Below are 57671 nucleotides of genomic sequence, written 5' to 3'. Positions count from 1 at the left end.
CCGGCGCTTCCAGTAGGTCCACCATGCTGTCCTTCACGATCTGCGGCGGCAAGCCGACGACCAGATCCTCCCACCAGGGGTCGGAGGCGGTCGGATATTCGAACGCGATGTAGTTTGCCGGCAAGGTGGCGCAGACATTGATCAACGCGCCGAGCCCCAACAGGCCGTTGGCGGTGCCGTGCGGCGCCATCAGGATCGAGTGCATGTAGGCGTGTTCGGCGACCCATTTGAGTTCGGCAATACCGCCAATATCGGCTGGATCGGGGCCGATGACGCGCACCGCCTGCGTCTCGATCAGTTCCTTGAAATTGTGTCGCAGGTAGATCTGCTCGCCAGTGTGGATGGGCGTCGAGGTGGAGATGGTCAGTTCCCGATAGGCCTGCGGATTGACCCACGGTACATAGTCGCCAGTCAGCATGTCCTCGAGCCACATCAAATTGTACTTCTCGACCGCGCGAGCGAATTTGATCGCATCGGGCAGCATCCAGCCCGGGCCGCAGTCGAGCGCCAGGCTGACTTTGTCGCTCAGCACTTCCTTCATCGCGATCACGCAGTCGAGCATGTGATTGAAACCGCGCTCGCTGATCACGCCCTGATCCATAGCACCGTGATAGCCGGCCTTCTGCTGCGTCACGCCGTAGTGGAAGCCCTCAATGGTGTCCTTCATATTGGAGTGGAACGAGATTCCTTGCTTGATCATGAAGAAGTTCTGCGGCTGCTCCATCATCCATTTGACGTCAGCGGCGTAATCTTCCGGCCGGTCGCCCGTGCGTTTCCGGCGGATCGAGCCGTTGTAGACGCGCACCTTGTCGCGCACCTTGCCGCCGAGCAGTTTATAGGCGGGCACGCCCGCGGCCTTGCCGGCAATGTCCCACAGCGCATGCTCGATAGCGCTCACCGCCGCACCGTACGGCTTGAATGAGCCGCGTTGGCGGATCTTCAGCATCACTCTCTCGACGTCGGTCGGGTCCTCGCCGATCAGCGCCTCACGGAAATGCAGCACCCAGGGCTTGAGGTAGGACTTGGTGAACTCGACTTCGCCCAAGCCATAGAGACCCTCGTCCGTGACGATGCGAACGATCGGGTGTTTGCCGATAACGGCGCATCGCAGATCGGTGATCTTCATCTTGGTTCCTTTTCGCCTCAGCTCCAGGTGCGATCCCAGGAATATTCATCGTCCCAGTGATCCGTGGGCTGCCAGATGCCGGTGACACCCGGCTGTAGATGCTGCGAGATCACCTCGTCGACGACGTCGTCAATTCCCAGGCCCGGCTTGTCCGGAACAGTGATAAAGCCGTCCTTCACGAGCGGCTTGGGAAGGCCGGTGACGATATCGTCCCACCAGTCGACATCGACAGAGTGGTATTCGAGCGCCATGAAATTTTCGGTCGCGGTCGCCACATGTGCGGCAGCCATTGCGGCGATCGGACTTTCCGCCATGTGGATCGCCATGGCGACACCATGGTCCTGCGCCATATCGCCGATCTTCTTGGTCTCGAGGATGCCCCCGCTGGTGAGCAGGTCCGGATGGATAACGGAGAGGCCGCTGCTCTTGAGCAGAGGCTCGAAGCCCTCCTTGAGGTATATGTCCTCGCCGGTGCAGATCGGCACCGTGGTTGCGTCCTGCAGCTGTCGGTACTGCTCGGTGTACTGCCACGGGATCACATCCTCGAGCCAGGCTGGCACGTATTTTTCGATACGCCTGGCGAGGCGAATGCCGTTCTGCACTGAGATGTGGCCGATGTGGTCGATGGCGAGCGGAATATCCATGCCGATGACCTCACGAACCTCGGCAATGTATTGCTCAAGGAAGTCGAGGCCCTTGTCGGAAAAGTGGAGGCCGGTAAACGGGTGCGGGACGTTATGCACATCGTATGCCGCGTTGCGGATGCGCCGCTCTTCAATGGTCTTCAGCGGGCCGCGGCCGGGGTGGTCGCGGTATCCTTCAAGCGAGCCGGCAGGAGACACGACCGCACCCGGCACATCCGCAATCTGCATCAGCCCCAGATCCATCTTGAGGAAGGTGAACCCCAGCTCCATGCGTTGCTTGAGGCGCCTGCCGGTCTCTGTGCCGCTCGGCACGGTGGCGTCGGTGTCGCAATAGACGCGCACTTTCTCCCGAAACCGGCCGCCGAGCATCTGGTAGATGGGGACGCCATAGGCCTTGCCGGCAAGATCCCACAAGGCGATTTCAACCGCCGATACGCCGCCGCCTTGCCGCCCGTGCCCGCCGAACTGCTTGATCCGGCGAAACAGGCGGTCGATGTTGCAAGGATTCTCGCCAAGCAACCGGCTCTTCAGCATCAGCGCGTAGGTGGCGCTGGCACCGTCGCGCACCTCGCCAAGCCCGACGATACCCTGGTTGGTGTAGATCTTGAGCAGCACTGAGGTGAACGGCGCGCCGACAATTTCGGCTACCCGCATATCGGTAATGCGAAGGTCGGACGGCTTGGAATGCGTATTCACCCGATTGAGCGCTTCGTCGGCTTCATCTGCCTCTGGCATGATTTATCCTCGTTCTGTCGGCGGGTTCGCCGCGCACGGCTGCGCGGCATAGAGCGTTGTTAATCCAGCTCTATCTCGTGGCTTTGAAGGTAATCGCGGTTCATTTCGACGCCGAGACCAGGTCTCTGCGTAAGCTTGAGGCTGCCGTTCGAAACATCGAGTGGCCTGTCGATGAGGTGATCGTATTTGCCCAGGTTCCACTCCGAGGTTTCGAGTTTGTAGAAGTTGGGAACGGTCATCATCACCTGTGCTCCTGCAACCACGTTGATCGGTCCTGCGGCGTCGTGCGGCGAGACCGGGATGTAGTAGGCTTCGCACAGGGCAGAAATCTTCTTGAGTTCGGTAATGCCGCCGGTCCAGGTGACGTCAGGCATGATGTAGTCGGCGAGCTTGTTTTCGAGCACCGGCACGAAATCCCACTTCGTGTGGCCGCGCTCGCCCCACGAGATCGCGGCACTGACCTTCTCCCGGACCTGCTTGAGGGCGTTGAGGCTCTCGGGCGGGCAGGGCTCCTCGAACCAGTCGATCTTACCGGCTTCCTCGAGGCTCCGACAGAGGCGAATGGCGGTGGGAACGTCGAACCGGCCATGCGCATCGATGAGAATGTCGACATCAGAGCCCGCCGTTTCGCGGATGAGTGCCGTGAGTTCGGCGGCTTCGCGCTCGTCCTTGCGGGTCATGCTGCCATCAAGGTAGCCGTCCCGCTGTTCGCGGGACTGGCCATCGGCGGTGCGGCCCTGGTGGGGAAAAGGATCGAACTTGAGCGCCGTGTGGCCGGACTCGACGATGTCTCTAATTTCGCGGACCACAGCCTCCTTGCTGGTAAATTTAGCCTGGTTGGGATGGGTGTAGAGCGCGATTTCATCGCGTACCGGTCCGCCCAACAGCTCGTAAATCGGCTTACCAAGAACTTTGCCTCGGATGTCCCAAAGGGCGATGTCGATGGCGCTTACGCATTCGACTGCGGCGCCGCGACTGCCCATATAGGTGAAGCTGCGGAATATCTTGTGCCAAAGATATTCGATACGCGCCGGGTCCTCGCCTGTTACCGCGGCACCGATCTGCCGCAGCATCGTGCAGAGGGCGCGGTTGGCGAGCCTTGTCGTGGTGGTGATCTCTCCCCAGCCGCTCACCCCGTCGTCGGTTGTCACTTCGACGAACAGAAACTCTCCCCAATAAGAAGCATCGGATCTGATTAACCACGGCCGAACGCTGGTGATTTTCATCTCAATTGCCTTTGTCTGAATTGGCCGGGAGAACGATATTCCCGGGCCCTGTAGTCTATCCTGCCCGAGCCGCGTTCCGCGCCCGCATGTGTTCGAGGATGTGCCGGCCGGAGCCTTCGACATGGCGTGCAATGAGTTCGCCTGCCTCGTTGGCGTTTCCCGCTTTTACATGCGCAATGAGTTCGCGATGCTCGCTCAGGATCGCGGCACGCCGGGCGAGCGTGAAGTTGAAACGCCGGCTCACGGCTCGAAGCACTTCGCGATGCTTCCACCAAAGCTCGGCGGCGTGGCGGTTGTAGTGCCTTTGGTACATTATGGTGTGAAAGGCGGTGTCCAGCTCGCTGTGCCTCAACGTGTCGGCGAAGTCATTCTCTTCAATCAGGCCTTGGATGCGTTCGAGTTCGGCAATGTCCTCGACGGTGGCCATATTCACGAACCATCGCGTCAGGGCCGGCTCGATCAAGACTCCGATCTCGTAGATGTCCCGAACAAAATCCTGATCGATGGGCCGGACGCGCGCTCCGCGGTTGGGAACGAAGGTGACGAAGCCCTCTCCGCGCAACAGTTGCAGGGCCTCGCGCACGGGGTTGGTCGAAGTGCCGTGGCGCCGAGCGAGATCGGTGACCACAAGCCGTTCGTTGGCAGCGAGCCGCCCCTCGATGATGTCTTCCCTGATCAGTTGATAAAGCGAGGCACCCTCGCTGGAGGCCCCGATAGCGTCAATCCCTTCGGGCGGCTGCGCTTTAAAATCGCTTGTTTCGGCCAAGGCTGTCCCCAATAAATACACATATTGCTCGGATATCACGCGATCTTTCCATAAACAATGTACGATTTCGCTAGTTGACAGGCAATCTATGATCTGAAAACGTATGATAAGCTCGAAAGGATACATTTGGCCGTAAATGTCCCGCGGCCGCGAGCAAAGACCGCTCGCCTCGACGCAGAGCGGCATGGGAGAGAACCTGGAGGATACCTATGACGAGGATTTCACTCGGCGGTGCCGTCCTGCGCGGCACTGTCTCTACTGCTTTGATGGTATCGTTGATGTCCGCGTCTGCGCTGGGTGCGCCGGTCGACTTGAGCAAGTGGTCGCCGGAATATGTGCGCTCCATTGCCGGCACGCAGGATTTTGACACGGCGGGCGATTGCGCCAAGGTCACCCCGCTCGACTACAAGGGGCGACTGACTTTCTGGTATCAGGGCGTGTTCGAGGGCGACCCCGACCTCCTGCGCCAGTATTACAAGGAGTTCTTCGAGACCTTCCGCAAAACCTATCCAAATATCCAGCTTGAGGAACAAGCCCTCACCTATAACGACCTTCTGGACAAGTTCCGGACCGCGCTCCTTGGCAATGCAGCGCCCATGGCGGTCCGCCTGCAAATCCTGGGCGGCACCGAGTTCGCCTCAAAAGGCTATCTGCAGCCGCTCAAACCCGAGGATGTCGGGTATTCGACCGAGGACTTCTGGCCGGGCGCAATGAAGGCCGTGACCTGGGAGGACGTGACCTACGGCATTCCCACCAACAACGAGACGATGGCGTTCATCTGGAACGCCGATATCTTCAAGCGGGCAGGCCTCGATCCGGACAAGGCTCCGGCAACGTGGGACGATGTCGTCAAGTATTCCAAACAGATCCACGACGAGCTCGGCATTGCCGGTTACGGCCTCGTGGCTCGCAAGAATGCCGGCAATACGCCGTATCGCTTCATGCCGCAGCTGTGGGCCTATGGCGGCGGCGTCTTCGACGAAGCCACCGCGAGCCCGACCTATAAGCAGGTCGAGCTCAATAGCCCGCAGAGCAAGGCGGCGCTGCAAGCCTCCTACGATATGTATGTTCGCGACAAGTCGGTTCCGGTTTCGGCACTCACCAACCAGCAGGCAGATAACCAGCCCCTCTTCCTCGCTGGCCAGCTCGGCATGATGATCTCGCACCCGTCCGACTACAACGTCATGCTCGACCTGCAGAAAAAAGCGACGGCTACCGACAAGGACAAGGCGCAGACCGTCATCGACAACATGCGCTACGGCCTGATCCCGACCGGCCCCGATGGCAAGCGTGCCGTCGTGTTTGGCGGCTCGAACATTCACATCCTGAAGCCCGAATATGTCGAGGGCGGCAAGGTGGACGAGCCGGCTGCAAAGGCGATCATCTGCATGTGGACGAGCCCCGAATGGTCGCTGAAGATGGCCTATGCCGGCTCGAACCCGGGAAACCTCAACGGCTTCAAGACCAAATGGATGAAGGAACGTCTTGATAACATCAAGTTCCTCGATGTCACGACCTCGATGCTGCCATACGGCATTCCGTTCCCGGCGCTGCCACAGTCCCCCGAGATCATGAATATCATTGTCCCGGACATGCTGCAGAATGCCCTGACCGGAGCCATGACCGTCGACCAGGCAGCGGACGACGCGGCCAAGAAGGTAAAAGAGCTGATGGACGGCGGACTCTAGTCCAGGCCTGACCACGACCTGACCGGCTGCGCCGAGAGTGCAGCCGGTTGTTCCCAAGAATAAGGGCACGCCACAGTGACGATCTTGATCGGCAAGGCAGAGGCTCGCCGAAGACTTCAACCCGATAGGTCCGGCATCCTGCGAAAGATTTGGGAGCATCGCGCTGACTACGCGTACGTGCTTCCTGCAATCGCCGTGATGCTCATCGTCATAGCCTATCCGATCTACTACACGATCGAGCTGTCGTTCTTCAATACACCGCCCGGCCTGCAGCTCCGCGACAAGATTTTTATCGGCTTCGACAATTACACTGCCATCCTCACAAGTCCGGTGTTCTGGAAGGTCACCTCCAACACTCTAATCTGGACACTGGGATCCACCTTCATCGCATTTGTCCTGGGGTTTGCCTGCGCCCTGGCGCTCCATCGGGATTTTGTCGGCCGCGGCATCCTGCGCGCCATCCTGATCATTCCCTGGGTCATCAGCGCGGTCGCCGCGTCCTATATCTGGAAGTGGATCTACCATTCGGACTTCGGGATCATCGGCGCGGTGCTGGTCGGCCTCGGATGGGCCGATCGGCCGCCGAATTTCATCGACAGCGTCAGCACGGTGCTGCCCTCGCTGATCGTCGTCAATATCTGGCGGGAGTTTCCGTTTGCCATGATCATGATGATGGCTGGTCTGCAGACGGTTCCCGACCAGTTGCTGCGCGCCGCAAAGGTCGACGGAGCCAATGCATGGCAGCGATTCTGGCACGTCACCTTTCCGCACTTGAGAAACGTCTCGACGGTGACGATCCTTCTGCTGGCCGTGGCCAACTTCAATTCTTTCATCATCCCCTGGATCATGACCGGCGGCGGGCCGTCGAACGCATCGCATATCTGGATCACCCACATCTATGAGCTCGCCTTCGGACGTCAGCGCTGGGGGGTGGCATCAGCCTATTCGGTGCTGCTGTTCCTGATCCTGATGTCGCTTGGCTACTTCTATGTCCGGGCGCTGAGCGGCAATGAGCAGAAGGACGCGAGCCAATGAGCACAATTGCGCAGACTGCTCGTCAAGGCCAGGCGCGTCGCCATAGGCGCTTCGATGGGTGGCGGTGGGGCGGACGCATCTTCCTGGTGTTCATGCTGCTTTACACCGCATTGCCAATGATCTGGATGCTGATCACCTCGATCAAGTCCGGCTTCGCGGCCATGCAATTCCCGCCACAGTGGTGGCCGGACCAGCCCACGCTGGCAAGCTACCAGAAGCTGCTCGATCCGCAAAACAGCGTCGGCCAGGACTTCCTGCGTTTCTTCTGGAACAGCCTTTTCGTCTCCATGGCTACGACCATCCTTTCGGTGATCGTGGCGGTTCCTGCGGCCTATGCGTTTTCGCGCTTCACCTTCCCGGGCCGGAACTTTCTGTTCTTCGCCGTCCTGCTTCGCAACATGTTCCCCGCGGTGATCTTTCTCGTACCGCTCTTCATCCTGATGCGGGCGATCGGGCTGGTGAACACGCATGGGTCGCTCGTTCTCACCTACCTCACATTCGGCCTGCCGCTGGCAATCTGGCTCCTCAAGGGCTTCTACGACAACATCCCGGTGCAGCTCGAGCAGGCGGCGCGCATCGATGGAGCGACGCGGTTCCAGGCCTTTCTCCTGATCGTGATGCCGCTCTCGGCGCCAGGAATCATCGCCACGGCGATCTACTCCTTCATCGGCGCTTGGAACGAGTACATCTACGCCTACACCTTCCTCTCCAAGAACGAGCAGTTGACCCTGCCGGTCGGCATCCAGCGCTTCTTCTCTGAAAATACGACGGACTTTCCGGGCCTGATGGCCGCCAGCTTCATGATGAGCGTGCCCGTCGTGGTCCTGTTCCTCGTCCTGCAACGATACTTCGTACGCGCCCTCACGGAAGGCGCAGTCAAGCACTAGGGAGTTGCCGGTGGCCCACGTGGTCCTCAAAGATCTTGTCAAGACCTATGGCAGCTTCAAAGCTGTCAACGACGTTTCGCTGACGGTCAACGACGGCGAATTCGTTGCGCTCGTCGGCCCTTCAGGCTGCGGCAAAACAACCACGCTCAATCTTGTAGCGGGGCTGATCCCCATCACATCGGGCGACATCGTCATCGGCGACCGGGTGGTCAATGACCTGGACCCCAAGGACCGGGACATCGCAATGGTGTTCCAGAACTACGCGCTCTATCCGCAAAAATCGGTCTATAAAAATCTGGCGTTCCCGCTGCAGATGCGCAAACTGCCAAGGGACGAGATCGACAGGAAGGTCAAGGAAGCAGCGCGAGTGCTCGACATGACGCAGCTGCTCGAGCGAAAGCCGCGCGAACTTTCGGGCGGACAACAGCAGCGCGTGGCCCTGGGCCGCGCTCTCGTTCGCGATCCGGCGGTCTTCCTGATGGATGAACCACTTTCCAACCTCGATGCAAAGCTGCGCGTGCAGATGCGGTCGGAGATCAAGCGCTTCCACCAGGACCTCAAGGCAACGATCATTTATGTGACGCACGACCAACTCGAAGCCGTGACCATGGCGGACAGGATGGCGGTGATGAACGGCGGCTACCTGCAGCAATACGATTCACCGGCGCAGGTCTTTGCCCATCCGGTGAACATGTTCGTCGCCAGCTTCGTCGGCAGCCCGGCGATGAGCCTTGTTCCGCTGGAGGCATCCACGGTGGGCGGCAATACTGTGTTGACCAGCGCGGAGGGCTGGAGCCTCGAGCTCTCGCCACACAATGCCCAGAAGGTCGCGAGGGCGACCACCAAGAAAGTCGTGCTCGGCGCACGTCACTCGACGATCAAACTGCACAAGAGTGCAGTGCCTGGAAGCATACCCGCCAAGGCCTACACGGTGGAGCCAACGGGAGACGTCACCTTCGTACAAGCGTTCCTGTCCGGCGCAATCGTCAACGTCAGCGTGCCGCCGACCATTGCCGTCGCGCCGGACGAAATGATTTGGCTCGAGTTCGACCAGGAGCGAATGCATTTGTTCGACGGCGAAACAGAAATGGCCCTCAAGGCCCACTGAGACAGAGTCGATACGTCCGGAATGAGGGTGTGGATGACCACGAAGCTTAAAATCACCGCTATCAAGCCCTATCCAGTATGGGTGGGAACACGCAACCAGATGCTCGTCAAGGTCGAGACCGACGAGGGCGTCTTCGGATGGGGCGAGAGCGGCTTGAGCGGTCGCGAGAAGGCCGTGGTTGGCGCGATCGAGCACTATCGGGAGTTTCTCATCGGCCGCGATCCGATGCAGATTGGTCGGATCTGGCAAGAAGCCTATCGCAGCCAATATTTCGAAGGCGGGCGCGTTCTGCAGGCGGCGATTTCCGCCATCGACATCGCCCTTCACGACATCAAGGGCAAGGCGCTGGGGGTGCCGGCCTACGAACTGCTGGGCGGCAAGCAGCGCGACCGAATTCCTACCTTCGCCTCGACCGGTGACGAGGCTGAGGGCGACGTTGCGATCGAACGAGCCCGCGAACTACGCGCACAGGGGTGGCAGGCGATCCGCTTCTTTCCCATCGGGCAAAACAGCAAGGACATCTTCGAGCCGCGCGAATCGATCGGCGTTACCGCAACGATGCTGAACAAGGCGCGCGAGGCGCTGGGCGACGACGTCGTCCTCGGCATCGACTATCACCACCGGTTGTCGGTGGCAGAGGCGGCCAGCTTCTGCAACAAACTCGGCCGTGGCGTGCTTGATTTTCTCGAGGAGCCGATACGGGACGAGACACCGGAGGCCTACGAATCCCTGCGCACGATGACCGACATCCCGTTCGCCATCGGCGAGGAATTTGCCAGCAAGTGGCAGTTCCTGCCCTACATCGAGCGCGGCATCCATCAGTTCAACCGGCTCGATGTTTGCAATGTTGGCGGGCTCACCGAAGCGATGAAGGTGGCTGGCTGGAGCGAGGCGCACTATGTGGACCTGATGCCGCACAATCCTCTTGGCCCAGTCTGCACGGCCGCGACCATCCATCTCGCCGCCGCGGTGCCGAATTTCGCTTGGCTTGAGACCAGGGTGCCCGAAACAAAGCTGGGCTTCGACAATTCCGACTTCTTCCCCGTGCAGCCACGGCTCGACGGACCTGACTATCCGGTCAGCGATCTGCCGGGGCTCGGCGTCGAGGTCAACGAAGAGGCGGTCAAGGCGGAGAGCTTTCGTTTCTGGGAAGCGCCTCACCTGAAGCGCCGCGACGGTTCGGTTACGAACTGGTAGTTTCATCCAGCGGAGATTGAAATGACGCATACTCCCGACATTACCCGTCCGCCCAAAGAGCTGATCGACGCACTGAAGGAAATCGGCGCCGCGACGGTTGCCGGCACGCTTGGCCACATGGGTTTCCGCAATCCGCACATGGTGGGTCCCGTGGCGCAGAACCACGGGAAGTCGATCGTCGGGCCGGCGCTGACGCTCCAGTTCATGCCGCAGCGGCCGGACCTCTTCACCGAGGGAGAATATGCCGATCCGGAGACGCAGTTGCACCGGCACGTGCTCTATCACGCGCAGGAGGGCGATGTTGTCGTGGTCGACGCGCGCGGCGACATGAGTTCGGGGGTCTTTGGCGATATGATGTCGACGTATTTCAAAGGCAGGGGCGGCGCTGGCATCGTAATCGACGGGTGCATGCGCGATCGGCCCAATGTCGAGAAGCTAGACCTCCCCCTATGGCTGCGTGGCTGGACTCCCAACTACCATGTGCAGACCAGCATCTATCCCAATGCCGTCAACGTTCCGATTGCCTGCGGCGGTGTCACGGTAATCCCCGGCGACATCATCGTCGCCGACGATGACGGGGTGGTGGTGCTTCCCGTCGCAATGGCCTCGAAGGTCATCGAAGAGTCGCAAAAGCATCACGATTGGGAGGAGTTCTCACGCGTGAAGCTTATGGAGGGAGGGTCGTTGCAGCGCTACTATCCTCTGCATGACGATGCCCGCGGAGAATACGAAGAGTGGCGCAAAACAAATCGCTTGGAGAACCGGAGTTAGCCTAACCTCTTCAAGGGTGGCGTGAGCGACGACGGCTTCCGGCGGCAATGAAAGCCCGATGGCCATCGGCTGAGCGGCAAGACGGGAGCGCGGAAAATGCGCCCTCGTCCGCATATCGCAGGCTTCGATTGAACTCGACACCATTGACCATTTTTTTAACAGTTGTGACTACTGTGATGGCCTGGCGCGATCAACGACTGCTGCAGGCCAAGGGGAGGGGTCGCGCCGGAGAATGAGCCAATTTACTGGGGCGGGGGCTAGTTTATGGCGCTGATTGATCGACTGTTGCAGCGTATGCGGATCGTGACCAAGGTCCTCTTCTTCGTGGTGCCTCTGGTCATCCTCATCGCCGGCATCGGTCTTTTCGGTTATTTCACCGCCGGTACGCTCAATGGCCAGATGACCCTGACCCGGCAGACGATCGAAACCCTTTCCAGTTTTCAACAGCTGCGATCCTCTCTGACGGCCTTTACCGATCTCCCGATATCGGCCACGCGCGAACGATTGATCGCCAGCATCTCCGAGCAGCAGAAGGGAGCGGCGACGCTTGATGCCATGTTGATCGATCCGGCGCAGAAGCAGCAGATTGCTGCCGTGCGCGAACTCGGGGCTAAGATGCAGGGCGGCGCCGATGCGCTTTGGGCCGTGTCACAGGAGCGTGTGAATACCGAACAGGCGATCGACGACGCGGTGGCCGGGCTGTTCAAGGAAAGCCAGACGGCGCGCAAACAGCTCGACGTTCTCCAAGATCAGGCGAATGGCAAGGAGACCTTCGTCCGGGCGCTTCTTCTCGATGCTTCAGTCTACAAGAATCTCGCGCAACGCATTGCAAAGTTGCGTAAGGCCACCGCGCAGGCCAATGCCCCCGCGGATATCACCGGCGCTCTCGGCAGCCTCCTGCCGCCGCTCGTCAAGGAGGCCGGCGGCAGCGCCGCGCTCGCCTCCGACAAGGCCAGAAGCCAGCTTGCCGCGCTTAAGCCGGTATTGGACAAGCTCGCCGCGATAGCCAAGGACAGCGCCAGCCTTACGCTCGACAGCTACGCTCCTGTCGACCAGGAACTGCAGGGCTTCGAGGAGAAGTTTGGAAAGCTTGCCTCTGGGAATGCGGATACTGCGATCGAGCGTTTTGTCGGCATGGATGCGAGCATCGCCACCCTTCGCTCGATGGTGGCGATCGTCAATACCGCATTCAAATCGATTGACGATCTGCGGCTGCACTTAAGCGAACTGAACAGGCGAGTCGATGCCGAGGCGCGGGATGCCGTTCTCGCCGATCTCAAGGCGCTGCGTGAAAGCGCTGCTCAACTCGTACCCTTGAGCGGGAAAAACGCCGCCTTGCAGGATCTTGCCAAGAAGATCGAGCCGTCCCTTGCCTCGATCGAAAAGGATAGTTCGCTTCTGATATCGATCGCCGACCGGTGGCGCGCGGACAAGGAGGCGGCGACCGCACTGGTGGCCGATGCGAGCCACACGCTCGAGCAGTTCGTCAGCACGGCACAGGAGAGCGGCAAGCAAATCAGCCAGCGTTCGGCGACAATGTCACTTGCGGCAATGATTGCGGGCACGGTGCTTGCGATCATCGGCGGCCTCATGCTGATCGAAACGCTGCGCGGGCCGCTGAAGCGGATCACCCAGACGATGATGAGACTTGCCGACGGCGATCTGAACATCTCCATCGGTGACGGCAAGCGCGGCGACGAGATCGGCGACATGATCCGGTCCGTGACTGTCTTCCGCGACCAGGCGCTTGAGAAGACCAGGCTGGAAGAGCTTGCCGAAGCAAACAGGGCGCGGGACGAATTGGAGCAGGCCCGCCGCGCCGCCGAACAGGCGCGCATCGAGGCGGAACAGAGCGAGGCTTTGAACGCTCTGTCCGATATGCTCGGCAAGCTCGCCAATGGCAATCTCGCCGCAGAGATGAGCGAGGATCTGGCCGCCGATTATGTCGCCATGGCCCGCACCTACAATCACGCCATCGACGCGTTGCGCCTGACGGTCGCCGAGGTTCGCAACTCGACCTACGAGATCGCCGAGGGCAGCACCAATCTTTCCGGCGCCGCCGACGATCTGGCCCGCCGCACGGAACAGCAGGCGGCCTCCCTCGAGGAGAGTTCGCGGGTGCTCGGCGAACTCACAGCCAGCGTGCGGACGACAGCCGAAAACGCGCGTCAGACGTCGCTTTCGGTCGCCGAGGCGCACCGCCAGGCGGAGCATTCCGCGGCCGTCGTCGCCAAGGCCGTCGATGCCATGGGCGCTATCAACCGGTCCTCCGAAAAAGTCAGCAGCATCATCGGCGTGATTGACGAGATCGCCTTCCAGACCAATCTCCTCGCCCTCAATGCCGGCGTCGAGGCGGCACGCGCAGGAGAGGCCGGCAGAGGCTTTGCCGTGGTTGCTCAGGAAGTGCGCGAGCTTGCTCAGCGTTGCGCCAAGGCTGCCCGCGAGATCAAGGATCTCATCTCCACCAGCGCATCGCAGGTCGGCGCGGGCGTCACGCTCGTCGAGGAGACCGGCCAGGCGCTGTCGGCCATCATGGAACACTTCACCTCGATCAACGGGCTGGTGCAGGTCATCTCAGCTTCCACGACCACGCAATACAAGGGCATCGACGAGGTCAACAACGCCGTTCGTGATGTCGAGCACATTACCCAGCACAATGCTGCGATGGTGGAGGAAAACACCGCGGAGATTCACCGGCTTCGGCAACAGGTCGAAGTCTTGAACGAAAGAATTTCGCACTTTCAGACTGCCGATGGCGGGAGGGCGTCGCCCGCCGCCCGCCGGCCGATGTCGCTGGTCTCGTGAGGGATGACTTCGGGAATCTCGCCGGAGGTGATTGCCCAAGCGTAACGCGTGCCTGCCATCGCCGCTTTCAGGCCAATGGTTATGGTTCCTGTATATGCTGCGATCCGGACAGGGATCATTTCTGCCACCGCCGAGGTCCGAGCCGGGGTGGCCGAGCCGTTTAGAAATCGGCCACTTTGCCCCAGGCGGATCCCCCGAAGCGGTCGGGATGGTAGGGCCTGGGATCGACGATCGGCTCGTCGCCTGTGACGATATCGGCAATCAGATGGCCGGCGCCCGGCCCGATGCCGAAGCCGTGGCCGCTGAAGCCCGCAGCAAGGATGAAGCCGGGCAAGCTGGCGATCTCGCCGATCCCCGGCACGCCGTCCGGCGTGCTGTCGATATAGCCCGCCCAGGCCGCTGCGATCTTGGTCTCCTTCAAAGCAGGCAGAAGCTCAAGCGCCCGTGCATGCGTCAGCGCAACGGTCGCCTCGTCGACCAGCGGATCGAGGATGCGCATGCGCTCCATCGGCGTCGGTCTGTCGAGCCGCCAGCGTGCCAGAGATTCGTGACCCGAGCGAAAGCCCTCCAACCCGCCTGGTTTGAGACTGCGCCAGCGTCGGGCGAACATCGGCAGGAACTGCCGCGCGAAGCGGAACTGCTGTGGCGTCGGATCGACGCGGGCGCGGCCGCTGATCGCCAGCGTATGGCCGCCATCGCGGCGTCGCGTCACCGACACCGCTGATGTATGCAGGGCATCCGGCAGGCCGCTAGCGCCCGGGGATACGGAGAGGATCGAGGAGCGTATCGAGGCTTGCGGAAATCGAATGCCGAGTTGGCGGCAGAAGGAGGAGGCCCAAGCGCCGCCGGCCAGGATCGCGATTTTAGTCCGGATCGTGCCATGCTCGGTGACGACGCCGGAAAGCCTGCCGCCTTCGACGTCGAGGCCGCGGGCCGCACAGGACTGATGCACCGTGCCGCCGAGATTCAGGATCGCACGCGCGACGGCCGGCGCAGCGCTCGCCGGATCGGCCGTGCCGTCGGTCGGCGAAAACACTCCGCCTTTCCATGAGACGCCGGTGGCACGCCCGCGTTCGCTCGCCTCGGCGCTGCTCAGCATGTGCGTTGTGACGCCGACCGAGCGGGCGAAATCGCGCCAGCGTGCCCAGCCGGACAGTTCCTCGTCGTTATTGCTCAGATAAAAGAGACCGCAGCGACGGAAGCCCGTCTCCTCCCCGGTCTCAGTGGCGAAGCGCTCCCACAGGTCGAGGCTCTTGGTCGACATCGGCAATTCTCGGGCGTCGCGGTTCTGCTGGCGGCACCAGCCCCAGTTGCGGCTCGATTGCTCGGCGCCGATAAGGCCCTTCTCGACGAGGGCGACCTTCAATCCCCGCCGGGCGAGATAATAGGCCGCGAAAACGCCGACGATGCCGCCGCCGATCACCACCGCATCGGCAGCAGCGGGCAGTTCCGGCGTGGTGTCGACGCGATTGAGCGGTGCGGGCATGGGATGGTCTCCGTTTCAGGCATTAAAGCGCCGCGCTTCTTTTCAGACGCGCAAAGGACGCTCTATCACCTGGATCTGCGCATAATCCTTTCCGAAATTCGGAATCGATTTTCGGGGTTATGCGCTAGTCTAGCGGATCCGCCGCCACGCCTTTGCCGGAGATCAGCCGGCGGCAGCAGAAGATTCCGTCTTGTGGGGAGACCTGCAGCCGTTTGTGCTTCGGCCTGTCCCGCAACATGGTCGACAGCTCTTCCCTATGTGTTAAGGTCGGTATTGAAAGTCGCGGCATAATCTGCTGCGTCGTTGGCGATCTCAAGCAGCGAAGGCGTGCGATGAAACTCGACCGGATCGACGTAAAAATTCTCTACGAGCTGCAGAAAAATGGCCGCGTCACCAATGTAGAACTCGCCGAACTGGTCAATCTGTCGCCGAGCCCCTGCCTGATGCGGGTGAAGAAGCTGCAGTCGGAAGGCTATATCGAAGGCTATTCGGCCCAGATCAACGTCAGCAAACTGGGGCAGACGCTGACCGTGTTCACCGAGATCACCCTGAAGAACCACCGGCAGATCGACTTTGCCCGCTTCCTGGCGGCGATCGAGAAGGTCGATCAGGTGATCGAATGCCATCTGGTTTCAGGCGGCTACGATTATCTCTTGAAATTCGTCACCGCCGGGATCGACGAATACCAGACGATCATGGAGCGCCTCACCGACTTGGACGTCGGCATCGACAAATATTTCAGCTTCGTCGTGCTGAAGTCACCGATTATCAAGGCCCACATGCCGCTCACCACCTTGTTTCCGCTTTAGCCGGCGAGAAGGACCGCGGCGGAGCTATGCTCCTGAATGACGACTGCATGTTCTGTGGTTCGCAAACTCCCCTTGGCCGAGTGTCCCAACGCAATCTTTCAGGGTTCCGGACCGACCTCACACAACTGCATCATCTATCCGATCCATCGGTCCTGCGCAGCTGCCGAGTCTCTCTGTCGCAGGTTGTTCTCCCCATAATGAAAAGCTTCATACTGGTTGGAAGGACTTGCGACAGAATTTCGGGCTTGGTTTCCAAAGCCATATTCGCTGCCACTTGCAGATCTCGTGCCTTGGATCCCAGGCGTTTCAACACGACCTGACCGGGTGGGCGCTGGATGTGGCCGGCACGTCCTCTCGAAGCAGAATCGGCGCTCAGTGCCGGCAATAGGCACGCACCAGTTCCGGATCCTGCTGAAGCCCGTCGAGCCAGGCCGGATCGAGCGTCGGCACCGATGAGAAGAGCAGTTGCGAATAGGGATGTTGCGGCGCGTTCACTGTTGAGGACGTGATTTGCTCGACCTTCCGGCCTCCATACATCACGACGATCTCGTCGCAGATCGCCTCCACCACCGAGAGATCGTGGCTGATGAAGATGTAGGAAAGGCCGAGTTCGCGCTGCAACTCCTTGAGCAGGTCGATGACCGCGGCGGCGACCACCGTGTCGAGCGCCGAGGTGATCTCGTCGCAGAGGATCAGCTTCGGATCGGCGGCAAGCGCCCGGGCGAAGTTGACGCGCTGCTTCTGCCCGCCCGAAAGTTCTCCCGGCCGGCGATGGCGCAGATTGCGGGGCAGGCGCACCATGTCGAGCAATTGATCGATCCGGGCGTGTCGCGCTTGTCGATCCATGCGGTGGTAAAAGACCAGCGGCCGGGCAAGGATGTCCTCCACCGATTTTGCCGGGTTGAGGGCGGTATCGGCATATTGGAAGACGATCTGCATCTCGCGCAACTGATCGCGTGAGCGCTCGCGGGCGTTGCGGCGCAGCTCCGTGCCGTCGAAGACGATCTTGCCGACCGCGGCCGGCAGGATGCCGGCGATGGTGCGGGCGAGCGTCGACTTGCCGCAACCGGATTCTCCGATGATGCCGAGATTGCGGCCTTTCTCCACCTTCAAGCTCACATGCTCGACCGCACGAACGAGCGGGAGGCCATCGGCCTGGCGCTGCCCGTAGCCCGCGACGAGATCTTCGATCTTCAGAAGCGGCGCCGTCTCGCGCTCGATGGGGGCTGCTGCGGCGCGCAGTTTCGGTTCGAAGGCTGCGAGCAGCTCTCTGGTATAGGGGTGCTTCGCATGGTTGAGGATCTCTTCGGTGGTGCCGGTTTCCTGGGTCTCCCCGCCTTTCAAGACCACGATGCGGTCGGCGATCTGGGCGACGACGGCAAGGTCGTGCGAGACATAGACGCCCGATATGCCGCCCTTTTTCATCACCGATTTGAACGCGCGCAGCACTTCGATCTGGGTGGTCACGTCGAGCGCCGTCGTCGGCTCGTCGAAGATGACGAGGGTCGGGTCGCCGATCAGCGCCATGGCGGCGGCCAGACGCTGCAGCTGGCCGCCGGAAACCTGGTGCGGGTAACGGCTGCCGATCGTTTCGGGTTCCGGCAGCGACAGCGCCCGGAAGAGCTCGACGGCCCGGGCACGCGCCTCGTCCGGCGACATCAGCTGATGAATACGCGTGACTTCGATCACCTGATCCATGATCGTCGTGGCTGGGTTGAAGGCGGCGGCGGCCGATTGCGGGACATAGGCGACTTCGGTGCCGCGCACCTTGGCGCGCTGCTTTTCGCTGAGCCTGACCATATCCTTGCCGCCGACCGAAACGCTGCCGCCGGAGATGCGACAGCCCGCGCGGGTATGGCCCATCAGGGTGAGCGCGATGGTTGTCTTGCCCGAGCCGCTCTCGCCGATCAGCGCGACGATCTCACCCTCGGCAACGTCGAGGCTGACACCCTTGATGATCTCGACGCGCCGGCCGGAATCGGTGGTGGCCTCGACTTTCAGGTCACGGATTTCGATGAAATTGCTCATGACGCACTCCGGTCGCGGATCTTCTGCGGCAGGTTGTCGATCAGCAGGTTGATGCTGATCGTCAGGCTGGCGATGGCAAGCGAGGGAAACATCACCGCCGGCGCACCGAAGGGCAGGCCGCCGATGTTTTCGCGCACGAGAGCGCCCCAATCGGCATAGGGCGGCTGGACGCCGAGGCCGAGGAAGGAAAGCCCGGAGAGCAGCAGAACGATGAAGACGAAGCGGATGCCGAGATCGGCAAGCACCGGCCCGACAATGTTGGGCAGGATTTCGGAGCGAATGAGATAGAGGGTGCTTTCGCCGCGGATGCGCGCGACGGTGATGAAATCCATCGCATTGATGTTGACGGCGAGCGCCCGGGCGAAGCGGTAGGCGCCGGGGATGTAGATCACCGACAGCGTCAGGATCAGAACCGGGACCGAAGAGCCGACGGCAGCAACGACCACCAGGCCGAACAGCTTGCTCGGAATGGAATTGAGGGCGTCGAGGAAGCGGCTGAGGATCGTGTCGAGCCAGCCGCCGGCGACCGCTGCGATCATGCCGAGCACCACGCCGCTGAAACAGGCGATCGTGACCGCCGCCAGCGAGATGCCGACCGTATAACGCGCGCCCATCAGGATCCGCGAGAGCATGTCGCGGCCGAGATAATCGGAGCCGAGCCAGAGTTCCCGGCTCATCGGGCCGAAATAGTCGAGATCGACGATCTCGCCGACGGGGTAGGGGATGATCCAAGGCGCGAAGATCGCGACGAGCGCCCAGGAAAGGATCACGGTCAGGCCGATCGCGCCGACGATGTTGAAGCGATAGCCAAGCCGGGTTCCGGACAGCCGGTCGGACGTGGTCTCGGAGTTGGTCATTGTCATCGGAGCCTCGGGTTGGAAAGGATGGCGATGATATCGGCGATGGTGATCAAGAGCAGATAGCCAAGGCAGAAGATCATCGCGCAGCTTTGGATCAGCGGCAGGTCGCGGGTGGCTACGCCATCCAGCATCAGCTTGGCGATGCCGGGATAATTGAAAATGGTCTCGACGATGATGACGCCTCCAAGCAGATAGGACAGCGAAAGTGCGACGGCATTGACGATCGGGCCGAGCGCATTCGGCAATGCATGGCGAAAGACGATGCGCGGCCGCGAAGCGCCCTTGAGCAGTGCCATCTCGACATAGGGCGTGGCGAGCGTCTCGATCACAGCCGCGCGGGTCATGCGGATCATCTGGGCTGAGACGACGAAGGTCAGTGTGATCACCGGCATGGCATAGACGCGCAAGATGTCGCTCAGGCTATGGACCTCATTGGCCAGGGAGAGCGCCGGCAGCCATTTCAGATAGACGGCGAAGATCAGCGCGGCAGAGGTCGCGACCATGAACTCCGGCACGGAGATGACGCCGATGGTGATCACCGTGACGATCCGGTCGTAAACCGTACCGCGCAGCATGGCTGAGGTAATCCCGAGCGTGAGCGCGATCGGCACGGAGAAGAGCGCGGTGACGCCGGCAAGTTTCAGCGTGTTGACGAAGCGGCCGGCAATGAGCGCAGTAACCGGCATTTCGTTGGCGTAGGACGTGCCGAGATCGCCTTGCAGCAACCCGACGACCCAGCGCAGGAAGCGGAAGAGGGCCGGCTCGTCGAGATGCATGGCCTTGCGCAGGCCTTCGACGGCTTCCGGCGTGGCGGCCTGACCGAGCAGTATGGTCGCTGTATCTCCGGGCAGCAGCGTTGTCGCGAAGAAGACGGCGAAGGAGACGATCACCAGGGTGATCAGGGCGATGAGCAATCGGCTCAGCACCAGGGACAAGACCTGGTTGTTCACGGACGCCTCCTTGTTGCGTTTCGAGTTCAATTCCGGAAGAACCGGGGCTTGGGCTGCAGCCCCGGTCCCTTCATTTTATCAGGCTTCGAGCCAGACGTATTCCGCGAAGGCGTATCCCATCTGGCCGCCGAGCGGGTTGGGCTCCAGACCCTTGAGCTTGGCGGCGGTGGCATCGACGTTCGAGAGATAGGCCGGGATGATCGTGCCGGCTTCGTTGGCAATCATCACCTGCATCTCGTCGTAGATCGCCCTGCGCTTCTCCTGGTCGAGCGAGCCTCGTGCTTCGATCAGCATCTTGTCGAACTTCTCCGACTTGTACTGGCTCTCGTTCCAGGGGGCTTGAGAGGAGTAGAGCAGCGAGAACAGGATATCCGGCGTCGGACGGGGATTGATATTGCCGAAGTGGATCGGCGCCTTGAGCCAGTAATTGTCCCAGTAGCCGTCGGAGGGAACGCGCTGGACATCGAGCTTCAGTCCGATCTCGGCGCCTGAAGCCTGAATGATCATCGCCATGTCGATCGAGGAGTTGGCCGCCTCGGAAGCGATCACCGGAATGGACTGACCAAGGACGCCGGCCTTGTCGAAATGGAACTTCGCCTTGTCGGGATCGAAGGCCCGCGGCTTCAGGTCGGCATTGCGGTAGAAGTTGGCGGGGGAGACCGGCTGGTCGTTGCCGACTTCACCGAGGCCGCGCAGCACCGACTTGACGATCTGCTCGCGGTTGACGAGGTACTTCATGCCCTCGACGAAGTCGCGCTTGCTGCCGGGATCCATGTCCAGCCGCATATTGAGGTTGGTATAGTTGCCCGAGGTGGTTTTCGACAGGAAGAAGCCCTCTCCCTGGGCCTCGACGAGCCGCATAGAGCGCGGATTGATCGACGCTGCAAGGTGGATGTCGCCCGACAACAGCGCGTTGACGCGGGCATTGTCGTCGCTGATCGCGAAATATTCGAAGGAATCGACGTTCGGGCCGGATTTCCAGTAGTTCTTGTTCTTGATCCCGACCGAGCGAACGCCCGGCTCGAACACTTCCTTGACAAAAGCGCCGGTGCCGTTGGCCTTGGTGAAATCGGTCGTGCCGTCGGAAACGATCATGAAGTGATGCATCGACAGAATGGTCGGCAGGTCGGCATTCGGATCTGCAAGGGTGATCTCGACGGTCTGTTTGTCCACGACCTTGAAGCCGGTCATCTGGGCGGCGATCTTGGCGACCTTCGAGCCGACGGATGGGTCGAGATGACGCTTCAGCGAGAAGACCACGTCGTCGGCAGTCAGCGGCTTGCCGTCGTGGAAGGTGACGCCCTTCTTCAGCTTGACCGTCCAGGTCTTCGCATCCTTGGATTCGATCGCTTCAGCAAGCTCCATCTGCGGCGTGCCTGATTTGTCGAGGAAAGTCAGGCGGTTATAGAAGGAGCAGCACCGGACATAATCGGTGGAGAGCGACGCCTTGGCGGGGTCGAGTGTATCGGCCGTGGAGGACGACCAGCCGGCCGCCTTGAGCGAGCCGCCGGAAACGGGCGTGGCGGCGAGCGCCTTGCCGGCGCGGCCAAGCACGAGCCCGCCGGCTGACATGGCCACGCCGCCCGCGAGCATCATATGCAGCAGCTCGCGGCGGGTCGCGCCACGACGGATGGCGGTCTCGATCATGACGTCGTCGGATCTGGTCCAATTGGTGATCTTGTCGTTCATCTCATTCCCCTTTTCTTGTGTGGCGGGCTGCCCGTTGCGGGCAGGCCCGATCTGCTTTCAAAGTTAGGCGCGCGCGGCGGCCACGGCATCGGCAAGGCCTGCCATGGACGTGAAATGGTAATCGGGTTTGGTGAACTCGGCCGGCTCGATCGTGCCGCCATAACCCTTCTCGGCATGGCGCCGCTCGATCCAGCAATTGGTCAGCCCGAGTTTCCGGGAAATCCCGATATCGTGGTACTGGCTCTGGGCGACATGCAGGATGTCGTCCTTCGAATGTCCTTCCGAGGCGACGTAGGCGAATACCTTCTCGAAGAATTCGGGATCGGGTTTCTCGGTCCCCGTATCATCCGCGGTGAAGGCGGCATAAAAAGGATTGCCGAGTTCCTTCTCGAAGAAATCGAATGCCCAGCGCCGGGCGTTGGTCATCGCCACGAGGCGATAATCCTTCGAAAGTTTTGCCAGCGCAGCGGCGCTGTCTGCGAAACCTTTCCAGCCCTTGGCCGAGTCCCGCAGCCGTTCGCCGTATTTCTTGTCGGCGGGCAGGCCGAGCTTCGGCGCGATCGCGAGGTAGACGCGCACGAGGTCGTCGGGAAAGAGGTCGGCATTCTCGGAGTAGCGGGCCGCGCGGTAGAGGCTGAGCGCCTGCTCGCCGTCGACTGCGCCTCCCACCTCAGCCGCAATCTCGGCGAAGCAGGTCTTGAGACCGCCTTCGAAGTCGATGAGCGTGCCGACGACGTCGAAGGTCATATATTTGAATTCCGGAAGGCTCTTGCTCACGTGAATTCCCCAGTGTTCGGCTCCGGTGGGAGCGCGGCTTGTCGAAGAAGAATATTCTGTTCCCGTCGGCGGGATCGTTGTCCCGCTCTTGTGTCGAAGGCCCGTATTGCCGGGATCCGGGCCTTTCGTTGATTTCAGTGTGTCACCTGCACCGCGCCGGATTCTCCGAAAAGGCGTCATGAGGCGGCAGAAAATACCGAATCTGACCGTTTCGCGATATTCTCAGGCCTGCAGCACCCGGCGCACATCCGGGTCCTCCAGCGTCTCGTCCAGCGTGACGCGAGTGCGCTCGACGATCGCGTCTATCTCCGTTTCGGTGCAGCAGAGCGGCGGCGCATAGCCCAGCACGCCATTGCCGAAGGCGCGGATGACGAGGCCGTTCTCCCAGGCGCGGTCGAAGATGCGGCGGGCCGGTTCGGCGGATGCCGGCAACGGCGTCTTGTTCACCTTGTCGACCACCAGTTCGACGGCGGCCAGCATGCCGCGGCCGCGGACGTCGCCGACGAGCGGATGATCCCTCAGCGACTCCAGGCCCTGCATCAGCCGTGCGCCGGCCCTGACGCCGTTTTCGAGAAGGCCGTTTTCGTAAAGCTTCAGGACTTCGAGCCCGACCGCGGCGCTGACGGGATGGGCCGAATAGGTGTAGCCGTGGCCGACGGCGGCAGCGCCCGCGCCCTCGGCAATCGTTTCATAGACGTGATCGGACATGAAGACGGCGCCCATGGGGACGTAGCCGGAGGTGAGGCCCTTGGCGGTCGTCATGAAATCGGGAACAATCCCATCCTCGCTGCAGGCAAAAAGCGGGCCGGTGCGGCCAAAGCCGGTGATCACCTCGTCCGCCACGAACAGGATGTCGTGCTGGCGGCAGAATTCGCGCATGGCCTTCATCCAGCCTTTCGGCGGCACCAGCACGCCGCCCGAGCCCTGGATCGGCTCGACATAGAAGGCGGCGACGCGGTCCGGCCCGATCGCCTCGACCTTGCTTCTCAGCGCGGTAAGCGAGGCGTCGATGATTGCCTGCGGACTGTCGCCCGCCGGGTTGCGATAGGCGTAGTGAGACGGAATTTTATGCTGCCAGTCGAAGGGAAGGCCGAAGCCGGCATGGAAGGCGGGCAGCGCGGTCAAACCCGCGCCGACCGTCGAGGAGCCGTGATAGCCCTGTTCGACCGAGATGAACTGATCGCGCTGAGGCTGTCCTCGGGCATTCCAATAGTAGCGGATGAAGCGGACCGTGCTGTCCACCGCATCGGAGCCGCCGAGCGTGAAATAGACATGGTTGAGATCGCCCGGCGCGCGGTCGGCGAGTTCACCGGCAAGCCGGATCGCGGGCTCGGAGCCGAGGCCGAAATAGGCCGTCGCATAGGGAAGCTCGCGCATCTGCCGGGCCGCCGCCTCGACGATGCTTTCGTGGCCGTAACCGGCATTGACGCACCAGAGGCCGGCGAAGCCGTCGATCAGCTGCTTGCCCGATGCGTCGGTGACCGTGGCGCCCTTGGCCGAAGCCAACACGCGCACGCCAAGCTTTTCATGGCCGCGATAGGAAGCGACCGGATGAATGAGGTGGGCGCGATCGAGTTCGATGAGGGAATTGCTGTACATGAAGATCTCCGGATCAGCCGAGTGCCTGGCTGGCGAGGGCAAAGGTGGTGGCGGTTGGATCGGCGGCGTCTTTGGCCAACGGCTGTCTCATCGTGATGCCGCCGCCGACATGGACCAGCCCCTGTTCGGCGAGCCATGGGGAGAGCCCGGTCTCGTCAGTGGTGTCGACCCTGAGGAACCGTCCGGGCCGCCTGGCGATGAAATGTTCGATGAGTGTCTTGGCTTTGCTAAGGTCGGCGGCCACCACGGGTCCGATCACTTCGCCGCGGCCGAAAGGACGCAGGCAGGCGAAGCCGGAAATGCGGCTGTCGCTGCGAATGACGGCGAATTCGCCGATCCCGGCGAAATAAGAGAGCAGTCCTTCTCGATCGGCGCCGAAGGCCAGGCGATCGAGTGTCGCGATGGCAGGGAGATCGGCGGCGGTGGCTGCTTCCGTTTCCGCCGGGGCAGCGATTTCTCCGGCAAGGCCTTGGTGCTGCAGCACGGTTCCCGTCTCGCGGAAGCCAAGCTTCTGGTAAAGCGGCAGGCCTGCCGTCGTCGCCACCAGCCTCAGCGGTCGGTCACCGGCGGTCAACAGTGCGGCGTCCATCAGTCTGCGGCCAAGGCCGCGGCCGCGCATCGTCTCGTCGACGATGACCATGTTAATAGTTGCACAATCGCCCTTGTATGGCGTGACGAGCACGGTGCCGACGACCTTGCCGTTCTCGATCGCGACCATCCCCTCGCTTAGAGCGAGCGCCAGCTGCCAGTCTTCCGTCCGGTGCGGCCAGCCCGCCTGTCTTGAGAGCGCGACGGCGGCTTCCAGATGGTCGGGGCCGAATGGGACGATTTCGATCTGACTTGCTTGCATGGGGGCGTCCTTCATGTCGTGCCCGCCAGTCTGCCGGAGCGCCGGCGGGCAGATCGTCTGAAGGCCATGGTTCAAGCAGTATCTTATGGCTTTGCTGCCATGGACCACCGCATCTTATGCTAGAGCCGATCGATATTCGTCGACCCCAGATCCCGTCAGTGCATCATCGCCAGCGCTGCCGTAAAGAAATCTTCGCCTCCGAAGTTTCCTGATTTCAACGCCAGAAGCATATCGCCCTGGGCATTGCCGACCGTGCGCAACACCGGCACGCCGGGCGCAATCTCCGGGCCGATCAGAAATGCCGGAATGGCGAGCCTATCGACCGCCGCCCCTGAGGTTTCACCGCCTGCGATCACAAGGCGCCGCACGCCTCTCTGCACCAGTTCGGCTGTGATGATCGAGGTCGCGGTCTCGATCGCGTGGCCGGAGGCTTCTCGTCCATAGAGCGATTGCAGCCGGGACACGGTCTCCGGCGCGGCACTTGCGGCGATCACCACAGGACCGGCGGAGATTCTGTCTCCGGCCCAGGAAATCGCCGTGGCGACCTCATCCGGGCCGGCAAGCAGCCGCTCCGGATCGAGCCGCAGCACGGGCATCGACCGTTCGGCGACGTCGAGTTGGCGCAGCGTCGCCTTGGAACAACTGCCGGCAACGATCGCGGACAGCCCGCCGACGGGGCGAATGGCGTCCGCCGTCGTTGCACCGCCGGAGGATATCCGGCCGGAGCGGACGAGGGCGCGGGCAAGGCCGAGGCCGAGGCCGGACGCACCTGTCGATACCGGTGTTTCCAATGCGATCTCGCCGAGCGTTTCAAGATCCCGTTCGAAAATCGCATCGGCGATGGCGATGGTGACGCCTGCCGTGCGTAGGGCATCGAGCTTCGCCTTGACGGCATCAGGCCCGGCCGCGATGGCGGTGAGATCGACCAGTCCGACGGCGTTGCGCGATTGCCGGGCGAGCACCCGCACGAGATTGGCGTCATGCATCGGATTGAGGGGATGGTCCTTGAGCGGGCTTTCGTTTAGCGGCTGGCTGCCGACGAAGAGATGGCCAAGATAGACGGTGCGTCCCGTTTCCGGAAAGGCAGGCGTCACCAGCACGGAGCCGCCGCCGGCCGCCTCGCTCAACGCCTCGGTGACCGGACCGATATTGCCGGCATCGGTGGAATCGAAGGTCGAACAGATCTTGTAAAGCACATGGCCGGCGCCCCGCTGGCGTAGCCATCGCTCGGCGCGGGTCGCGGCCGTCACGGCGTCCGGGGCGGGGACGGAGCGGATTTTCAGGGAAACGACCACGGCGTCGACATCCGGCAACGCGAGTGTCGGATCGGGGATGCCGACCGTCTGCACCGTGCGCAGGCCGTTCTTCGTCAGCGTGTTGGCGAGGTCGGAGGCGCCGGTATAGTCGTCGGCGATTGATCCGAGCAAAATAGCCATCGTCTAGCTCCGTGCAAAAGGTTTGAACCAGCCAAGACCGTCCAGCGTGTGGCCGCGTGGGATGTATTCGCAACCGATGAAACCGCCATATCCCAGGCGGTCGATTTCGCCGAACAGATAGGGATAATTCAGTTCCTCCCCGTCCGGTTCGTTGCGGGACGGCACGCTGGCGATCTGGATATGACCGGTGATCGACAGCAGGCGTCGCAACGCCATGACGACGTCGCCATGGATGATCTGTCGGTGATAGATGTCGAACTGGAGTTTCAGGTTTGGCAGGCCGGATTCGGCAATCAGCCGCTCGGCCGCGCCGAAGTCGCTGAGGAAGTATCCCGGCATGTTTCGCCCGTTGATCGGCTCGAGCAGCAGATCGATGCCCTTTTCCGCAAGCCGCTCGGCAGCATAGGTGACGGAGCGCCGGTAAGAGGAAGAGGCGTCTTGGTCATCAGGGTCGGCGATGCCGGCCATCAAGTGCAATCGCTTGACACTCGTCGCCGCCGCATAGTCCAGCGCCCGTTCGACATCGGCTTTCAGCGCATCGAAGCGTCCGGGAAGAGCGGCGATGCCACGCTCGCCGGCTGCCCAGTCGCCCGGCGGCAGGTTGAACAAGGCTTGCTGCAGATTGTTGCGGGCAAGCCGCTCGGCGATTGCCTCCGGCGGGGCTTCATAGGGGAAGAGATATTCGACGGCGGTAAAGCCAGCATCGGCTGCGGCGTCGAAGCGGTCGAGGAACGCCCATTCGTTGAACATCATCGTCAGGTTGGCGGCGAAAACCGGCATGTCTCGTGTTCCCTCTACAGGCTCTGCGGCTCTTTGGCGGAGCTGGGCAATTCTGCGCCGGAAAGCTGGGCATAGAGCCGCGCCAGCGAGGAATCGTCGTCGCGGCCCATGCCCGCTCCAGCGGCGGCCAGATACATCTGCAAGGCCGCTGCCGCGAGCGGCACCGGGTAGCGCTCGGAGCGGGCCATGTCCTGGACGATACCGAGATCCTTGACGAAAATCTCGATGCTGCTCAGCGGAGTATAGTCTCCGGCCAGCACATGCGGCACGCGGTTTTCGAACATCCATGAATTGCCGGCCGAAGCCGTGATCACCTCATAGACTTTGTCGAGGTCGAGGCCCTGCTTGGCGGCGAAGGTAATGGCCTCGCAGGCGGCGGCGATGTGCACGCCGGCGAGAAGCTGGTTGATCATCTTGAAGGCAGCACCTTTCCCGGCCGCATCGCCTAGCTCGTAGACCTTGCCGGCCATGGCCTCGAGTCCGGGGCGCGCCGTGTCGAAGGCCTGTCTGGAGCCGGAAGCCATGATCGTCAGTGCGCCTTGCGCCGCCTTGGCGGCGCCGCCCGAAATCGGCGCGTCGAGATAATGCAGGCCGAGAGCCTCCACCCTTTGCGCCAGGTTGCGTGCAATGGCGGGATCCATGGTGGCCGACGAGATGAAGACCGCACCGGCCTTCATCGCATGCGCGACACCTTCTGGTCCGAACAGTACGGCCTCGGTCTGCGCGCCGTTGACGACCACGGAGACGACAATGTCGGCGCCCTTTGCCGCATCGGCGGGGGTCGCCGCGCCGCGCCCGCCCTCGGCGATGAAGCGGTCCACCGCCGCCGGCGTGATGTCATATCCAATGACGTCGAGACCTGCGCGCTTCATCGACCGGGCCATTCCGAGCCCCATGGAACCAAGACCGATGACGGCTGCGACAACGGCGGAGCCCGGATTTTCAGCAAGCGGTGACATGAGGAGGTTCTCCATCTCCTGAGGAAGGTCTGTGCCCTCCGGGTAGCGTCCCGGAGGGGCTCTAGAGCGCCGTGCGTCTACAAGACGCGCTAATGACGCTCTAACATTTTGAATTTGCGCATAATCCTTTCCGAAAATCGATTCCGATTTTCGGGGTTGTGCGCGAGTTCAGCGATTGACGGTTTTCGCCGGAACCGTCAACACGGCCAGCGAACCAATGACCAGCGCGGCCGCCAGCAGATACATGCCGGCGCTGTTGGTGCCGGTGAAGTCTTTGAGATAGCCGACCAGAAACGGCCCGAGAAACCCGGCGAGGTTGCCGACCGAATTGATCCAGGCGATGCCGGCCGCAGCGCCGGTGCCGGCAAGAAAAGCTGTCGGAAGCGACCAGAAGAGCGGTGCGCAGCTGATCGCGCCCGCTGCCGCCAGCGAGAGGCAGACAATCGACACCGTCGTGCTCGTCGCCATGGTCGCCGCGACAAAACCACCGGCGGCAATCAGAGCCGGGACGACGAGGTGCCAGCGGCGTTCACGCAGCCTGTCGGCGGAACGTCCGAGTGCCAGCATCGCGACGAATGTGCAGATATAGGGGATCGCCGAAATCAGGCCAATATTCAGGTTTCCGCTGACGCCCGAGGCCTTGACGATGGTCGGCATCCAGAAATTCAGCCCATATTGCCCGAGCACGAAGCAGAAATAGATCAGGCACATCAGCCAGACGCGACGGTCGGTCAGCGTTGCACCGATACTGTGCGGGCTTGCCGTCTTGCCCCGGTTCTCCGCCTCGATATTGGCCGTCAGCACGCGCTTTTCCTCATCGTTCAGCCATTTCGCGCCCTGGATCGTATCATCAAGATAGAAGAACGTCGCGACACCGAAAAGAATGGCCGGAATGGCTTCGATCAGGAACATCCACTGCCAGCCGGAAAGACCATGCGTGCCGTGAAAGCTGTCCATCAGGAGACCCGAAAGCGGATTGCCGAAAATGGCGGATATCGGGATCGCCGACATGAAGGTGGTGATAATCCTGGCGCGGCGGTGGGCCGGATACCACGCGGTCAGATAAAGAATGATGCCGGGGAAAAATCCGGCTTCGGCCACGCCCAGCAGGAAACGAAGGACATAGAAGACGGTTTCCGACGAGGTGAACATGAAGGCGGCGGAAATGATACCCCAGGTGACCATGATGCGGGCGATCCACACCCGCGCGCCGACCTTGTTCATGATGATATTGCTCGGCACTTCAAACAGAAAATAGCCGATGAAGAAAATGCCTGCACCGATGCCGTAGGCGGCTTCCGAAAGGCCGAGTTCACTCGACATTTGCAGCTTGGCGAAGCCGACATTGACGCGGTCGAGATAGGCGACCACGTAGCACAGCATCAAAAAGGGTACGATGCGCCAGAAGACCTTGCCATAGGCACGGTCTTCCGCGGCTTCAGCGGTATATGCGCCAGCGATTGGCGCCTGCGTCTGCAGCGTCATGATTTTCTCCTCCGATTGTTGCCGCGGTCCCTGTCGATCCTCCCGCGGCACGCCGAGCCATTTTTGGCAGCGCTGCCATTTTCATTAATCCATTTTGGCAGCGCTGCCAACAGCAAATTGGTAGCGCTGCCAAAAAAACCTTGCTTCTTGGCGGGAGCAGTGAAAAATGGGGATAACGCGGGTCATCGGCCGACAGGCTGAACGACCACCTCGAAAGCCGGGTTCAAACGTAACGATGGAATTCAAACATCAGGCGACGGTCACGCTTGCCGAGGTCGCGGAGGCGGCCGGTGTCGGCGAGAGCACGGTGTCGCGCGTGCTGCGCAACCATGGTTCGTTTTCCGGCAAGACGCGGGAGCGGGTGATGGCCGCCGTCGAGCGGCTGGGTTATGTGCCGAACCGGATCGCCGGAACGCTCGCCTCCACCGGGTCGCGTCTTGTCGCGTTCGTCATTCCGTCGCTCTCCAACATCGTCTTTCCCGATGTGCTGCGCGGCGCCAGCGCCGTTCTGGAGGAGAACCGGTACCAGGCGGTTTTCTCCGTGACCGATTACGATCCGGGCAAGGAGGAGGCGCTCGCCGCCGCGATGCTTGCCTGGCGGCCGGCGGCGGTCATGCTGGCGGGATACGAGCATACCGAGGGCACGGTGAAGATGCTGCGCGCCAGCGGCTGCCGGATCGTGGAGCTGCTCGATCTGGATGGCGATGCTCTCGATATCGCCGTCGGTTTCTCGAACCGCGCGGCCGGGCGGGAGAGCGCGGCCTTCCTGCTGAGGCGGGGTTACCGCCGGATCGGCTATGTCGGTCACGACCTCAACCGCGATACCCGTGCCGGCAAGAGGTTTTCCAGCTTTTGCGAGACGCTCGATGCGCATGACGCACCGCTCGTCGCCCGTGAAATTCTCGCCGGCGCCTCGTCCGTGGAAAACGGCAGGCTGGGATTGGAGCGGCTGCTTGCCCGGACGACCGATCTCGATGCGGTTTATTTCTCCAACGACGACATGGCGCTGGGTGGTTATTTTCACTGTCTGGCTCAAGGGATCGCGATCCCCTCGAAGCTCGCCATTTTCGGCTATAACGGCCTCGATATCGGCCGGGTAACACCGCAACCACTGTCGACCATCCGAACGCCGCGCGTGGCGACGGGACAGATAGCCGCCCAGATGGTCGTCGCCAACGCGCCGCCGCAGGCCGTCGATCTCGGCTTTGAACTGATCGAAGGGGCAACTGCGTAATATTGGAGGAACTGTCATGTCCGACGCGCGCCTGCGTGAGGAAATCTGCCGATACGGCCGCTCGCTGTTCGAGCGCGGGCTGACGCCCGGTTCGTCGGGCAACATATCGTTGCGGCTTGAGGACGGCGGCTGGCTGGTCACGCCGACCAATGCCTCGCTCGGCTTTCTCGACCCGGCACGGATCTCCAGGCTCGATGCCGAAGGCCGGCTCCTGTCCGGCGACAAGCCGACCAAGGAAATCCCGCTGCACACGGCCCTCTACGACACGCGCGGCAGCGCCCGCGCCATCGTCCATCTTCACTCCACCCATGCGGTGGCGCTGACCATGCTGCCGGAGGTCGATCCGCGCGCCGCCCTGCCGCCGATGACGCCATATTATCTGATGCGCGCCGGCGAAACCGCGCTGGTGCCCTATTATCGTCCGGGCGATCCTGATGTGGCCGATGCCATCCGCGGGCTGGCGGGCAAGTATTCGTCGGTGCTTCTGGCCAATCACGGACCTGTTGTCGCCGGCGACAGCTTGGAAGCAGCGGTCTTCGCCACTGAGGAACTGGAGGAAACCGCAAAGCTCTATCTGCTGTTGCGCAACCTCAATCCCCGTTTCCTCAGCCCGGCTCAGGTGGCCGATCTCGTCAAAACCTTCGGCCTCGATCTTCCGTCGCATCACGATCATGATCACGACGGTGATTGAAGGCGTCACTCCGCCGGCCGTTGACTGCGGGCGAATGCGCGCAACCTTCTGCCAAACCCCGCTTTCGATACGATAGATTCTGCTTCCGATGCTGCCAATTCAGGCGAGCTGCGGGGGAAGCGGTGCTTATGATTGTGACACGTCCCCAGTTCCGGTCATTCAAGGATACGCAGATGACGACGTTCCGTCCGAAATACATCACCTTCGACTGCTACGGCACGCTGACCAACTTTCAGATGGCGGAAGCGGCCCGTGATCTCTACGGCGAAGAGCTCGACGAGCGGCGCATGGCGGAGTTCATCAAGAATTTCGCCGCCTATCGGCTCGACGAGATCCTGGGCGACTGGAAACCCTATGCCGAGGTGGTGCACAATTCACTCGAGCGGACATGCAAGCGCAATGGCGTGACCTTTCGCGATGAAGCGGCAAAGATGATCTATGAGCGGGTTCCGACCTGGGGGCCGCATCCGGACGTGCCGGCCGGGCTCGCCAAGGTCGCCAAGGAAATCCCTTTGGTAATCCTCTCCAACGCGATGAATTCGCAGATCATGTCGAACGTTGAAAAACTCGGCGCGCCCTTCCATGCGGTCTATACCGCCGAGCAGGCGCAGTCCTATAAGCCACGCTTCAAGGGCTTTGAATATATGCTTGATATGCTCGGCTGCGGGCCGGAGGACGTGCTGCACTGCTCGTCCTCCTTCCGCTATGACCTGATGTCGGCCCACGATCTCGGCATCAAGAACAAGGTCTGGGTCAATCGCGGCCACGAGCCGGCCAATCCCTATTACGGCTATGTCGAAATTCCTGACATCTCGGGCCTGCCTGGCTTCGTCGGGCTCTGACGGAGGCACGCGGATGCAGTTCGAATCCTACTGGCACGACACGGCACCAGCCTTTGCCGGCGGCGCACAAGGCCCCGTCGAAGGACATTACGATGTCGCCGTCATCGGCGCCGGCTTTACCGGGCTTGCCGCGGCGCGCCAGCTTGCAAGGGCCGGCGTCAAGGTCGTGGTGCTGGAGGCCGAACGGGTCGGCTGGGGGGCATCGGGACGCAATGGTGGACACCTCAACAATGGGCTCGCCCACAGTTTCCTCTCCGCCAAGTCAGCACTCGGCGCGGAGCGAGCTGTCGCGCTTTACAGGGCACTCGACGATTCCATCGACACGATCGAGGCTGTTATCGCCGAGGAGGGGATCGACTGCAATTTCCGCCGCGCCGGCAAGCTGAAGCTTGCTTCCAAGCCGCAGCATTTCGATGCCATTGCCCGCAATTTCGAGGCTGTCCACAAAGAGGTCGATCCGGATACCGCACTTCTGACCGCCAATGAGCTGAAAGGCGAGGTCGGCTCGCCCTTCCATGGCGCCATGCTCTCGAAGAAGAGCGCGATGATGCATATGGGCCGCTATGTCGCCGGGCTCGCCACCGCCGCTGCTCGCCGCGGCGCCACCATTTTCGAAAAGGCGGCGGTGACGGCACATCGGCAGGGCAACGGCCGCCACAGCCTTACGACTGGACGCGGCACCGTCACCGCCGACCACGTGCTGGTCGCGACAGGCGCCTATACGCCGTCGCTCTTCAGTTATTTCCGTCGCCGGATCGTTTCCGTCGGCAGCTTCCTGATCGCCACCCGTCCGCTGACCGACGCCGAAATTGCCGCGACGATGCCGGGCAACCGCACCTGCGTGACGTCGATGAACATCGGCAATTATTTCCGGTTGTCGCCGGACAATCGGCTGATCTTCGGCGGTCGCGCCCGCTTTTCCGCCACGTCGGATCAGCGATCGGACGCAAGGAGCGGCGATATTCTGCGCGCCAGCCTGGCTGAGATCTTTCCGCAGCTTGCCGGCGTCGAGATCGACTATTGCTGGGGCGGGCTCGTCGACATGACCAAGGACCGCTATCCGCGCGCCGGCTATGTTGATGGTGTCTGGTATGCCATGGGCTATTCCGGCCACGGCGCCCAACTCTCCACCCATCTCGGCATGATCATGGCCGACGCCATCCTCGGCAAGGCCGACCGTAACCCAATCAAGGGTCTCGATTGGCCGGCCGTCCCCGGCCACTTCGGCAAACCGTGGTTCCTGCCGCTGGTCGGGCTTTACTACAAGACGCTCGACCGCTTCCAGTAAGGCAGAAATGGATCAGCAAAAAGGGCGCCGGGATCATGTCCCGGCGCCCTTTGCGTTCTGTCGGTCAGGCGAGGCCGCCGATGTGGAAGCTCTTCATTTCCAGATATTCATCGATGCCGCATTGAGCGCCTTCACGGCCGAGGCCGGACTGCTTGACGCCGCCGAAGGGCGCGACCTCGGTGGAGATGGCCCCGGTGTTCAGGCCGAGCATCCCGAATTCGAGCGCTTCGGCGACACGCCAGGAGCGTTTCAGGCTCTCGGTGTAGAAATAGGCGGCTAGGCCGAAGGGCGTGGCGTTGGCGATGCCGATCGCCTCTTGCTCAGTGTCGAAACGGAAAAGCGGGGCAACGGGCCCGAAGGTCTCTTCGCTGGCAAGCTGCATGTCGGTGGTCGCACCGCCGAGCACCATCGGCACGGCATATTGATCGCCTTCAGGCACGAAACCTGCGGTGGCGAGGATCCTCGCTCCCTTTTCCACCGCATCGTCGACATGACGCTTGATCTTCTCGATCGCCGCCTTGTTGATCATCGGGCCAATATCCGTGCCGGCCGCCGTGCCGGCCCCGACCTTCATGGCCGATACGCGTGCGGAAAGTTTGGCGGCAAAGGCCTCGTAGACACCGGACTGGACGAGAAGGCGGTTGGCGCAGACGCAGGTCTGCCCGCCATTGCGGAATTTCGATGCGATCGCGCCTTCCACGGCAAGATCGAGATCGGCGTCGTCGAAGACGATGAAGGGCGCATTGCCACCGAGTTCGAGGCTAAGTCGCTTGACGCTGTCGGCTGCGCCGCGCATCAGCAGCGAGCCGACGCGGGTCGAGCCGGTGAAAGAAATCTTGCGGACGGTCTGGTTCGCCATCAGTTCGTCGCCGATCCGGGTGGGCAGGCCGGTGACGATATTGATGACGCCCTTCGGGATGCCGGCGCGCTCAGCCAGGACGCCGAGCGCGAGGGCCGAATAAGGGGTGAGGTCCGATGGCTTGATGACGACGGTGCAGCCTGCGGCGAGTGCAGGCCCGACCTTACGGGTGATCATCGCATTTGGAAAATTCCACGGCGTGATGATCGCCGACACGCCGACCGGCTCCTTCAGAACGACGATCCGCCGGTCCGCCGTCGGCGAGGGAATGGTCGTTCCGCCGATGCGGCGCGCCTCCTCGGAAAACCATTTGATGAACGAGGCGCCGTAGCGGATTTCGCCGCGCGCTTCCGTCAGCGGCTTGCCCTGCTCACGAGTGAGGATCAGCGCCAGATCCTCGATATTGTCGAGCATCAGATCGTGCCAGGCTTCCAGCAATGCTGCGCGCTCGGCATTGGTCTTTGCCCGCCATGGACCGAAGGCCCTTTCCGCCGCGGCGATTGCCGCCCTCGTATCGGCTCCGTCCATGTCGGGCACCGTGCCCAGCACATGCTGCGTCGCCGGGTCGATCACTTGGATCGTATTCCCGGCGGCGGCCCCACGCCATTCTCCGTCGATAAGCCCTTGCTGGCGAAGCAGGCTGCTATCCCTCAATCCGTTCATTCTGTTCTCCATTGATCAGTCAAGTGCCGAAAGCACCGATGCGGTGATCGCGTCGGTCTTGTCCTTGCCGGGAATGGCGCCGATGCCGCGTGCGGTCGTCGCCTCGATTGATGCCATCACCTTTGCGGCAGCGGCCGTTTCTCCCAAATGCTCCAGCATCATCGCGCCCGACCAGATGGCGGCGATCGGATTGGCGATGCCGAGATGGGCGATATCGGGGGCGGATCCGTGGACCGGTTCGAACATCGATGGCGCGGAGCGATCGGGATTGATATTGGCGGAGGCTGCAAAGCCGAGCCCGCCCTGGATGGCGGCGCCGAGATCGGTCAGGATATCGCCGAACAGGTTGGAGGCGACCACGACGTCGAGACTATCGGGCGCCATGACCATGCGGGCGGCCATGGCGTCGATATGGTAGCTGGTCACGTCGACATCGGGATATTCGGCAGAAAGCCTCTGGGTGATCTCGTCCCAGAAGACCATCGAATATTTCTGGGCGTTGGACTTGGTCACCGAGGCAAGCTTGCCGCTGCGCGCACGCGCTTGCTCAAAGCCGAAACGCAGGATGCGCTCGACCCCCTTGCGGGTGAAGATCGAGGTCTCCACAGCCACCTCGCTGTCGGTGCCCTGGTGGACGCGGCCGCCGGCCCCGGAATATTCGCCCTCGGTGTTTTCACGAATGCAGAGGATGTCGAAACCGTCGGACCGCAACGGTCCCTGCACGCCGGGCAGCAGCCGGTGCGGGCGGATATTGGCATATTGCACGAAAGCCTTGCGGATCGGCAGCAGAAGCCCGTGCAGCGAGGCGGAATCCGGCACCTTGTGGGGCCAGCCGACGGCGCCGAGCAGGATAGCATCGAAGGACCGGAGCGTTTCGATGCCGTCGGCGGGCATCATGCTGCCGTTCTCCAGATAGTAGTCGCAGGACCAGGGATAGCTGGTTGCATCCAGAGAAAATCCGTTCAGGCGAGCTGCCTTTTCGAGTACGGCCCAGGCTGCTGCCGTCACGTCACGGCCGATGCCGTCTCCGGGCAGAAGGGCGATCTTGTAGGTCTTCATCGCAGGTCCTCACAGGCTGATGAGCACACTCTTGCTCTTGCGGTTGGCGAGATAGGCTTCGCGACCGAGATCCTTGCCGATACCGGACTGCTTGTAGCCGCCGGTCGGCAGGATATGGTCGCGCGAGCGGCCGTAGCGATTGACCCAGACGGTGCCGGCCTGCAGGCGGCGCGTCACGCGGATGGCACGCGACAGATCCCGGGTGAAGAGGCCGGCGGCGAGCCCGTAAGCCGGATGGTCGGCGAGGCTCAGCGCCTCCTCCTCGTCCTCGAAAGTCTGAATGGTCAGCACCGGTCCGAAGATTTCCTCGAGAACCGCCGGCGATGTTGCCGTCACGCCCGACATCAGCGTTGGGGCGTAGAAATAGCCTTCGCGGTCGAGGCGGCGGCCACCGGTGAGGCACTCGGCCCCGCCGTCGATCGCGGCGCGGATGATACCGTCCATGCGGGCGATCTGGCGTTCGGAGATGACGGGCGAATAATCGGTTGCTTCATCCCAGGTGGGGCCGGGGCGGATGACCGCCAACCTCTCGACAAGTGCGGCCGCGAGCGCGTCCGCCACCTTCGCCTCGACAATCAGGCGGGAACCGCAGACGCAGGCCTGACCGGCGTTGGAGAGAATGCTGCCGGCGATTGCGCCCGCAGCAAGCTCGAGATCGGCATCGGCAAAGACCAACTGCGGACTTTTGCCGCCAAGTTCGAGCGTCATCGGCTTGACGCCGGTGCGAGCGATATTGGTCATGATCGCCGAGCCGGCCGCAGTCGAGCCGGTAAAGCTGACCTTGGCGATGCCGGGATGTCCGGTGATCGCATTTCCGGTGGTCGGGCCGTCACCGAGCACGATGTTGACGAGACCGGCCGGCAGACCGGCCCGCACCGAAAGTTCGGCGAGATAGAGTGTCGAGAACGGCGTCATCTCCGATGGTTTCAACACCACCGCATTGCCCGCCGCCAGCGCCGGGCCGAGCTTCCAGCCCGCCATGGACAGGGGAAAATTCCAGGGCGTGATGGCGCCGACGACACCGTAGGGTTCGGTCATGATCATGCCGAAATTGGTATCGTCGGTCGGAACGAGGTCGCCGCCTTCCTTGTCGGCGAATTCGGCAAAGAAACGGATCTGCTCGGCAGTGACGGCGATGTCGCCGGCGACGAGATGACCGATGGGCCGTGTCGACGAGAGCGCTTCAAGCCTGGCGAGGGTCTCTGCCTCCGCCTCGATCAGATCCGCCCAGCGCTGCAACGCCACGGTGCGCTCGCGCGGCCGCACGCCGCCCCAGTTGCTCGTCCTCAACGCCTTCTTGGCGGTTTCGACAGCGTGGTCGACAACTGCTGCGTCAGCCAGCGGGCAGCCCGCATAGGCCTTGCCGTCGGAGGGACGATGCATGTCGATCACGGCTTCGGCCGGAATCAGCCGGCCGCCGATGAAATGCCCGACGGGCAGGGAAATCGTGTTCGGATCGAAGCTGAGTGTCATCGCATGTCCTCGGGGTGGGCTGAGGCAAGCCTAACCGGGGAAAGCGAGCAGCATTCATCGACCGGCGATGCCGCAGCGGCGAAAAATTGCGTTTTCGCCGCTGCGGCCAGTCAAATCTACGGCGTTGGCATTACGACACGGTCACGTAGATTTTGCGCACCGTCTCGATCGTCTTCCAGACGCCGACGAAGCCGGGCTTCATGACGAAGCTGTCGCCGGCTCTGTAGACCACCGGTTCGCCACCTTCCGGGGTGATCTCGATCAGGCCGGAAAGGATATGGCAGAACTCGAACGTCTCCCCCTTGATCGAGCGCGTCTCGCCGGGGGTGGCTTCCCACACGCCGCTATGAACCGTCTCGCCGCGGGCGACGTCCTGCGCCCAGGTCTTGAAGGCCGGGTTACCGGAGATCAGCCGTTCGGGCAGCGGGCCGGACTCGCGCGGCGTGGAGGTCGGGTTGGTGTCGATCGTCTTGAGAAGGGACATGATTTTGCTTTCCTGGGTTAAGAATTCAGTAGCCGCGGCTGCGATCGATCAGTCCGATCGGGTCGAGGCCCGCCTGATAGCGTTTGATGTTGCCGATCACGGCTGCTGCGGCGGTTTCAGCTTGGGTGACGCTCGCAATGTGCGGCGTCAGCAGGATCTTCGGGTGGCTCCAGAAGGCGTGGTCCGCGGGAAGCGGCTCCGGCTCGGTGACGTCGATAACGGCGCCGGAAAGATGCCCGGCGTCGAGTGCGGCGACGAGTGCCCGATGGTCGAGCTGAGCGCCGCGACCGGCATGGACGAGCGCCGCACCAGCCGGCATCCTGGCGAAGAGGCCGGCATTCAGGAAGCCGCGCGTCTCGTCCGTCAGCGGTAGCAGGCAGACAAGAATATCGGTGGTATCAAGCAGAGTATCGAGGCCGTCCCGACCGCTCAGGCATCGGATGCCGTCGATCTCGCGCGGGCTGCGGCTCCAGCCCGAAAGTGGAAAGCCGAAGGGTAGCAAGCGTTCGAGCACGGCGGTTCCGAGCATGCCGAGCCCGAGCACGCCGATGCGGCGGTTCGAGGCCTGCACCGGCGCGACCGCCTGCCAGGTCCGGCGCCGCTGCTGGTCGAGATAGGTCGGCAGGTCGCGATGGAGCGCAAGTACGGAAAGCGTCACATATTCCTGCATCATCCTGATGATGCCGTCCTCGACCATGCGCACCACCTTCACCGACGTAGGCACGGCATCGATGCGGAACTGGTCGATCCCGGCACCAATCGAAAAGAGGATTTCGAGATTGCGGTAGCGCGCGAGATCATCCGGCAGGGTCCAGGTGATGAGATAGCGCACGGCCTCGGCTTCGACCGACTTGGGATCCATGGAGAAGGCGATGTCCGGTAGTTCGCGCGCGAAGGCTTCGGCGAAGATGGCGCCGCGCTTCGCGTCCGAATTGAAGAGAAAGGTCATTGCGTCGGCTCCTTGATCTCGTGCTTCAGGCGCAGCGGCGACCGAGCGCCTCGACCATCGCCTGGCAGGCGAGCAGTTCACCAGCACGGATGAATTCATCCGGCTTGTGGGCGCGGCCGATGTCGCCCGGTCCGCAGATGATCGCATCGATGCCGGCGCGCTGGAAAAGCCCGGCCTCCGTGCCGTAGCTGACGGCGGCGAGCGGCTCGATGCCGGTCAGTTCGCCAAGCAGCGCCGCAAGCGGCGCGTCGGCGGCAAGCGACAACGCCGGATAGGCGCTGAGTTCGCGCCATTCTACTTGGAAACCACGCTGCGACAGCGTCTCGGCCGATGCTCGCAACGGCGCTAGCAGCGTTGCCGGATCGACGCCGGAAATGGCCCGCGCTTCGAACTCGGCCTCGCAAATGTCGGGAATGATATTGACCGCCTGGCCGCCCTTCAGCGTGCCGACCTGAAGGGAGGAGTAGGGCGGTTCGAAAACATCTTCGAACGGCCCGGAGGTCAGCCGGTCGGCTTCGGCGCTGGCGTAAACCAAAACGCTGGTGATGGCATGGATCGCATTCAGCCCCTGATCCGGGCGCGAGGAGTGGCCTGCCCGGCCTCTGACCGTCAGCCGGGCGGCGGCCTTGCCCTTATGGGCGCGGATTGCCCGCATGCCGCTCGGCTCGCCGATGATCGCTCCAAGCGGAGTTGCGCAGAGCTCCGGCAGGCGGGCGATCATATGCGGCGCGCCGCGGCAGCCGGCCTCCTCGTCATACGAAAAGGCAAGGTGGATGGGCCGGCGAAGCGGCATGGCCGCAAACGCCGGGACGGCGGCGAGCACGGCGGCCAGGAAGCCCTTCATGTCGGTGGCGCCGCGACCGTAGAAGCGGTCCGCTTCGGCCCGCAGGCGGAACGGATCGCTGGTCCAGCCGCCTTCGGCGGCGGGGACCACGTCCATATGGCCCGAGAGGATATAGCCCGGCGTTTCCTTCGGGCCGATCGTGGCGAAGAGGTTCGACCGGTCGCCCTCCGGACCGGGAAGCTCCGTGACAACAACGCCGTGGCTTTGCAGGTAGTGCCGGATCCATGCGACGATCTCGGTGTTCGGCGTGCCGACGACCGAGGGAAAGCCGACGAGCCTTTCGAGAATTTCAATTGCCTGCATGGGATTCTTCACAGCGCGGCGGGATTTTTGGGGTGCTTGTAACTGGGCTGACGGGAGGCGACATTCCGGGTCCTCACGGTGAACGGCGATTGGCGGCCGATCCGGGCCTGGTCAATGACTCTAAAGGCAGGCGCAGGCGTTATTTGCCGAATGCGCATCGGGATTTGGTCGATTGTTGTGTTTGCGCGCGCTTCCCCAGTGAATTGTATCGAACGATCTGTTCTAGTCTGGTCACAGAAGTTTCCGAGCGCAGGCTGGGCGAGACAATGCGGCAGGAGGGCCGGGTGAGTGAACTGACATCCGAATCCAGGATCGTCGACAGTTTCGAGATGCGCCTTGCCGGGATCGACAGCGTCGATCTCGACAAACTGCATGCGCTTTCGATGACCGTCGCCTGGCCGCATCGCGCCGAAGACTGGCAATTCATGCGTGAGTTCGGCGAGGGCGTCGTGGCGATCGATGAAATCGGCCGCATTCTCGGCTCCGCGATGTGGTTTCCCTATGATGCGCAATTTGCCACGGTCGGTATGGTCATCACCTCGCCGCGCCTGCAAACCAACGGTGCCGGGCAATGGCTGATGGGCCACGTGCTGGATCAGGTCGCCGGGCGCCACCTAGGGCTGAACGCGACGCGTGCCGCGCGACGTCTCTATCGTTCCCTGAATTTCATTCGGGAGGCATCTGTCTTCCAATGCCAGGGCGAAGCGATATCGCCGCCGGATGTGGAGCCGCCGCCCGGCGCCGTGATACGGGCAGTCGAGGCTGGAGATCTGGACGCGATTGCGCAATTGGATTGCGTGGCCTTCGGCACGGAACGCAAGCTGCTCCTGGCCCGGCTCATGGCTAATTCCAAGGGTATCGTGTTGAGCCGCGCCGGCAGGATCGAGGCTTTCTCGCTTTGCCGGCGGTTCGGGCGCGGCCATGTCATCGGTCCGGTCGTGGCGGGCAACGATGCGGACGCGATCGCCGTCATCCGTCCGCACGCAGGCGAGCATAGGGGGGCGTTCTTGCGCCTCGACACACGCGAAAAGGGCGGAACGTTTTCCGATTTCCTCTCCCGCTGCGGTCTTTCGGTCTACGACATCGTCACGACCATGTCGTTCGGTGGCCCATGGCTCCCGCATCCGGAGCATCAGGCAGCGCATGCGCCTAAAACCTATGCGCTCGTCAGCCAGGCGCTCGGGTGATTTAGAGCCTTTCCGGGTTAGATTGCAGCATTCTGTTGGCTCAAACGGAGTCGGATGGTCGACCGGCCGGCGCGCGTCGTAGCTCAACTCTACGGCCAAGCCGGCCGGTCGATCAGCCGGCCCGTTTCAGCCAACCCTCCCGCAGATTTGCCAGGCAAATCTGCAAGACTTTAGAATCGCCGGACGCACCTATTGCTTCGCATGGCGAAGCGGTGCGGCCGGTGAGCCGATCGCCTTTGCCCTGACGAAAACCTGCTCCGGCAGAATGCTGCAATCTAACCCGGAAAGGCTCTAAGCGCCGGGACAGACGGGCATGTCGGTCAGAGCCTGCCGGCGTTCGAATTCCGGCCGGAACGAACGATATTGCCAGAGACCCTCTGGGCCTTGCCTCCGGTACACGGTTTCGAGCCAGAATATCGTATCGTCGATCGGCAAGACGGGATGCCACGCATACCATTCCGACCAAATTTTTCCTGTCGGATCGCTGTCCATGATCGCCGCTCGCCTCCTCACCGACGCAATTCGAACATCCTCACGGCATGGGAGCCGCTGGTCTCGATTTCCTGGAGTCGAGATCGACACCGATCGTGAGAGGTCTGATTTCTGCATCCTGCGATCCAGCGTGCCTCGGAAAATGTTCTATGATGGAGAATAACAGTGAGGAAATATTCTTCAATAGAGATCATTTTCCCGTATTGCGCGAAGTCTTCCTTATCGCCCGTCGGGAGATGTTTCAGGTTGCAGGATGTGGCTGCGTTGACGAATGATTTTCGTCGATGGATGCAAGCTCGATTGGGCGTCGACACCGGTGATGAGTCGCCGTGTTCCGTGACCCCTGATCTGTTTGGGTGATGGTTGGATGCTCAGCCGATCGAACGCAGCCCGAGATAGGCCGCCAGACTGACGGCGGAAAGGGCGATCGTCAGCTTGGGTCTCGCGTCGTCAAACATTGCGGACAGTAAAAGGCCGAGCATCAGAATGACGGATTTTGCCCAAAGATCCTGGTCGGAGACGGTGAAAGCGATCGCTGCCAGAAAGACGGCACTTGCGACGACTGTCACAGGGGCGGACTTCTCGGCGAGATCGCCGCCGGCGAAATACGGCAGCAGAAAACGCCGCATGCTCAAGCCTGAAGCGACGCTCAGAAGAAGACAGGTCAAGACAAGGTGCAACATGAGGTCGTCGCCGATCGATCTGCAGATAGGTTTGCGGATGCAAACCGTGTGCCAAGCTCAAACCCTCAAAACGTCGTCCGACAGAGGCAATGTCGTAGGTTGCATGGCTATTTCCGCGGCGACCCGACCCTTTTTTCGGCAATCGCCTGCCTGCCGGCTTGCGTTTTTTTGTCCGGTGCCGAAACCGGCTTGAGCAATGTCGATGATTTTTATATAGAGAATTATCTCTAGCCTTAATTCCGAAAACGAGATCTTTTCATTGGACCTTTCGTCGATCGACATATTCCTCGCCGTCGCCAGCGACCGCAGCGTTACCAAGGCCGCCAAGGCTGTGGGGCGGGTGCCGTCGAACGTGACGACGCGCATCCAGCAATTGGAGGAGGACCTCGGCGTTTCCCTCTTCAGCCGCGATGGCAAGAAGATGACCCTGACGCGGGAGGGCGAGACGTTTCTTTCCTATGCCAACCGGCTCAAGGCGCTGGCGCTGGAAGCGCGCCAGGCTGTGCGGCCTCTCGCCCCATCGGGGACGTTGCGGGTCGGCACCATGGAGAGCACGGCGGCAAGCAGGCTGCCGGCGGCACTGACGCAATTCAACCAGATGTGGCCCGATGTATCGCTGCATCTGACGATGGGGGCGTCCCGCGATCTGACCCGCGATGTTCTCTCCGATGTGCTCGATTGCGCGCTGATTGCCCGCCTGCCGAAGGCGATGCGTGAGGAAGACTCGGGCTTCGATGCCGAACTCAAGGCCCTGGAGATGGAGCCGGTCTTTGTCGAGGACCTGTTGATCGTACTGCCGTCCGGCCATCCCGCCATCAAATCCGCCGCCGACCTGCGTGTCGGGGCGCTCGCCGCTTTGGAGCCCGGCTGCACCTATCGCCGGATCGCCGAAAACTGGGTGCGCAAATCGAGCGCCCTGCCGACCAGCGAGCTCGGCTCCTACCACGCGATTCTGGCAAGCGTTGCGACCGGCAATACGGCCGGCGTCATGCCGAGATCCGTTCTCGATCTGATGCACTGGCCGACGTCTGCCCAGACTTACCAGCTGGGACCTGTCGAGACGCTGCTCGTCTACCGCAGGAATGACCGCCCGAGCGCGTTCAATGCGTTCCACGAAGTGCTCAGCGCGACAAAGGGCAGAGATATCAGACTGGCAGCAAACTAACTCGCACCTGCTCTTCCTTCATCCGCCAGATAATCCTCGTTCGAAATTGGTCTTGTCATGCAGTTTCCCGTTTCCCCGAAGGTGGGACCGAGCCGCTTCCGCCGCTTCCGTCTGTTCTCACCGATCCTGGCCGGTGCGACCTTGCGGGAGCGATTGATCGCATGCCTCGGCGCTTTGCTGGCCATTGGTCTGACCGGCGTCATCAGCGGCTATCTGTTCGGGCAGGGGCCGCATCTGCCACTGATCGTCGCGCCGATGGGGGCGTCCGCGGTGCTTCTTTTCGCGGTGCCGGCAAGCCCGCTGGCGCAGCCATGGTCGATCATCGGCGGCAATACGATTTCAGCGCTGATGGGGATTGTGGCCGCCTATTTCATTCGTGATCCGATCATCGCGACCGGTGTCGGCGTTTCGCTTGCGATCGGCGCAATGTCCTTCACGCGCTGCCTTCACCCTCCGGGAGGAGCCGCGGCCCTGACCGCCGTGCTCGGTGGTCCTGTCGTTGCCGGCTGGGGCTTCCTCTTTCCCTTCGTGCCCGTCGCTTTGAACTCCTGCATTCTCGTCGGCCTTGGCCTGCTGTTCCACAAGCTTTCCAAGCGGAATTATCCGCACGTCGTTCTCAAGGCGGAGAACACCCATCAGACGATCGACCTGCCGTCGGCCGCGCGGGTAGGGTTCCGCGAGGAGGACGTCGATGCGGCTCTCGAAGCGCTCGACGAAACCTTCGATATCGACCGGGCAGACCTCGGCCGACTGCTGCAGCAGGTCGAGCTGCAGGCGGCCATCCGCTCGAACGGCAAGATCAGCTGTGCCGATATCATGTCGCGTGACGTGATCGCCATCGGGGAAACGTCGGAACCGGATGCTGCGCGTCACCTTCTCTTGAAGCATAATATCCGCACCCTGCCGGTGAAGGACCCGGGGGGCCGTCTCATCGGCACCGTCGGCCTGCGGGAATTGTCCGGAAGTACCGAGACGATCGCACACGCGATCTCGAGGCCGGCGGTGGCGAGACCTTCGGATGCCGCTCTTTCACTGTTGCCTGTGCTGACCGACGGGCGCACACATGCCGTCATCGTCGTTGATGACGATTACCGAATCCTCGGCCTGATATCGCAGACGGATCTCCTGAGCGCCGTGGCGCGATTGCTGCCGAACGACAGCGCGCCGGTTCCGGTTGTGGCCTGAGAAAGCCGTCGGCGTCATGCGCCGGCATTACGCGCCTGGCAAATCCGCTTTATGCCGCGCCACCCGATTGCGGCCCGCCTGTTTGGCGAGATAAAGCGCCGCATCGGCCTGGCGCTGGAGTTCCTCTACCGAAATTGCCTGACTGTTCGGCGCGTGAGTGGCCACTCCGATGCTGAGGGTGACGTAGGGAGCGACGCGGGATGCGGGGTTGGGAAGGGAGGCGGCTTCAACCCGCTTGCGAATATTGTCGGCGACGGCAACCGCCTCCTCGCCATCCAGTCCAGGAAGCAGGACAAGAAATTCTTCGCCGCCATAACGGGCCACGTGATCGCGACCGTGCCTCACGCTGCTCTGAATAATGCCGGCGACCTTCACCAGACAGCGATCACCCTCGGCGTGCCCAAGGCTGTCATTCAGGTTCTTGAACTGATCGATGTCGCACATCAGCAAGGAAGCGCCTTCGGGACAGGGCTCGTCGATGCCCCAGAGGCGATTGAGCATCTCCATCATCCAGCGCCGGTTGGCGATGCCGGTCAGGGGATCGGTTCTCGCAAGCAACTCGAGGCGCGCATTTGCGTCGGCCAGTTCCGCCACGCGGCTTCGGTCCCGAAGTTCGAGAAGGAAGGCCTTCTGGGCCAGGATCGTCATCGTGCGTCGCGCCACGACGGTTGCGACGACACCACTTGCAAAAAACAGCGTCGCAGCCACGGCGCTTCCCAAGTCAAGCCCCGGATTATGAAGCTGGAAAAACAGATAGAGACCGAGCGCCGATGCTGCGATCATCACCGTCCAGGCCATCGGGACGGCGAAGATGATCATCGCGGTAATCGCCACGACCAGCATGATGTTCAAATGCCGCTCATAAAACGCGCCACCGGCGCTGACGCCCACCAGGGCGACCGAGAGCAGGATGAAGAACATGCCGGCGATCAGAGAGAGCCCCTGCAGCCAGGATGCGCGCGGTTTTCGCCAGACGAAGGCGGTGGCCAGGGCTGCGGGCGGAAGGATGCAGGCGGGCAAGAGCATCGACAGCACGATCGGCAGTGGAAGCAGGATGGCGTTGAGGCCCAAGGTCACGCCATCAAGCAAAGCGACCCAGATCATCCAGGCGCGAATGATCTTGGCCGCCTGCGACCACGAACGTTTCCGAAAAAGTCCGTGAAGCTCGCCTTCTAGGCGGATGTCGCGTGTGCGGCCCGCCAGGAGGCGCTCGACCTCCGCCATGACAGCTGGACTTCGCACCTGAAGCGGCGTCCGCGTGGATGCGCTCGCCGGGTTCACCGAAACTGCGTTCTCCTGAACGTCCATCTGAGCGGATTTAGTGGAGCATCTCCCGCAGGCAAGAACAATGAAGCTTCAGACCGTGTTTCCTTGCGCCCCAAAGTTGTCGAAATGATCGGTTTGCATCGATGTGGCACACATCGCTCTTGGTCATCTCCAAGGCCGGTACCGGGTTGTAAGCGGCTTTAGAAAATCTTGCTGCTCTTCAGGACATGCTCCACGCCGCTTTGAACGTGCTGCCTGAGAACAGCCTTTGCACCTTCGCCATCCCTGCCCAGCGCGAGCTCGAACAGCAGCTTGTGATCGTCGACCACCGCCTTGCCGCGGAAGCTCTCGGCCAGCAGGTGATAGCGAAGGAAGCGGTCGAAGACCGAGGAAAGGCTCGCCATCAACGTCGCCGAATTGCAGGCAGAAACGATCGCCTGGTGAAATTCCCAGTCGTAGCGCACCCAATCGATCGTGCGCGAGGCATCACCAGAGAGCAGCCGGCGCTCCGCAGCCGCGAGCTTGTGATGCGCGGCGACGATCCGGCCTTCCCATTCCAGATCGCCGGCCGCAAATGCAAGGTCCATCGCATGGGTCTCCAGCACGATGCGCAGATCGGCGAGTTCCATCAATTCCTGGCGTGAGGCGGGACTGACCTCGAAGCCCCGTTGCCCTTCGGCGATTACCAGATTTTCTGTCGTGAGGCGGCTCAGGATCTCGCGCAGCGACGACACGCTGATCGAATAACGCTCCTTGGCCTGCTCGAGCTTTATCTTGGTGCCGGGCGGCAATATGCCGACGATGATATCCTGCCTCACCTGGCGAAAGACCACGTCACTGATGGTTTCGCCTGTTTCGCCCGATCGCTCGAGCACGGCTTCTCCTGATTTCACTTCCGTTCTCCGCGATTCATGGTTCGAGCCGTCACTACCGCAATGCGTTGCGGGCGAGTGCATGCTCCACGCCGTCCTCGATGTGGACGGTCAGGACCTGCTTCGCCATCTGCTGGTCCCGCCTCAAGGCAGCATCCAGAAGCTGCTGGTGTTCCTTAGCCGCGATTTCGCCGCGATAGGACAATGCGACCATCTGATAGCGCAGATATTTGTCGAACACGACGGAATGCATTTCCATCAGAAGCTTCGACCCGCAGGCGGAGATCAGCGCCTGATGGAATTCCCAATCATATCGCTTCCAGTCTTCCGCCTGGCCGGTATCGCCGGTGGCCATCACCCGCTCCATGCGCGACAGCTTGTAGTGAGCGGAAACCAAGCGGGCTTCCCATTCCACGTCGCCGTATTCGAAGGACTGTTCGAGCGCGTGGGTTTCCAGCAGCAGACGAAGCGCCGCAATCTCCCTGAGATCGGTGGCCGACACGGGCGAAACCTCGAAGCCGCGCTGCCCTTCGGCAACCACCAGGCCTTCGGACGAGAGCCGGTTCAGAATTTCCCGCAGGGTGCTGACGCTGGTTTCGTATGTTTCTTTGAGGCTTTCCAGTTTCAGCTTCTGCGCCGGCGCCAGGCGGCCGAATATGATATCCGCACGAATGCGCCGGTAGCTGCTTTCCGCGACGGTTTCATTGGTTGTATTCAGCAACTTCGATTCTTCTCTGACATTTTTTCGATCCTCCTATATAATTGGCTATTCTCGTCGCATTCAATCGCGCGTGAATGCCTGCGGAAACTAATTTTTCTCATAGGATCGCGGTAACGCGAGTTATTTACATTTTCGGCAATCCTTCCGGCCGCATCAGCTTCTTCAGGGCGGCAATACGGAAGATGGCGTTCGGTGCGCCGTAGCCGCGATAGTTCCGCCGCTCGACGATCTCGAAGAAGAAGCCCTCGCCATAGGTGCCGCTGTAAAGCTGGAAATATTCGCCGTGTTCGTCGCGGTCGTAGAGAATGTTTTCCGCCTTCAGCCGCTCGGTCAGCTCGGGGTCCAGGCCGAAGCGGGCTTCGACATCACCATAATAGTTCGGCGAGATGTGCAGCGGCCGGAAGCCGTTTTTGCGAAGTGCTTCGGCGGTGGCGAAGATATCATCGGTATCGAAAGCGAGATGCTGGATGCCCGATCCGAATGTTTCCGCGATGAAATGCCCGGCGAGTGTCCGGCGGTTTTCCGCGCCGTTCAGGGTGATGCGCAGCGAACCCGATGCGTTCTCGACCACCTGGCTGCGGACCACGCCGGCCGGATCGATAATATCGACCATCGGCGTTTTATGGGTCTCGAAGATCGAACTATAGAAAAGCAGCCAGGTCAGCATTTCGTCATAGGCCACGGTCTGGGCGACGTGGTCGATCCTGAGCAGATGCGCAGGCACAATTTCAACCTCGTCTTCGACGGGCATGAAGTCGATTTCGGAGAAGCGGCCGAGATCGCTTTGGTCGTCAAGCAGATAGATCAATCCACCGCCGACACCGCGTATCGCCGGGATTTCCACTTCACCGGCGGCGACCGGCTGGCTGAACGGCTCGGCGTCAAGCGCCACGGCCCGCGCGAAAGCCTGTTTCGCATCGTCCACGATCAGCGCCATCGCATAGGCCGAGGTGCCGTGCACGGCAAACGACGCGTTGGTGAAACCCTTTTCCTCGGTATTGACGATGAGGCGGATGTCGCCCTGCTGGAAAATGCTGACTTTCTTCGAACGATGCGCCGCCGTCTTGCGGAAGCCGAGCGTGCGCAGGATGCCGATGAGGTCGGCAGCATCTTCCTCGTCGGTGGAGAATTCCACGAAACCGACGCCCCTGACCGTGGCGCGGTCCGGCATGGAGGCAACACTGAGAGTTTCCGTGCCGGGAGCCCGGCGTACCTGGTCGCCGAGATAAATCAGCGAGCGATGGCCGTCTGCCGCGATCGAGCGCGCCTGCCCGCCGCGGAACTGGTCGTTGAAGATTTCCAGCGAGAAATAGCCGTCATAACCGGTCGCGGCGACGGCGGCGGTAAAGGCCGTGACCGGCAAGTCGCCTTCGCCCGGCATATTGCGGAAATGCCGGCTCCAGTAGAGCAGGTCCATGTCGATCAACGGCGCATCGGCGAGTTGCACGATGAAGATCTTGTCCTTCGGGATGGAGCGGATCGAATTGATGTCGATCTTCCGTGACAGCGTGTGAAAGCTGTCGAGGATCAGGCCGACATTCGGATGGTCGGCCCGCCGGACGATCTCCCACGCGTCGCGATGGTCGTTGACATGGCGGCCCCAGGCGAGCGCTTCGTAACCGATCCTCAGGCCGCGCTTCGCCGCCCGCTCTCCGAGGTCGTAAAAATCCGCCGCAGCGCGATCGACGCCGCCGAGGGAGACCGGCGAGACGTTGGAGCAGACCAGCACAAGATCGGTGCCGAGTTCCTGCATCACATCGAACTTGCGCTCCGCCCTGTCGAAGGTTCTCTGCCGGTGGGAGGCCGGCATGCCCTCGAAATCGCGGAAAGGTTGGAACAGGGTGATTTCCAGCCCGTGATCGCGCACCATCTTTCCCACATCGGCAGGACTGCCATCGAAGGCCAGGAAGTCGTTCTCGAAGATTTCGACACCGCCGAAACCGGCCTTGGCGATTGCCTCCAATTTTTCGGGCAGCTCGCCGCTGATTGAAACCGTCGCTATCGAAGTCTTCATCCCAGTCTTCCTCCTTTTTGGAAAGCCGTTTCCACACCTGCTGGCGCAGATTGATTTCATAATTTAAGCCTGGATTTCCATGTCGAAATCGATTTTATCATATATTATCGAAAAACTCTGTTGATTTAAAGATACTCCCATGGCAGTTTTGCGTGGTCGTCAGCAAACGGAGTGCTGACAGGGTCCCCATGGGATCATGAGAGGAGGAGCACGAAATGTTCGAATTGAAAGTGAAGCGCCGTCACGCGTTGTTTGGAGCGGCAGCGCTTGTGGCCGCGTTTTCCATGGCGCAGCCCGCTGCCGCCGTCACGCCCGCCGAGATCAAGGCAAAGGGCAAGCTGGTCGTCGGTATCCAGGGCGACAACCCGCCGTGGGGCTTCGTCACCAGCGCCGGCAAGCAGGATGGCCTCGACGCCGACATCGCGACGCTGTTCGCCAAGGAGCTCGGCGTTGAAGTTGAATTCGTCCCGCTCGAAGTCAATAACCGAATTCCGGCGCTGACCACAGGCCGCGTCGACGTGCTCTTCGCGACCATGGCCATGCTGCCCGATCGCGCCAAGGCCGTGCAGTTCAGCAAGCCTTACGCTGCCAATGCGATTGTGTTGATTGGTCCGAAGGACAAGTCGATCAAGACCAATGAAGATATGGCCAATCTGACGATCGGCGTCGCCAAGGGCGCAGCCCAGGACACCCAGGTCACCAAGAACGCGCCGGCGACGGCAACCATCCGCCGTTACGACGGTGATGCGCCGAGCATCCAGGCTCTCGCATCCGGCCAGGTCGAGGCTCTGGGGGGCAATATTTTCTATATGGACCGCGTGGAGAAAGCCGTTCCCGGCAAGTTCGAGAACAAGCTCGAATTCCAGAAGCTCTACAACGGCGCCTGCACCCGTCTCGGCGAGAAAGAGCTCAACGCCGAGCTGAACACCTTCATCGACAAGATCAAGGCCAATGGCGAACTCAAGAAGGTCTACGACAAGTGGATGAAGGTCCCGGTTCCGGAATTCCCGGCGAGCCTGGAAGGCATTCCGTTCACCGTGAACTGATCCGCGGTTCTCGGCCGTACTGACCACTTGCAAGGCGGCATCCGCACGACGCGATGCCTGCGCCGGTGCTGTGCAATGCACGGTACCGGTGCACCTGGAGCTTGAAAATGAGCAACACGATCTTTGTCCTGAACGGGCCGAATCTCAACCTTCTCGGCGAGCGCGAACCTTCGGTCTACGGCACGACCACACTTGCCGACATCCGCGACCGGTGCCATGCCAAGGCCGGCGCGCTCGGTTTTGTCGTGGATTTTCGACAGACCAATTTTGAGGGCGAACTGGTCGAGTCCGTGCATCAGGCGCGCAAGGAAGCCTGTGGCATCATTATCAACCCCGCCGGATACACCTTCACGTCCGTCGCCCTGCTGGATGCGCTGAAGACATTCGATGGGCCGAAGATCGAGCTCCATATCTCGAACGTGCATGCCCGCGAAAGCATCTATCACAATTCGCTGATCTCCCGCACCGCGACCGGCATCATGATCGGCTTCGGCGCCCGAGGCTACGAGTTGGCCATCGAGGCGATGGCTGGAATGGCGAAGGCATCCTGATCTCCAGGGAAGAACCATGAACTACACATTGGATTTCACCCCCGTTATCGATGGCCTGCCCGATCTCCTGGCCGCCTGTCTCGGCACCTTCCTGCTTGCCATCTCAGGCATGATCCTGGCGATCATCATCGGCATCGGCGGCGTGGTGCTCCGCCAGTCCCGTTTCAAGCCGATCCGCTGGCTGGTGATCGCCTTCATCGAGATCATCCGCAACACGCCGTTCCTGGTGCAGATCTTCTTCATCTATTTCGCCCTGCCACTGGCAGGCGTGCGGCTGGATCCGACACCGACGGCAATCATCGCGCTCGGCATCAATGGCGGCGCCTACGCGATCGAGATCATTCGCGGCGGCGTGCAATCGATCTCCAAGGGGCAGGTGGAGGCCGGGCTGGCGCTTGGCCTGCACAAGGCGCAGGTCTTCCGCCTGATCGTCCTGAAGCCGGCGCTTCGGGCAATCTTCCCCTCGCTGACCAGCCAGTTCGTGCTGCTGACGCTGTCCACCAGCATCGCGTCGGCGATCTCGGCCTATGAGCTGACCTCCGTCTCCCAGCGGATCGAGTCCGACAGTTTCCGCAGCTTCGAGGTCTATTTCACCGTGACGGCGTTCTACCTCGTCATTTCCTGGCTGATGATGCGTCTCTTCGCGTTCTTCTCGGCCCGCTACTTCAGCTATCCGGTCAAGTGAGGGCGCTTCATGGGTCGCGATGAATTTTTCTTCCTGCTCCTCGGCCTGAAATGGACGGTCGCCCTGTCCGCCGTCGGGTTCGTCTGTGGCGGCATCGCCGGGCTCGGCATAGCGCTGGCAAGGACGTCGGGCATCCGGTCGATCGAGCGGATCACCGCCGGCTACATCGCCGTCTTCCAGGGCACGCCCCTGCTGATGCAGCTCTTCGTCGTTTACTATGGCCTGGCTCTCATCGGCATCAGGCTCGACGCCTGGGCCGCTGTTTCCGTCGGGTTGACGCTGCATGCAAGCGCCTATCTCGGCGAGATCTGGCGCGGCTCGATCGAGGCGGTTCCGCGCGGCCAGACGGAGGCGGCCAAGGCGCTTGCCCTCAGCTATGTCTGGCGGATGAAGAATGTCATCCTGCCGCAGGCGCTGCGCATCTCGCTTCCGGCAACGATCGGCTTCCTCGTCCAGCTCATCAAGGGCACATCGCTTGCGTCGATCGTCGGTTTCACGGAGCTGACCCGTGCCGGCAACATCGTTTCCAACCAGATCTTCCAGCCGCTGACGGTCTTTGCCGTGGTCGGCGCCCTGTACTTCCTGATGTGCTGCCCCCTGACGATCTACGGCGCGCGTCTCGAGCGCAGGTTTGCGGCATCGGCGCGGTAGGCAACGCTCATGACGCGCAAGCCTCCCACAATTTCTGAAGACGGAGTTTATCGATGAGCGACCGCTCGACTACGGCAAATGCCGCTGAGATGATGATTACGATGGCGGGCGTCGAGAAGTGGTATGGCGCCTTCCAGGCGCTTCACAACATCGACATCTCGGTGCGTAAAGGCGAGAAGATCGTCCTGTGCGGACCATCCGGCAGCGGCAAGTCGACGCTGATCCGCTGCATCAATCACCTGGAGACATACGAGAAGGGTGAAATCCGCGTCGGCGGCATCCTTCTCGGGCATCAGTCGAAGACGATCGATGCGGTGCGCCGTGAGGTGGGCATGGTCTTCCAGCAGTTCAATCTCTTTCCGCACCTGACGGTGCTGCAGAACTGCATGCTGGCGCCGATGAAGGCGCTCAGGCTCGGCAAGGCGGAAGCCGAGGCGAGGGCCCGGCAGTTGCTTGAGCGTGTCAAGATTTCCGAGCAGGCGGAGAAATATCCCGCCCAGCTTTCCGGCGGCCAACAGCAGCGTGTCGCAATCGCCCGGGCGCTTTGCATGCGACCCAAGGTGATGCTCTTCGACGAGCCGACATCGGCGCTCGATCCGGAAATGGTCAAGGAAGTGCTGGACACGATGATCGACCTCGCCAGGGAAGGCATGACGATGATCTGCGTCACCCATGAAATGGGTTTTGCCCGTCAGGTCGCCGACCGCGTCATCTTCATGGCGAGCGGGGCGATCGTCGAGGAGGCGTCGCCCGTCGAGTTCTTTTCCAACCCGAAACACGAGCGCACGCGGAAGTTCCTGGGCGAAATCCTCGGCAGGCACTGACGTGTCGCGGATCTCAGCGCAATGCCTGCCGGCGCCGCGTCATGTCGCGCCGCCCTCACGAAAACAGCCTTTGCCCAGCCGGTTGGCCGGCCGGGCGTTCGAAGCCGCCCAAGGTGCTCCCATGCCGCAGCCAAAGCGAAATCCAGAAGGTTCAAGCCGATGATCAGCGGCACCACGAAGCTCATCGCGCATCTCGGCTATCCCACGCATTCGTTCAAGGCCCCGCTGATCTACAATCCCTATTTTGAAAAGAACGACATCGATGCGGTCGTGGTCCCGATGGGATGCCGGCCGGAAGACTATCCGGCGTTCCTGAAACTGGTCTTCCGGCTTTCCAACATCCATGGCGCGCTCGTGACCATGCCGCACAAGATTTCAACCATGGCCTTGCTCGGCGAAGCCTCGAAGAGCGCCCAGGTCGCCGGCGCCTGCAACGCGGTGCGGCTCGGCCCAAACGGCACGCTGATCGGCGATATGTTCGACGGCGAAGGCTTCGTGCGCGGCGTGCTGCGCCGCGGCCGCCAGGTTCGCGGCAGCCGGGCGATGATGATCGGCGCGGGCGGCGTCGGCTCGGCGATCGCCGCCTCGCTCGCGCAGGCAGAGATTGCCGAACTCGCGCTCTATGACGCCCATGTGCCGATGATGAACGGCCTGGCCGACCGGCTCCGTCTCCACTATCCCACTCTCAAGGTAACGACCGGTTCGGCCGATCCCGCCGGCTACGATATCGTCGTCAATGCGACGCCGCTCGGGATGAACGACAACGACCCCCTGCCGCTTGACGTGTCGCGCATCTCGCCCTCCGCATTCGTGGGGGAGGTGGTGCTGAAGCAGGAGATAACGCCCTTCCTGGCCGCGGTGCGGGCGCGCGGTTGTGAATTCCAGGTGGGGGTCGACATGCTGTTCGAGCAGATCCCCGCCTATCTCGAGTTTTTCGGCTTTCCGACGACCACCGCAGAAGAACTTCGGGCGATCGCCAAGGTGTGAGGCGGTCTGCCCTTGAGCAAGGAGCGAATTTCGTGTCCCAGAAAATTGTGCTGATGGGAGCAGGGCTGATCGGGCGGGAGCATGCCGCGCTGCTGCGCGCCAATCCCCGCGTCGAACTGGTCGGCGTCGCCGACGTTTCCGAGGCGGCGAAAGCCGTTTCCGACGAGTTCGGCGCGCGGTATTTCACCGACATGGGCGAAATGCTCGATCGCATGAGACCGGACGGCGCCATCATCGCCCTGCCGAACGCCCTGCACGTGGAAGCGGCGCTCGCCTGCGTCGAGCGCAATATTCCCTGCCTTGTGGAAAAACCGATCGCCGACTCGCTCGATGCTGCGATGCGGCTCGTCGCGGCCGCCGAGAAGACTGATGTGCCGGTGTTGATCGGCCACCAGCGACGCCACAGTCCCGATATCGCCAAGGCTCGTCAGATCGTGGCCGACGGCATCCTCGGCCGGTTGGTCGCGGTCAACGCCATGTGGATGACGGACAAGCCCGCTGCCTATTTCGACGCGGCATGGCGCCGTGAGCCAGGCGGCGGGCCGCTGCTCATCAACCTCATCCACGACATCGATTGCCTGCGCTTCATCTGCGGCGATATCGACGAGGTCATGGCGTTTACCTCCAACGCCGTTCGATCGTTCGAGGTTGAGGATACGGCGAGCGTCAGCGTCCGCTTCGCAGGCGGCGCCCTCGGGACGCTTCTGATGAGCGACACGGCGGTGTCGCCGTTCAATTGGGATACAGCGGCCGGACAGGCGCTCTATTTCCCGCACCAGCCGGAAAATTCCTACCATCTCGCCGGCACGAAGGCCGCATTGTCGATCCCGTGCATGGATGTCTGGCGACACGAGACCGAAGCCGGCCACTGGCAGCATCCCCTGGTGCGCCAGCACATCACGCTCGACGGCAGCCGCGCTTACGAAAACCAGCTCAACCATTTCGTCGATGTCATCGAAAGCAAGGCCGAGCCGCTCACTTCCGCCCGGGATGGCGCGATGACACTTGCCACCGTGCTGGCAATCGCCCGGGCCGGCCGGGAGAACCGCACCATCGCCGTTTCGGAAATGCTGGCCTGAACCTGCTTCGAGCGCCCGGCGATGACACGGCTCCAAACATGACAAGGACTCGAGCATGAGCACTATCTACGTTCTCAACGGACCGAATCTGAACCTCCTCGGCAAGCGCCAGCCGCATATCTACGGGCATGAGACGCTTGCCGACGTGGAGAGGGACTGCCGCCGGGTGGCGGACGAACTCGGGCACCAGATCCGCTTTCACCAGAGCAATCGCGAATACGAGATTATCGACTGGATCCATGAGGCGCGCGAGGACGGCGCCGGCATCGTCATCAACCCCGCGGCCTTCACCCACACCTCGGTCGCCATCCTCGATGCGCTCAACACGTTCGAGCAGCCGGTGATCGAGGTGCACATTTCGAACGTCCATAAACGCGAGAGCTTCCGGCACCATTCCTACGTGTCGCTACGCGCCGACGGCGTTATCGCCGGTCTCGGCACGGAGGGGTACCAGCTGGCGATCCGCCGTATCGCCACGTTGATCAAAATGTCAGGCCCAAGTGCAGTTTAGCGCCTCCAAGTCGCCTGTTTTCTGTTGCGGCATAGGTTGTCGCCGACAGTGTTCGAATGCAGCCTGCGACCAGCCGGCGCTCCCCTGTGGTCGGAGGCGGATCATGCGGAGGTGAGCGCGACGTTGTGTTTGGCTTGCCGCGCCTCCACGCTGTTCAAAGCGCCTTTTGCAATTCCGGCAGCACTTCGAAGAGATCGGCGACCAGTCCATAGTCGGCGACCTGGAAGATCGGCGCCTCCTCATCCTTGTTGATGGCGACGATCACCTTACTATCCTTCATCCCGGCCAGATGCTGGATGGCGCCTGATATGCCGCAGGCGATATAGAGCTGCGGCGCCACCACCTTGCCGGTCTGGCCGACCTGCCAGTCGTTCGGCGCATAACCGGCATCGACGGCCGCACGGCTTGCCCCGACGGCAGCCCCGAGCTTGTCGGCGAGCGGCAGGATGACCTCCCGGAATTTTTCCGCCGAACCCAGCGCCCGGCCGCCTGAGATGATGATCTTCGCCGAGGTCAGTTCCGGACGATCGGAGGCCGACAGCGCATCGGCGACGAAGCGCGACAGAGCGGGATCGGAAACCGCTGCAACCGTCTCGATCGGCGCGGAGCCGCCTTCGGCTGCGGAGGCGAAGGAGGCGGTGCGTACGGTGATCACCTTCTTGGCATCGGTTGCCTGCACCGTCTGGATGGCATTGCCGGCATAGATCGGCCGTTTGAAGGTATCGGCAGAGATCACCTCGATGATCTCGGAGACCTGGGCGACATCGAGCAGGGCAGCCACCCGCGGCAGCACATTCTTGCCGACCGACGTCGCAGCCGAGAGGATCGTGTCATAGCTGCCGGCCAGCGAGACGATCAGCTCGGCCAGCGGTTCGGCCAGATTGTTGGCCAGCGCATCGCTTTCGGCCAGCAGCACCTTGGAGACGCCGGCAAGCTTGGCAGCCGCATCGGCAGCAGCCTTTGCGCCCTTGCCAGCGACCAGCACATGCACGTCGCCGCCGATCTTGGACGCTGCCGTCAGCGCCTTGGCGGTCTGGTCGGAAAGGCTTGCATTGTCGTGGTCGGCCAGAAGAAGAATGGTCATGATGAGGGCTCCCTGGTTCTGGCTTAAAGCACGCCGGCTTCGTTCTTGAGCTTGTCGACCAGCTCGGCGACCGACTTGACCTTGACGCCGGCCTTGCGGCCCGACGGCTCCTCGGTCTTCAACACCTTGAGGCGCGGTGTGGTGGCAACACCGAAATCGGCAGGAGACTTCTTGTCGAGCGGCTTCTTCTTCGCCTTCATGATATTCGGCAGCGAGGCATAACGCGGTTCGTTCAGGCGCAGGTCCGAGGTGACCACTGCCGGCAGCTTGATCTCGATCGTCT

Annotated in this window: 52 protein-coding genes and 1 pseudogene (1 of these 53 running past the window's edge); 23 read left to right on the top strand and 30 right to left on the bottom strand. The window is 61.9% G+C overall.

Features of this window, described 5'->3' with window-relative positions:
• The 4 genes in view from EEQ99_RS32455 to EEQ99_RS32440 are tightly spaced (at most 59 nt apart) and all read right to left on the bottom strand, a layout consistent with a single transcriptional unit that may run on beyond the window.
• Positions 1-1126 carry the 5' portion of a mandelate racemase/muconate lactonizing enzyme family protein gene (locus tag EEQ99_RS32455; RefSeq protein WP_127431813.1) on the bottom strand. 74 nt of this gene lie to the left of the window's left edge, so only the first 1126 of its 1200 coding nucleotides appear in the window; it begins with the start codon at positions 1124-1126; its stop codon lies off the left edge, out of view.
• Between the two features lie 17 nt (positions 1127-1143).
• Entirely contained in the window at positions 1144-2505 is a 1362-nt protein-coding gene (locus EEQ99_RS32450) for a mandelate racemase/muconate lactonizing enzyme family protein (RefSeq protein ID WP_048338738.1), read from the bottom strand.
• Positions 2506-2564: 59 nt separating this feature from the next.
• Entirely contained in the window at positions 2565-3731 is a 1167-nt protein-coding gene (locus EEQ99_RS32445) for a mandelate racemase/muconate lactonizing enzyme family protein (RefSeq protein WP_127431812.1), read from the bottom strand.
• Positions 3732-3786: 55 nt separating this feature from the next.
• Positions 3787-4497 carry a GntR family transcriptional regulator gene (locus EEQ99_RS32440; RefSeq protein ID WP_028757005.1) on the bottom strand — a complete coding sequence of 237 codons (711 nt, stop codon included), beginning with the start codon at positions 4495-4497 and terminating at the stop codon, positions 3787-3789.
• 209 nt (positions 4498-4706) lie between these two features.
• On the opposite strand from EEQ99_RS32440, the gene EEQ99_RS32435 reads away from it, so the two are divergent.
• The 7 genes from EEQ99_RS32435 (at position 4707) to EEQ99_RS32405 (ending at position 13988) form a co-directional block, all read left to right on the top strand.
• Positions 4707-6185: an ABC transporter substrate-binding protein gene (locus EEQ99_RS32435; RefSeq protein WP_127431811.1), complete on the top strand. Its 1479-nt coding sequence runs from the start codon at positions 4707-4709 to the stop codon at positions 6183-6185.
• Positions 6186-6260: 75 nt separating this feature from the next.
• Positions 6261-7220 (top strand): carbohydrate ABC transporter permease, encoded by a 960-nt coding sequence (locus tag EEQ99_RS32430; protein ID WP_080759980.1) that lies wholly within the window; start codon positions 6261-6263, stop codon positions 7218-7220.
• Positions 7217-8107: a carbohydrate ABC transporter permease gene (locus EEQ99_RS32425; protein ID WP_047619606.1), complete on the top strand. Its 891-nt coding sequence runs from the start codon at positions 7217-7219 to the stop codon at positions 8105-8107. The genes EEQ99_RS32430 and EEQ99_RS32425 overlap by 4 nt, the downstream gene beginning before the upstream one ends.
• A 10-nt stretch (positions 8108-8117) precedes the next feature.
• Positions 8118-9215, top strand: a complete 1098-nt coding sequence (locus EEQ99_RS32420) for an ABC transporter ATP-binding protein (protein WP_047619671.1) — start codon at positions 8118-8120, stop codon at positions 9213-9215.
• 33 nt (positions 9216-9248) lie between these two features.
• On the top strand, positions 9249-10412 hold the full coding sequence (locus EEQ99_RS32415; RefSeq protein ID WP_048338741.1) for a mandelate racemase/muconate lactonizing enzyme family protein: 1164 nt from the start codon (positions 9249-9251) through the stop codon (positions 10410-10412).
• A 21-nt stretch (positions 10413-10433) separates the two neighbouring features.
• Positions 10434-11183 (top strand): ribonuclease activity regulator RraA, encoded by a 750-nt coding sequence (locus EEQ99_RS32410; protein ID WP_047619610.1) that lies wholly within the window; start codon positions 10434-10436, stop codon positions 11181-11183.
• A 264-nt stretch (positions 11184-11447) separates the two neighbouring features.
• Positions 11448-13988 carry a methyl-accepting chemotaxis protein gene (locus tag EEQ99_RS32405; protein ID WP_127431810.1) on the top strand — a complete coding sequence of 847 codons (2541 nt, stop codon included), beginning with the start codon at positions 11448-11450 and terminating at the stop codon, positions 13986-13988.
• A 160-nt stretch (positions 13989-14148) separates the two neighbouring features.
• On the opposite strand, the gene EEQ99_RS32400 is transcribed toward EEQ99_RS32405, so the two are convergent.
• Complete coding sequence (locus tag EEQ99_RS32400) at positions 14149-15474, bottom strand: NAD(P)/FAD-dependent oxidoreductase (RefSeq protein ID WP_127431809.1); 1326 nt, start codon at positions 15472-15474, stop codon at positions 14149-14151.
• Between the two features lie 332 nt (positions 15475-15806).
• On the opposite strand from EEQ99_RS32400, the gene EEQ99_RS32395 reads away from it, so the two are divergent.
• Positions 15807-16283, top strand: coding sequence for an Lrp/AsnC family transcriptional regulator (locus EEQ99_RS32395; RefSeq protein ID WP_127431808.1), 477 nt, complete (start codon positions 15807-15809; stop codon positions 16281-16283).
• 372 nt (positions 16284-16655) lie between these two features.
• On the opposite strand, the gene EEQ99_RS32390 is transcribed toward EEQ99_RS32395, so the two are convergent.
• The 11 genes from EEQ99_RS32390 to EEQ99_RS32340 all read right to left on the bottom strand — a co-directional run bounded on the left by EEQ99_RS32390 (position 16656) and on the right by EEQ99_RS32340 (position 29696).
• Positions 16656-18311: an ABC transporter ATP-binding protein gene (locus EEQ99_RS32390; RefSeq protein ID WP_047619617.1), complete on the bottom strand. Its 1656-nt coding sequence runs from the start codon at positions 18309-18311 to the stop codon at positions 16656-16658.
• A complete protein-coding gene (locus tag EEQ99_RS32385) occupies positions 18308-19174 on the bottom strand; it encodes an ABC transporter permease (RefSeq protein ID WP_127431807.1) in 867 nt (288 codons plus the stop codon). Before EEQ99_RS32385 ends, EEQ99_RS32390 begins: the two co-directional genes overlap by 4 nt.
• Positions 19171-20121: an ABC transporter permease gene (locus EEQ99_RS32380; RefSeq protein WP_097545002.1), complete on the bottom strand. Its 951-nt coding sequence runs from the start codon at positions 20119-20121 to the stop codon at positions 19171-19173. Before EEQ99_RS32380 ends, EEQ99_RS32385 begins: the two co-directional genes overlap by 4 nt.
• 78 nt (positions 20122-20199) lie before the next feature.
• Complete coding sequence (locus EEQ99_RS32375) at positions 20200-21810, bottom strand: ABC transporter substrate-binding protein (protein ID WP_127431806.1); 1611 nt, start codon at positions 21808-21810, stop codon at positions 20200-20202.
• Between the two features lie 63 nt (positions 21811-21873).
• A complete protein-coding gene (locus EEQ99_RS32370) occupies positions 21874-22587 on the bottom strand; it encodes an HAD-IA family hydrolase (protein ID WP_063473483.1) in 714 nt (237 codons plus the stop codon).
• A 222-nt stretch (positions 22588-22809) separates the two neighbouring features.
• On the bottom strand, positions 22810-24186 hold the full coding sequence (locus EEQ99_RS32365; protein WP_127431805.1) for an aspartate aminotransferase family protein: 1377 nt from the start codon (positions 24184-24186) through the stop codon (positions 22810-22812).
• 13 nt (positions 24187-24199) lie between these two features.
• Positions 24200-25036, bottom strand: coding sequence for a GNAT family N-acetyltransferase (locus EEQ99_RS32360; protein WP_127431804.1), 837 nt, complete (start codon positions 25034-25036; stop codon positions 24200-24202).
• A gap of 155 nt (positions 25037-25191) precedes the next feature.
• Positions 25192-26472 carry a 3-oxo-tetronate kinase gene (gene otnK / locus EEQ99_RS32355; protein WP_127431803.1) on the bottom strand — a complete coding sequence of 427 codons (1281 nt, stop codon included), beginning with the start codon at positions 26470-26472 and terminating at the stop codon, positions 25192-25194.
• Between the two features lie 3 nt (positions 26473-26475).
• Positions 26476-27252, bottom strand: a complete 777-nt coding sequence (gene otnI, locus EEQ99_RS32350; protein ID WP_097545010.1) for a 2-oxo-tetronate isomerase — start codon at positions 27250-27252, stop codon at positions 26476-26478.
• Positions 27253-27266: 14 nt separating this feature from the next.
• Positions 27267-28211, bottom strand: coding sequence for an L-threonate dehydrogenase (ltnD, locus tag EEQ99_RS32345; protein WP_047619673.1), 945 nt, complete (start codon positions 28209-28211; stop codon positions 27267-27269).
• A 168-nt stretch (positions 28212-28379) separates the two neighbouring features.
• Positions 28380-29696, bottom strand: a complete 1317-nt coding sequence (locus tag EEQ99_RS32340; RefSeq protein ID WP_047619631.1) for an MFS transporter — start codon at positions 29694-29696, stop codon at positions 28380-28382.
• A 235-nt stretch (positions 29697-29931) separates the two neighbouring features.
• Here EEQ99_RS32340 and EEQ99_RS32335 point away from each other — a divergent pair, with 235 nt between their 5' ends.
• The 4 genes from EEQ99_RS32335 (at position 29932) to EEQ99_RS32320 (ending at position 33751) form a co-directional block, all read left to right on the top strand.
• Positions 29932-30930 carry a LacI family DNA-binding transcriptional regulator gene (locus tag EEQ99_RS32335; protein ID WP_097545012.1) on the top strand — a complete coding sequence of 333 codons (999 nt, stop codon included), beginning with the start codon at positions 29932-29934 and terminating at the stop codon, positions 30928-30930.
• Between the two features lie 16 nt (positions 30931-30946).
• A complete protein-coding gene (otnC, locus tag EEQ99_RS32330) occupies positions 30947-31621 on the top strand; it encodes a 3-oxo-tetronate 4-phosphate decarboxylase (RefSeq protein ID WP_097545013.1) in 675 nt (224 codons plus the stop codon).
• 173 nt (positions 31622-31794) lie between these two features.
• Complete coding sequence (locus tag EEQ99_RS32325) at positions 31795-32463, top strand: haloacid dehalogenase type II (protein WP_097545040.1); 669 nt, start codon at positions 31795-31797, stop codon at positions 32461-32463.
• A 13-nt stretch (positions 32464-32476) separates the two neighbouring features.
• Positions 32477-33751 (top strand): NAD(P)/FAD-dependent oxidoreductase, encoded by a 1275-nt coding sequence (locus tag EEQ99_RS32320; protein ID WP_097545015.1) that lies wholly within the window; start codon positions 32477-32479, stop codon positions 33749-33751.
• A 64-nt stretch (positions 33752-33815) separates the two neighbouring features.
• Here EEQ99_RS32320 and EEQ99_RS32315 read toward each other — a convergent pair whose 3' ends face one another.
• From EEQ99_RS32315 to argE, 6 genes are all read right to left on the bottom strand, one after another.
• Positions 33816-35273 (bottom strand): NAD-dependent succinate-semialdehyde dehydrogenase, encoded by a 1458-nt coding sequence (locus EEQ99_RS32315; RefSeq protein WP_097545016.1) that lies wholly within the window; start codon positions 35271-35273, stop codon positions 33816-33818.
• Between the two features lie 15 nt (positions 35274-35288).
• A complete protein-coding gene (locus tag EEQ99_RS32310; protein ID WP_097545018.1) occupies positions 35289-36332 on the bottom strand; it encodes a tartrate dehydrogenase in 1044 nt (347 codons plus the stop codon).
• Between the two features lie 9 nt (positions 36333-36341).
• Positions 36342-37805 (bottom strand): aldehyde dehydrogenase family protein, encoded by a 1464-nt coding sequence (locus tag EEQ99_RS32305; RefSeq protein ID WP_097545020.1) that lies wholly within the window; start codon positions 37803-37805, stop codon positions 36342-36344.
• 130 nt (positions 37806-37935) lie between these two features.
• Positions 37936-38289, bottom strand: coding sequence for a cupin domain-containing protein (locus tag EEQ99_RS32300; protein ID WP_028755635.1), 354 nt, complete (start codon positions 38287-38289; stop codon positions 37936-37938).
• Between the two features lie 25 nt (positions 38290-38314).
• Positions 38315-39238, bottom strand: coding sequence for a 2-hydroxyacid dehydrogenase (locus EEQ99_RS32295; RefSeq protein WP_028755636.1), 924 nt, complete (start codon positions 39236-39238; stop codon positions 38315-38317).
• 25 nt (positions 39239-39263) lie between these two features.
• Positions 39264-40385, bottom strand: a complete 1122-nt coding sequence (argE, locus tag EEQ99_RS32290) for an acetylornithine deacetylase (RefSeq protein ID WP_047619650.1) — start codon at positions 40383-40385, stop codon at positions 39264-39266.
• A gap of 266 nt (positions 40386-40651) precedes the next feature.
• On the opposite strand from argE, the gene EEQ99_RS32285 reads away from it, so the two are divergent.
• A complete protein-coding gene (locus EEQ99_RS32285; RefSeq protein ID WP_097545022.1) occupies positions 40652-41572 on the top strand; it encodes a GNAT family N-acetyltransferase in 921 nt (306 codons plus the stop codon).
• 291 nt (positions 41573-41863) lie between these two features.
• Here the strand turns inward: EEQ99_RS32285 and EEQ99_RS35300 are convergent, their stop codons facing one another.
• Together EEQ99_RS35300 and EEQ99_RS32265 are read right to left on the bottom strand one after the other, a co-directional pair.
• Complete coding sequence (locus EEQ99_RS35300; RefSeq protein ID WP_047619653.1) at positions 41864-42064, bottom strand: hypothetical protein; 201 nt, start codon at positions 42062-42064, stop codon at positions 41864-41866.
• A 371-nt stretch (positions 42065-42435) separates the two neighbouring features.
• A complete protein-coding gene (locus EEQ99_RS32265) occupies positions 42436-42747 on the bottom strand; it encodes a hypothetical protein (RefSeq protein ID WP_097545026.1) in 312 nt (103 codons plus the stop codon).
• A 259-nt stretch (positions 42748-43006) separates the two neighbouring features.
• Here EEQ99_RS32265 and EEQ99_RS32260 point away from each other — a divergent pair, with 259 nt between their 5' ends.
• Both EEQ99_RS32260 and EEQ99_RS32255 read left to right on the top strand, forming a co-directional pair.
• Positions 43007-43912: a LysR substrate-binding domain-containing protein gene (locus tag EEQ99_RS32260; protein WP_028757401.1), complete on the top strand. Its 906-nt coding sequence runs from the start codon at positions 43007-43009 to the stop codon at positions 43910-43912.
• Positions 43913-43969: 57 nt separating this feature from the next.
• Entirely contained in the window at positions 43970-45097 is a 1128-nt protein-coding gene (locus tag EEQ99_RS32255; protein ID WP_097545030.1) for an HPP family protein, read from the top strand.
• 27 nt (positions 45098-45124) lie between these two features.
• Here the strand turns inward: EEQ99_RS32255 and EEQ99_RS32250 are convergent, their stop codons facing one another.
• The 4 genes from EEQ99_RS32250 to EEQ99_RS32235 form a co-directional block, all read right to left on the bottom strand.
• Positions 45125-46405, bottom strand: coding sequence for a GGDEF domain-containing protein (locus EEQ99_RS32250; protein WP_047619657.1), 1281 nt, complete (start codon positions 46403-46405; stop codon positions 45125-45127).
• Between the two features lie 158 nt (positions 46406-46563).
• Positions 46564-47256, bottom strand: a complete 693-nt coding sequence (locus tag EEQ99_RS32245) for a GntR family transcriptional regulator (protein WP_373289188.1) — start codon at positions 47254-47256, stop codon at positions 46564-46566.
• 34 nt (positions 47257-47290) lie between these two features.
• Entirely contained in the window at positions 47291-47956 is a 666-nt protein-coding gene (locus EEQ99_RS32240; protein WP_028757405.1) for a GntR family transcriptional regulator, read from the bottom strand.
• A 124-nt stretch (positions 47957-48080) separates the two neighbouring features.
• Positions 48081-49970 (bottom strand): bifunctional sugar phosphate isomerase/epimerase/4-hydroxyphenylpyruvate dioxygenase family protein, encoded by a 1890-nt coding sequence (locus tag EEQ99_RS32235; protein WP_127431802.1) that lies wholly within the window; start codon positions 49968-49970, stop codon positions 48081-48083.
• Between the two features lie 215 nt (positions 49971-50185).
• Between EEQ99_RS32235 and EEQ99_RS32230 the strand changes: the two genes are divergently transcribed.
• From EEQ99_RS32230 to aroQ, 8 genes are all read left to right on the top strand, one after another.
• Positions 50186-51016, top strand: a complete 831-nt coding sequence (locus EEQ99_RS32230; protein WP_028755647.1) for a transporter substrate-binding domain-containing protein — start codon at positions 50186-50188, stop codon at positions 51014-51016.
• Positions 51017-51123: 107 nt separating this feature from the next.
• Positions 51124-51567: a type II 3-dehydroquinate dehydratase gene (locus EEQ99_RS32225; RefSeq protein WP_028755648.1), complete on the top strand. Its 444-nt coding sequence runs from the start codon at positions 51124-51126 to the stop codon at positions 51565-51567.
• Between the two features lie 16 nt (positions 51568-51583).
• Positions 51584-52252, top strand: coding sequence for an amino acid ABC transporter permease (locus EEQ99_RS32220; RefSeq protein WP_028755649.1), 669 nt, complete (start codon positions 51584-51586; stop codon positions 52250-52252).
• Positions 52253-52261: 9 nt separating this feature from the next.
• A complete protein-coding gene (locus EEQ99_RS32215; RefSeq protein WP_028755650.1) occupies positions 52262-52903 on the top strand; it encodes an amino acid ABC transporter permease in 642 nt (213 codons plus the stop codon).
• Between the two features lie 92 nt (positions 52904-52995).
• A complete protein-coding gene (locus tag EEQ99_RS32210) occupies positions 52996-53727 on the top strand; it encodes an amino acid ABC transporter ATP-binding protein (RefSeq protein WP_049810853.1) in 732 nt (243 codons plus the stop codon).
• A gap of 159 nt (positions 53728-53886) precedes the next feature.
• Complete coding sequence (locus EEQ99_RS32205) at positions 53887-54714, top strand: shikimate dehydrogenase family protein (RefSeq protein ID WP_028755652.1); 828 nt, start codon at positions 53887-53889, stop codon at positions 54712-54714.
• Between the two features lie 32 nt (positions 54715-54746).
• Entirely contained in the window at positions 54747-55793 is a 1047-nt protein-coding gene (locus tag EEQ99_RS32200) for a Gfo/Idh/MocA family protein (RefSeq protein ID WP_207910832.1), read from the top strand.
• Between the two features lie 55 nt (positions 55794-55848).
• Positions 55849-56304 (top strand): type II 3-dehydroquinate dehydratase, encoded by a 456-nt coding sequence (gene aroQ / locus EEQ99_RS32195; RefSeq protein WP_028755654.1) that lies wholly within the window; start codon positions 55849-55851, stop codon positions 56302-56304.
• A 154-nt stretch (positions 56305-56458) separates the two neighbouring features.
• On the opposite strand, the gene EEQ99_RS32190 is transcribed toward aroQ, so the two are convergent.
• Complete coding sequence (locus EEQ99_RS32190; RefSeq protein WP_028755655.1) at positions 56459-57388, bottom strand: electron transfer flavoprotein subunit alpha/FixB family protein; 930 nt, start codon at positions 57386-57388, stop codon at positions 56459-56461.
• A gap of 23 nt (positions 57389-57411) precedes the next feature.
• Positions 57412-57671, bottom strand: a pseudogene (locus EEQ99_RS32185) (electron transfer flavoprotein subunit beta/FixA family protein); the annotation flags it as partial.

Origin of the sequence: Rhizobium anhuiense, assembly GCF_003985145.1 — a bacterium.
GTDB lineage: Bacteria > Pseudomonadota > Alphaproteobacteria > Rhizobiales > Rhizobiaceae > Rhizobium > Rhizobium anhuiense.
The sequence above is the reverse complement of the archived record's forward strand: the minus strand, read 5'-3'. Positions and strand labels throughout refer to the sequence as shown.

Excerpts from the sequence above, each read along its gene's own strand:
- EEQ99_RS32450 (WP_048338738.1), bottom strand. The coding sequence starts at position 2,505 with ATGCCAGAGGCAGATGAAGCCGACGAAGCGCTCAATCGGGTGAATACG.
- EEQ99_RS32445 (WP_127431812.1), bottom strand. The coding sequence starts at position 3,731 with ATGAAAATCACCAGCGTTCGGCCGTGGTTAATCAGATCCGATGCTTCT.
- EEQ99_RS32435 (WP_127431811.1), top strand. The coding sequence starts at position 4,707 with ATGACGAGGATTTCACTCGGCGGTGCCGTCCTGCGCGGCACTGTCTCT.
- EEQ99_RS32425 (WP_047619606.1), top strand. The coding sequence starts at position 7,217 with ATGAGCACAATTGCGCAGACTGCTCGTCAAGGCCAGGCGCGTCGCCAT.
- EEQ99_RS32415 (WP_048338741.1), top strand. The coding sequence starts at position 9,249 with ATGACCACGAAGCTTAAAATCACCGCTATCAAGCCCTATCCAGTATGG.
- EEQ99_RS32410 (WP_047619610.1), top strand. The coding sequence starts at position 10,434 with ATGACGCATACTCCCGACATTACCCGTCCGCCCAAAGAGCTGATCGAC.
- EEQ99_RS32405 (WP_127431810.1), top strand. The coding sequence starts at position 11,448 with ATGGCGCTGATTGATCGACTGTTGCAGCGTATGCGGATCGTGACCAAG.
- EEQ99_RS32400 (WP_127431809.1), bottom strand. The coding sequence starts at position 15,474 with ATGCCCGCACCGCTCAATCGCGTCGACACCACGCCGGAACTGCCCGCT.
- EEQ99_RS32395 (WP_127431808.1), top strand. The coding sequence starts at position 15,807 with ATGAAACTCGACCGGATCGACGTAAAAATTCTCTACGAGCTGCAGAAA.
- EEQ99_RS32390 (WP_047619617.1), bottom strand. The coding sequence starts at position 18,311 with ATGAGCAATTTCATCGAAATCCGTGACCTGAAAGTCGAGGCCACCACC.
- EEQ99_RS32385 (WP_127431807.1), bottom strand. The coding sequence starts at position 19,174 with ATGACAATGACCAACTCCGAGACCACGTCCGACCGGCTGTCCGGAACC.
- EEQ99_RS32375 (WP_127431806.1), bottom strand. The coding sequence starts at position 21,810 with ATGAACGACAAGATCACCAATTGGACCAGATCCGACGACGTCATGATC.
- EEQ99_RS32365 (WP_127431805.1), bottom strand. The coding sequence starts at position 24,186 with ATGTACAGCAATTCCCTCATCGAACTCGATCGCGCCCACCTCATTCAT.
- EEQ99_RS32360 (WP_127431804.1), bottom strand. The coding sequence starts at position 25,036 with ATGCAAGCAAGTCAGATCGAAATCGTCCCATTCGGCCCCGACCATCTG.
- otnK (WP_127431803.1), bottom strand. The coding sequence starts at position 26,472 with ATGGCTATTTTGCTCGGATCAATCGCCGACGACTATACCGGCGCCTCC.
- otnI (WP_097545010.1), bottom strand. The coding sequence starts at position 27,252 with ATGCCGGTTTTCGCCGCCAACCTGACGATGATGTTCAACGAATGGGCG.
- ltnD (WP_047619673.1), bottom strand. The coding sequence starts at position 28,211 with ATGTCACCGCTTGCTGAAAATCCGGGCTCCGCCGTTGTCGCAGCCGTC.
- EEQ99_RS32340 (WP_047619631.1), bottom strand. The coding sequence starts at position 29,696 with ATGACGCTGCAGACGCAGGCGCCAATCGCTGGCGCATATACCGCTGAA.
- EEQ99_RS32335 (WP_097545012.1), top strand. The coding sequence starts at position 29,932 with ATGGAATTCAAACATCAGGCGACGGTCACGCTTGCCGAGGTCGCGGAG.
- otnC (WP_097545013.1), top strand. The coding sequence starts at position 30,947 with ATGTCCGACGCGCGCCTGCGTGAGGAAATCTGCCGATACGGCCGCTCG.
- EEQ99_RS32325 (WP_097545040.1), top strand. The coding sequence starts at position 31,795 with ATGACGACGTTCCGTCCGAAATACATCACCTTCGACTGCTACGGCACG.
- EEQ99_RS32320 (WP_097545015.1), top strand. The coding sequence starts at position 32,477 with ATGCAGTTCGAATCCTACTGGCACGACACGGCACCAGCCTTTGCCGGC.
- EEQ99_RS32315 (WP_097545016.1), bottom strand. The coding sequence starts at position 35,273 with ATGAACGGATTGAGGGATAGCAGCCTGCTTCGCCAGCAAGGGCTTATC.
- EEQ99_RS32310 (WP_097545018.1), bottom strand. The coding sequence starts at position 36,332 with ATGAAGACCTACAAGATCGCCCTTCTGCCCGGAGACGGCATCGGCCGT.
- EEQ99_RS32305 (WP_097545020.1), bottom strand. The coding sequence starts at position 37,805 with ATGACACTCAGCTTCGATCCGAACACGATTTCCCTGCCCGTCGGGCAT.
- EEQ99_RS32300 (WP_028755635.1), bottom strand. The coding sequence starts at position 38,289 with ATGTCCCTTCTCAAGACGATCGACACCAACCCGACCTCCACGCCGCGC.
- EEQ99_RS32295 (WP_028755636.1), bottom strand. The coding sequence starts at position 39,238 with ATGACCTTTCTCTTCAATTCGGACGCGAAGCGCGGCGCCATCTTCGCC.
- argE (WP_047619650.1), bottom strand. The coding sequence starts at position 40,385 with ATGCAGGCAATTGAAATTCTCGAAAGGCTCGTCGGCTTTCCCTCGGTC.
- EEQ99_RS32285 (WP_097545022.1), top strand. The coding sequence starts at position 40,652 with ATGCGGCAGGAGGGCCGGGTGAGTGAACTGACATCCGAATCCAGGATC.
- EEQ99_RS35300 (WP_047619653.1), bottom strand. The coding sequence starts at position 42,064 with ATGGACAGCGATCCGACAGGAAAAATTTGGTCGGAATGGTATGCGTGG.
- EEQ99_RS32265 (WP_097545026.1), bottom strand. The coding sequence starts at position 42,747 with ATGTTGCACCTTGTCTTGACCTGTCTTCTTCTGAGCGTCGCTTCAGGC.
- EEQ99_RS32255 (WP_097545030.1), top strand. The coding sequence starts at position 43,970 with ATGCAGTTTCCCGTTTCCCCGAAGGTGGGACCGAGCCGCTTCCGCCGC.
- EEQ99_RS32250 (WP_047619657.1), bottom strand. The coding sequence starts at position 46,405 with ATGGACGTTCAGGAGAACGCAGTTTCGGTGAACCCGGCGAGCGCATCC.
- EEQ99_RS32235 (WP_127431802.1), bottom strand. The coding sequence starts at position 49,970 with ATGAAGACTTCGATAGCGACGGTTTCAATCAGCGGCGAGCTGCCCGAA.
- EEQ99_RS32230 (WP_028755647.1), top strand. The coding sequence starts at position 50,186 with ATGTTCGAATTGAAAGTGAAGCGCCGTCACGCGTTGTTTGGAGCGGCA.
- EEQ99_RS32225 (WP_028755648.1), top strand. The coding sequence starts at position 51,124 with ATGAGCAACACGATCTTTGTCCTGAACGGGCCGAATCTCAACCTTCTC.
- EEQ99_RS32220 (WP_028755649.1), top strand. The coding sequence starts at position 51,584 with ATGAACTACACATTGGATTTCACCCCCGTTATCGATGGCCTGCCCGAT.
- EEQ99_RS32215 (WP_028755650.1), top strand. The coding sequence starts at position 52,262 with ATGGGTCGCGATGAATTTTTCTTCCTGCTCCTCGGCCTGAAATGGACG.
- EEQ99_RS32210 (WP_049810853.1), top strand. The coding sequence starts at position 52,996 with ATGATTACGATGGCGGGCGTCGAGAAGTGGTATGGCGCCTTCCAGGCG.
- EEQ99_RS32205 (WP_028755652.1), top strand. The coding sequence starts at position 53,887 with ATGATCAGCGGCACCACGAAGCTCATCGCGCATCTCGGCTATCCCACG.
- aroQ (WP_028755654.1), top strand. The coding sequence starts at position 55,849 with ATGAGCACTATCTACGTTCTCAACGGACCGAATCTGAACCTCCTCGGC.
- EEQ99_RS32190 (WP_028755655.1), bottom strand. The coding sequence starts at position 57,388 with ATGACCATTCTTCTTCTGGCCGACCACGACAATGCAAGCCTTTCCGAC.